Consider the following 57,671-nt stretch of genomic DNA (forward strand, 5'->3'; position numbering starts at 1 on the left):
TGGTGTCGAGCGTCTGTTGCTGGGTGTGGGTGACCAGCAGGTATTGCGACAGGTACAGGGTAAAGCGCCCGTGCACCAGCGTGCTGAGCAGGCAGCCGAGGGTGAACAGAATCATCGTGCGGTCGTTCTTGAGGATGATCAGGGTGTTGAGGAAACTCTGTGGTGGCGTGAGGGTTGCGGCCGGACTGGCTTCCCGGGCAGCGCCGAACAGAAGAAAAATACTGCCGATGGCGATCATGCCCGCAACGATGAAAGGCGCCGCCGGTTGCAGACCGGCGATGACCACACCGATCATCGGGCCGACGGCGTAGCCGATGTTGGTCAGCGTGTAATTGAGCGAGAACGCCTTGACCCGTTGGCCTACCGGCAAGTTTTCGCTGAGGATGGCTTTGGAGCCGATCAGGAACAGCGCCGAGGCGGTTTCGCTGATGATCAATACCAGCGTGACCAGGTAGAGGTTTTGCGCAAAGGTGAGCAGGATCAGGCCGATACCGCTGGAGAGCATGGTGAGGATCAGCAAGCGGCGTTTGTCGAGCCGGTCGATGATGTAGCCGCCGTACAAGGACAGCAGCGTGGCGCTGAATACGGCGATGCCCAGCAGCAGGCCGACGTCCTGGGGGTTGAGGCCGAGTTTGTTGCTCAGGAACAGGGTCAGCAGTGGGCTGATCAGGGCACGGCTGACGACGACGCTCAGGGAGCTGATCATCAATCGGCGAATGAGGGGCGAATAGGTGGCCACGAAGTTTGAATGTCCTTGTTTCAGAGGCTTGGCGGGCGAGGGTCATCCTCCCTGTGCGTCTGCTGGCGGTCAAGGGCCATACCGAAATCCCTTGTGGGAGCGAGCCTGCTCGCGAAGGCGGTTTGTCTGGCTATGGTTTTCTGGCTGATTGAGTACATATCCGTTGCTGCGGTAACGGCTACTTAAGGTTCCGCTCTTACAGCGGGTCACCTTTTTCAAACGCCAAAAAGGTAACCCAAAACGCTTGCTCCTACGTTCGGCCCTCGCAGGCTCGGGTTCCTTCGCTGCGGGATCGCTCCGGGCGCAGCGGCTACGGTTTGCTTCGCTGCACCTACTTCCGCTGTGTACGACTTCGTCGTACGGTCGCTGCGCTCCCACGCCCCGATCAATCCCTGCGCTCAGCCTTCCGATGTCGCCGGTGACGCAAGATCAAGAGCACGCGAGCTAACGCTCATTGTTGAGTGGTGAGAAGCGGCGCATGGCTTGGGATTTTCGGTGGATTCGCCCCTCACCCCAGCCCTCTCCCCCTGGAGAGGGAGCCGATCTATGGGCTGTTCAAATCCTGAGCTCGACTCGATATCGCATGTCGCCGTCTCTCTCACATCCACCACGGTCAGTTCCCTCTCCCTCCGGGAGAGGGCTAGGGTGAGGGACTTTTGATTTTTGAGAATCGCGTACGACTCGGTATTTCACGTCGGCGTACATCTCGCACCCACCCCGGTCAGTTCCCTCTCCCTCCGGGAGAGGGCTAGGGTGAGGGTTGGCTTTGTTTGTTTGAAACAAGCTCGAAAAGACTGCACACAAACAGGACGACTCAAGCCACATCCGACGCACGCGGCCATTGTTGCAGCGGGATCGGCAGTTGCTGCGATTCGCCGCGGCCCATCGCGAAGTAGTGGAAGCCGTTGCGGGCCAGGCGTTCGGGGTCGTAGAGGTTGCGGCCGTCGAAGATCACCGGGTTGTTGAGGCGTTGTTTGATCAGGTCGAAGTCCGGGGCTTTGAAGGGTTGCCACTCGGTGCAGATGATCAGGGCGTCGGCACCGGGCAGGACCGATTCGGGGGTGCCCATCAGTAGCAGTTTCGCTTCGTCGGGGTAGAGGTTCTGGGTTTGCTGCATGGCTTCGGGGTCGAAGGCGCGGACGCTGGCGCCGGCGGCCCACAATGCTTCGAGCAGGACCCGGCTCGGTGCTTCGCGCATGTCGTCGGTGTTGGGTTTGAACGCCAGGCCCCACAGGGCGAAGGTCTTGCCGCGCAGGTCGCCTTGGTAGAAGGCGTTGATGCGCTCGAACAGCTTGTGCTTCTGGCGCTGATTGATCGCTTCGACTGCTTGCAGCAAGTCGCTGGAGCAGTGCGCTTGTTCGGCGCTGTGGATCAGCGCGCGCATGTCCTTGGGAAAGCACGAACCGCCATAGCCGCAGCCCGGATAGATGAAGTGATAGCCGATGCGCGAGTCTGCACCGATGCCTTGGCGCACCGATTCGATGTCGGCGCCCAGGTGTTCGGCGAGTTCGGCAATCTGGTTGATGAAGCTGATCTTGGTCGCGAGCATGCAGTTGGCGGCGTATTTGGTCAGCTCGGCGCTGCGCAGGTCCATGAACAGGATGCGGTCATGGTTGCGGTTGAACGGCGCATACAGATCACGCATCACGTCGCGCACTTCATTGCCTTCGCAACCGATGATGATGCGGTCCGGGCGACGGCAATCGGCGACGGCCGAGCCTTCCTTGAGAAATTCCGGGTTGGAGACAATATCGAACTGCAGCAGCCGGCCGACCTTGATCAGGGCTTTCTCGATGTGCGTGCGCAAGGTGTCACCGGTGCCCACCGGCACCGTGGATTTCTCCACCACGATCAACGGTTGCTCGCGGTGCCGGGCAATCGCGTCACCCACTGAGAGCACGTAACGCAAATCCGCCGAACCATCCTCACGCGAAGGCGTGCCCACGGCAATAAACGCCACCCGACCGTGTTGTACGGCAAGTTTTTCATCACTGGTGAATTGCAGGCGTTTGGCGTCCAGGCCCTCGCGCACCAGGTTCGCCAGCCCCGGTTCGAAAATGCTGACGTGACCCTGGCGCAACTGATCGACCTTGTTCTGATCGACGTCCATGCACACGACCTCATGGCCCACCTCGGCCAATACCACCGCTTGCACCAGACCCACGTAACCGCTGCCAAAGACCGTGATTTTCATAGGACACTCCTGAGCCGGACGGGTGTTCATGACGTACGGTCAGGATAGGCAAGGGCATGTTTCAATTTGCCTACTGTTTTGCGCGGCGCCTCTTTCCGGCGTTGCGCATAGGCAGGTGACGCTGACGGCCGTTCACTCGGCGCAGGCTCAATGCCAGCACCCGATTGTCTGAAAAGCACTGAAATTCAAAGGGTTGGGCTACCGACCGGGGAATGCCTGATTGACTTTCACGCGGTCGGGCGGCAGGTTGTAGGCCTTTTTTTGGGGCAGCCCGGCGCTTGCCCGTTTTTGTCATCGTGTCGTTTTGTTGAATTGCATTTTTACCAAGGCCGTTTCGTTTGATTGACTTGTCGAGTACTGAATCCACCGCGTCCAGCACTAATCCATTGACGCTTTACCTGACGCGCCTGGCGCCCTCCAGCCAGCTGACCATGCGCTACGTCTTGCAGGACGCTGCCGATCGCCTCGGCTTCGAGGACGTCGACATCGAAGACATCCCCTGGCATGGCCTGCAACCGGAAGACGTCGTGGCGCTGGTCGCGGCGTTGCGCGAAGACGGCTACGCGCCGAACACCTCTTCGCTGTACGTGAACGCCGTGCGCGGGGTAATGAATGAAGCGTGGCGCATGAGCCTGATCAGTCAGGATCATCTGTTGAAGATGCGCTCGGTCAAAGCCATCGCCGGCACGCGCCTGTCTCAGGGTCGTAACCTCAAGCGCACGTTGATTCACGAGTTGATGGAAGTCTGCGCCGCCGATCCGCGTCCGCAAGGACTGCGCGACGCCGCGGTGATCGCGCTGCTTTACGGAACCGGCATGCGCAAATCGGAGTCGGTCGATCTGGATTTGAATCAGGTCGACTTCAGCGAGCGCAGCCTTACCGTCACCGGCAAGGGCAACAAACAATTGATCAAGTACGCGCCGACCTGGGCGTTCGCCAAACTCAATGCCTGGCTGGAACTGCGCCGTTCGCAACTCAAGGAAGGCGAGAGCGATGATGCGTTTCTGTTCAACCGCATTCGCCGGGGCAACCACATCACCCGAGAGCGCATCACCAAGCACGCGATCTACTACATCGCCCGTCAGCGTGGCACGCAGGTCGGGGTGAAGATCATGCCCCACGACTTCCGTCGGTCATTCATCACGCGGGTTATCGAAGAACACGACCTGTCGATCGCGCAGAAACTCGCGCATCACAGCAACATCCAGACCACCGCCAACTACGATGTGCGCGATGACAACGAGCGGCGGCGGGCGGTGGATCGTTTCGATCTGTGAGCTGAGTCAACCCGCGGCTGGGCAACCGCGCGAACTGCTGGCGGCCTGAGTGATCTGTGCGGCCAGACGTTTGACGTTGTTCTGCTGCGCCGTCACCAGTTCCTCGATGCTCGGCCCCGAGGGCGTTTGCAGGATCGAGCGACAGCTCAGCAATTCGGCATCCGGCGCGCCGAGCGCACGCAGGCGCCATTTCACGTCGATCAACGCGTATTGGCCGGGAATCGAATCGAAGCGCTGCACGTCGACGCGCACCGACGAGCGTTGCTGGCCCGCGCCATTGCTCAATTGATCGAGCAGGGCGCTGCGCAGTTCGTCGATCAGGCTGGCCCCCCACCAATCGGTTTCGAGAATCGCCAGGCCACTGTTGCCTTCACGGATGACGATTTGCGGCCGATCAACCTGCGGCGGCACGCTGATGCTCTCGATGGCAATGTCCGCACCGCTGCGCCCGGCGCCTTGATGCACCGGGGTCAGGGTGTGAAAGCTGATCGGGTCGCTGCGGCAGGCGCCGAGTAGCATGATCGCCGCGAGCACGCTGAGTTTCAGCGGTAATGCCATGGGTTTCGCTCCTGTGCTCAATTGCGTGGCGGTCCTTTGAGGTCCAGCGGCGCGGCGTTGTCGGGCCGTCCGCGAATCAGCGACTCCGGATGCCGGCCAAGGTAATCCGACAGTTCACGCAGGGAGCGCGACATGCGTCCGAGTTCGTCGAGGGTCTGCCCCAGTTGCTCGCGTTGCGGCGAATCTTCGGCAAGGGTCGAATTGGCCGACTGCAAGGTCTTGCTGACGTCGGCGAGGGTGCTTTGCACGCTCGGCAAGGTCTTGGCGTTGAACTGGCTCAGACCTTTGCGCAGCTCGACCAGATTGCTGTCGAGGTTGCTGGCGATGCGTTCCACCGGCAGTGCGTTGATCTTGTTGACCATCGCTTCGAGTTTTTCCTGCAACTGCTCGAGGCTGCCGGGGACAGTCGGGATGCTGATCGGCCGGGCTGTCGCATCGAACGCGACTTTCGGCGCTTTCGGATAGAAATCCAGCGAGATGTACAACTGCCCGGTGAGCAGGTTGCCGTTGCGTGCCTGCGCGCGCAGACCATTTTCAACGAATGTGGCGATCAGGCGCGCGCCGGTGGCTTCGTCGTTTTCGTCGCCCTTGTAGGTCTTGAGGATTTTCGCGTGAGCGCGGCCGAGGCGTTGCGGGTAGATGACGATGCCGACATTCACCGGGAACGTCCGTTTGACCTCGTCGAAATCAAGATTGACCGCGACTACACGACCGATCTCGACGCCGAGAAACTCCACCGGCGCATCGACCTTGAGCCCGCGCAGGGCCTGATCGAAACGCAGGGTCAGGTATTGCGCCTTGCCATTCGGTGGGGCGAGGGCAGTGGTCTGGTCGGCGAACAGCTCGAAATCCTTGTCCTCAGCGGCGGTGGTGTCATTGGGGCTGTAATCCGGCGCGCGAAAGGCGATGCCGCCGACCAACAGGGTCGACAGCGATTCGGTTTTCACCGCAAAGCCGTTGGCGCCGACATTCACGTCAATGCCGCTGGCGTTCCAGAACCGCGTGTTCTCGGTGACGTAGGCGTCGTTGGGTGAGTTGACGAATACTTCGATGTTGACGCCTTTGCCGTCGGCATCCAGTGAATACGACACTACCTGGCCGACGGGAATCTTGCGGTAGTAAACCGGCGAGCCGATGTCCAGCGAACCGAGGTCCGGCGCGTGCAGGGTAAAGCGTTTGCCCGGCTCGCCATAGGTGATCGGCGGCGGGTTCTCCAGACCGGTGAAGTGCTTGGCACGGTTGTTCGCCTGGCCAATGTCGGCGCCGATGTAGTCACCGGAGAGCAGGGTGTCGATGCCGGACACACCGCCCGCGCCGATACGTGGGCGCACTACCCAGAACTGCGAGTCTTCGCGGGTAAAGCTCTCGGCCTGTTTGGCGAGTTTGATCGTGGCGTTGACGTTTTTATGATCGTCGGCCAGTTCGACATCCGAGACATGGCCGATGACCACGTTGCGGTAGCGCACTTCGGTCTTGTTGGCGGTGAGGCCGTCACCGGTCTTGAAGGTGACGGTGATGGTCGGGCCTTCCTGGAGGATGTTGTGGACCACCAGCGAGATGCCCACGAGGACGGCCACGATGGGCACGATCCATACCAGTGAAACGCCGAAACGGCGGGTCTTGATCGGCGCCTGACCGGGTGCTCGCGGTTCGTCGCTGGCTGACGACTTCATCCATGTCCTCCTTAATTCATTGGGCACTGAGCGTCAGGAACGCAAAAGCACTTCATCAATATAGAAGTGCCTTGCGATAGAGCAAACCGAAATAGCCAATTCCCCCAACCCCTGTGATGAACACATAACCCTGGCAACCCCCATCCCCTGTAGGAGTGAGCCTGCTCGCGATAGCGATCTGTCAGTCACAGTTTCAACAGACCCACCACCATCGCCAGCAGGCTGGCTCCCCCAGGATTTCAGCCGAACAATTCGCGCAGCCGGTACCAGAACATGCCCAATGCCAGCAGCGGCGAGCGCAGTGCCGGGCCGCCGGGGAAGGTCATGTGCGGCACGCGGCTGAACACGTCGAGGCCTTGGCTGTGTCCGGCGTGGATCGCCTCGCCGAGCAATTTTGCGCACCAATGCGTAACGTTGAGCCCATGCCCGGAATAACCCTGCGCATAAAACACGTTCGGCTGTTGCTGGAGGCGGCCCACCTGCGGGAAGCGATTGGCGGTAATGCCGATTTTGCCGCCCCACTGATAATCGATGCGCACATCGGCCAGTTGCGGAAACACCTTGAGCAGTTTCGGCCGCATGTACGCGGCGGTGTCCGCCGGATCGCGCCCGGAATAGTGACAAGCACCGCCAAACAGCAAGCGCCGGTCGGCCGAGAGCCGGTAGTAATCGAGGCCGACTTTCTGGTCACACAGGGCCAGGTTCTGCGGAATCAACTGCGCGGCGCGTGCGGCGGACAACGGCTCGGTGGCGATGATGTAACTGCCCGCCGGCAGCACCTTGCCGCTGAGCTGCGGCTCCAGTTCATCGAGATGTGCATTGCAACCGAGCACCAGACTGCCGGCGCGCACCGTGCCGCCCGCGCAGCGCACCTGCACAGTCGGGCCATGGACGATCTCCAGCACCGGACTCTGCTCGAAAACCCGCACACCGAGGGCGGCCGCCAGACGCGCCTCGCCTTGCACCAGATCCAGCGGGTGCAAATGCCCGGAACCCATGTCGATCAAACCACCGGCATAACCCTCGGCGTTGACCACTTGCTGACGGATCTGCTCAGGGCCGACCAGACGGGTTTCATGGGCATAACCGAGCTTGCCGAGTTCAGCCTGTTCTGCAGAGAACGCAGCAAACTGTGCACGGGTATTGGCCAGCTCACAGAAGCCCCAACGCAAGTCGCAGTCGATCTGATGATCGCCAATACGCCGCCGCACCAGTTCCACCGAATCGATCCCGGCGCGCTGCAGATACGCCACGCCTTCCTCGCCGACGTACTTGGCGAACCCCGAAACGTCATGGCCAATACCACGAATCAACTGACCGCCATTGCGCCCGCTGGCGCCCCAGCCGATTCGCCGCGCCTCGAGCACGATCACCGACAGCCCGCGCTGCGCCAGTTCAATCGCGGTGTTGACCCCAGTGAAGCCGCCGCCGATCACGCAGACGTCAGCGCTCAGATCGCCATCGAGAACCGGGTAGGCGGTGCTCGCTCGCGCCGATGCGGCGTAATAGGAGCGAGCATGTTCCTGGCTGTACCGATTCATTTGTTCGACTTCACTTTGCTCCACGAACGGGTCATCAACCGCATGATCGCCTGCGGTGGCGTCGAGGAGATGTAGAGCTTGTCGAGTACCGCTTGCGGCGGATAAACCTCGGGGTTGTTGACCAGTTCCGGGTCCATGAACGGCTTGGCGGCCGGGTTCGGGTTGGCGTAACCGACTGCGGCGCTGACCTTGGCGATCACCTGCGGGTCGAGCAGGTAATTGATAAAGGCGTGGGCTTGCTTGGCATTGCTGGCGTCGGCCGGGATCGCGAGCAGGTCGAACCACAAGTTCGAGCCTTCCTTGGGAATGGCGTAAGCGATGTTCACGCCGTTCTTCGCTTCCTTGGCGCGGTTGGCGGCCTGGAACACGTCGCCGGAGTAACCGAACGCCACGCAGATATCACCGTTGGCCAGGTCGGAAACGTACTTCGAGGAATGGTAATAGGTGATGTACGGGCGGATGCTCAGCAGCTTGGCTTCGGCCTTTTTATAGTCTTCGGGGTTTTCGCTGCGTGGGTCCAGGCCCATGTAGTTGAGCACGGCGGGGAACACCTCGTCGGCGGAGTCCATCATCGACACACCGCAGGCGCTGAGTTTTTTCAGGTTTTCCGGCTCGAACAGCACGGCCCAGGAATCGATATGGTCGATGCCCAGCACTTGCTTGACCTTGTCGACGTTGTAGCCGATGCCGTTGGTGCCCCACAGGTAAGGCACTGAATGGGCGTTGCCCGGATCGTTCTTCTCCAGCAGTTCGAGCAGTTTCGGGTCGAGGTTTTTCCAGTTCGGCAGTTGTGAGCGATCCAGCTTCAGGAAAGCGCCGGCCTTCACCTGGCGTGCCAGGAAGTGGTTGGAAGGCACCACCACGTCATAGCCGGTGCGCCCGGCAAGCAGCTTGCCTTCGAGGGTTTCGTTGGAATCGAACACGTCGTAGATGACTTTGATCCCGGTTTTACTCTGGAAGTCGGTGAGGGTGGTTTCGCCGATGTAGTCGGTCCAGTTATAGACGCTGACCTGGGGTTGGGCATGCGCCACGGCGCTGAACGCAACGCTCAGCGCAACCGGGAGTACGGATTTCAACAAACGCATATCGACACCTCTTGTTGTAATGATCGTTTTCCCTGCGGGAGCCAGCCTGCTGGCGATAGCGGTGGTTCAGGCGACAGTGATGTTGACTGTGCTGGCGCCATCGCGAGCAGGCTCGCTCCCACAGGGTTTTGGGTTGTTAGCAGGTTTTTTGTGTACACCTCCTTTTCAGTGTGGGAGCCAGCCTGCTGGCGATAGCGGTGGTTCAGGCGACAGTGATGCTGGATGTGCTGACGCCATCGCGAGCAGGCTCGCTCCTACAAGGATTGTGCAGATTTGGGTTAGACGCTCAGTAGCAGGAATTCACGTTCCCACGAGCTGATCACGCGTTTGAAGTTTTCGTGTTCGGCGCGTTTTACCGCGACGTAGCCGCGTACGAACTTGGCGCCCAGGTATTCGGCCACGGTGGTGCATTCTTCCATCTGCGTCAGCGCTTCTTCGATGGTGATCGGCAGGCGCAGGTTGCGGCGCTCGTAAGCCCGGCCTTCGACGGCGGCGCTCGGTTCGACCTTCTCGACCATGCCCAGGTATCCGCAGAGCAGGCTCGCGGCAATCGCCAGATACGGGTTGGCATCGGCGCCGGGCAGGCGGTTTTCCACGCGCATCGATTCCGGTCCCGAGGTCGGTACGCGCAAGCCAACGGTGCGGTTCTCTTCACCCCATTCAACGTTGACCGGCGCCGAGGTGTCGGGCAGGAAGCGGCGGAACGAGTTCACGTTGGGCGCGAACATTGGCAGCACTTTCGGGATGTACTTCTGCAAACCACCGATGTGCTGGCGGAACAGCTCGCTCATGCTGCCGTCGGCATTGGCGAAAATCGGCTGACCGGTGGCGATGTCCACCACACTTTGATGCAAGTGCATGGCGCTGCCGGGCTCATCACCGATCGGCTTGGCCATGAACGTCGCGGTGACGTTGTGCTTGAGCGCCGCTTCGCGCAGGGTGCGTTTGAACACGGTGATCTGGTCGGCGAGGTCCAGCGCGTCGCCGTGGCGGAAGTTGATTTCCATCTGCGCCGGGCCGTCTTCGTGGATCAGCGTGTCAAGGTCCAGACCTTGCAGTTCACACCAGTCGTAGACGTCTTCGAACAGCGGATCGAATTCGTTGGCGGCATCAATGGAAAACGACTGCCGGCCACTTTCCGCACGTCCGGAGCGGCCCAGCGGTGCCTTGAGTGGCAGGTCCGGGTCTTCGCAGCGCTGGGTCAGGTAGAACTCCATTTCCGGCGCGACAATCGGCTTCCAGCCTTTGTCGGTGTACAGCTGCAGGACTTTCTTCAGCACGTTGCGCGGCGACAGCTCGATCGGGTTGCCGAACTTGTCGAAGGTGTCATGGATAACGATAGCCGTCGGCTCGATTGCCCACGGAATCACATACACCGCATCGGACACCGGCTTGCAGACCATGTCGATATCGGCCGGGTCGAGCAAGTCGTAATAGATATCGTCGTCGACAAAATCCCCGGTTACCGTTTGCAGCAGCACACTTTCCGGCAGGCGCATGCCGCGCTCATGCAGGAACTTGTTGGTCGGTGCGATCTTGCCGCGGGCGATGCCGGTCAGGTCGCTGACCACACATTCGACTTCGGTAATCTTGTGATCTTTCAGCCACGTGAACAGCTGATCGAAGGGGGCATTCATAAAGACCTCGTTATTGGTTTTGTAGACGCCGGGGAGGGCGGGTTTCATCTTCCGCCCCTTCCCCTGTGGCGCGTTGGCGTCTATCTTGGGCGCGGCTGGTGAATCCATCTATCCACTTTAAGCAGCACCCAAGCGCACCAAAAGAGTGCGCAAGGTCACCTCATGACAACGTGCAATCCGCTTCAGGTTCAAGCCTTCAACACCGCCGATGTGGCCGAGCAAGTGCGTGCCACACCGGGTTGGGTCCAGCATTACCAACAGATGTCGCCGGGGCATTTCGCCGGGCAGATCCGCTATCTCGATTTGCAGGGCGTCGAGGTCTACGAAGAGCAGATGAATACCCGGGTCGAGCAGAATTTCAGCGCGCCATCGGGTGCCCTGGCGTTTTGTTTCGACCGCAGTGACAACGCGCTCTACCTGCTCAACGAAGAGAGCCGCAACATCTGGATCACCCCGGAGAATTACCAGGAAATCGCCGTGGTGTTCGGCCCGGCATTCGTCCGTGAGCATGGGCTGGATGTAGCAAAACTCGATGGACTGTTCATGGCGCCGCTGACCTGCGGACAGAACGCCTTGTTCAGCCGCTGGTTAAGCTCGACGCTCACCAAGTTGTCGCAAGCCATTGATATCGAAAGCAAAGAGGCGCTGACTCAGCAGCTGTTGGAAGACTGTCTGTTCATCCTCGACAACGCGCAGGCGCGCCTCGATCGCAGCGGCCTGCAACGGCGCGGCGAAGAACGGCTGATCATGAAACGCGTGGGGGAGTGGGCGGCTGATTCGCCGGAAGATGCGCTCAATCTGCTCGAGCTGGCGCAGGTGGCGGGGGTATCGCTGCGGCAATTGCAACAGGCCTTCAAGGCCTACACGGGGATGACGCCAAGCCACTGGTTGCGCTTGCGTCGGTTGAACAGCGCGCACCGCGAACTGCGCAGGCGCCGGCCGACGGAGACCACCGTGGCCGAAGTGGCAATGCACTGGTCGTTCTGGCATCTGGGGCGGTTTTCCAGCAGCTATCGGGCGCTGTTCAAAGAGCTGCCGAGCGAGACGCTCAAGCGCGGCTGACGTGGGGGCGGCCTAGTCGGCCCTGACCAGTTTGAAGGAAATCGACAACGACTTTTTTATCGATTGCGCCATGGGTTTCTCGATCTGTTCGTGAATCAACCACGACACACCGATCATGAATGCCACCGTGCCCCAGAGCAGCAGGTGCGGATCAATCGCCGGGTAGGCGATGTTGAAGATCATGAAACCGATCATCTGATGCAGCAGGTACAGCGGGTAAGTCAGTACGCCCAGCGCTGTCCAGTTCCAGCGTTGCAGAACGGACATGCGATTGGTCGCGATCAACAGGAAAATCACGAAAAACAGCACCACCACCGCGCAGATGATCAGCGGGTCGTAGTCGGTGGCATATTTGCTCTCGATCGATGCGGCCCACACCACCGAAGTGAACAACGCCAGCGCCAGTGCCCCCGCCAGCAGCAGAATCCGCGTGGATGTAAAACCCTTGGCCCAGGCCAGGTAGAACGTCGCCCCGGCGATGAACCAGGCCGCGTAGTCGGTGATCAGCATCGAGCGCAGCTTTTCGAATTGCAGTACCTCGGCGACGGCGGAGATCAGCAGCCAGACGACCATGCACGGCTCGATCCGGTCGATTTTCTTCAAGGCCAGCAGTACGGAAATCATCAGGTAGAACTTGATCTCGACGAACAGCGACCAGTACACGCCGTCAATGGGCTCGACATTGAGCATCTCGCTGAGAAAGGCCATGTTGACCACGTATTGATAAAAATCAGCACTGAATCTTGGCTGGCCAACAGCGAGAGTGACCAGAAAGGTGATCGTGCAGCACACCCAGAAAGCCGGGCAGAGGCGCACCACACGGGAGATGAAAAACACTTTGAGGTTGTTGCTGGAGGCGGTCATCAGAATCACGAAGCCGCTGATCATGAAAAACAGCTCGACCCCCAGATAGCCGTACTTGGCCGGCTCAGCCAGCAGCGGGTAGGGCATCGCCGACATATCGCCCTTGGCATAGCCGCGAAACGCATAGTGAAAGAACACCACGGCCAGGGCCGCGAGAAAACGCAATAAATCCAGTTCCTTGAGCCGTCGATTGTTCATGTAGATGCGCTCCGGACTGATCAGCGCTGATCAAAAACTGACGACTCTGTCGAACAGGATTCGACCCAAGGCGCAAGCTGAAACAGCAGTGGCGGTTCATGGCGTGCTCCCGGCCTGGGACAGCGATGAACGGCGTTGCCACATCTTGATGTAGTCGACTTCGAACGTTGAGGGGAGGTCAGCATCGTCAACCACGCCGAACCATGACCACATGGCCTCGCTGTCGAAGACGATTTCCATCGGGAAGAAGAAGTGTTTGTTGCGCGATTCGCGCACCAGCACGCCATCGACATACCAGCGCAGCGTGTCGGGCTGCCAGTCGAAGCCGTAAACATGGAAGTCATCGGCCAGCCGCCAGGGGCTGACCCAGATGCTGCCATCGGCGATGTGCTCGGTGCTTTGCGGCGTGGCCCAGAGGTGGGCGTTCATGTGGTACGAACGGTCCAGCTTGCCGTCCTTGGTCTTGCCGGCGATTTCGAAAATGTCGATTTCGGTGGCATTGTCGGCCATCCCCGTCCACGCCAGCCAGAACGCGCTGGAACCGGCGGAATTCATCGGTTTCGCCCGCGTTTCGTAATAGCCGAACAAGCCTTTCTCGAGGGTGCGGACCATGGCGGAGGTGTAATCCTTAAAACCCAGTTTCACGTACTTTTCTGGCAAGGTTTCCTTGCGAAAGACGATGTTCAGGTTGCCATTGCTGACGCTGGCGTTTTTCTCGGTGTAGAGCGCCGGTTTGCGACCGAGCGATTCGTTACCGACGCCGTGATTGACGTGCCAGCGCGTGCGGTCGAGAGTGCTGCCGTTGAATTCGTCGGACAGTTTGTCGTTGAGCACCCACTGCCCGCTGTTGGCCTGATCGGACAGCGGCAGATTGTTGTTCGTCCGGTTCGGTACAGCGCCGAGCGGGCCGACCCGGGTCCAGGTATCAGCGATCGTCGGGACAGGCACGGTCCAGCGGTCTGCGAGGTACTGAAAGACTTGCTGGCGTTCGGCGAGCGAGGCAAACGCACGGTCATAGACCAGCACTTCGGCGATGTCGCCGCGAAAGTTGTCCGCTGTGCCTACGGCGTTACGGCCGATGCCATACGGGCCAATCGGCACATCGTAAAGCTCCAGCACCGAAACGTTGATCGCATACGCCGTGGCGTCGCGCAGGCTGATGGCGAAATTCGGCAACACGTTATCGTTGTTGGCGGTTTGTGGGCGTGAACTGAACAAGCGTTGCCAGGCATCCGCCCCGGCTTGTTCTGCCGTACGCCGGGACACGACCAGTACCGTCACCGGACCTTTGGCGCTGCGGATGGCTTTGCCGAGCAAACCCGTCACACCATTGAAGCGCACCACAGCACGACCATTCACCGCGTCCGGCAGCCACTGAGGCGCCGCGCTTGGATTGTCGGCGCTGGCATCATGGCCGCTGGCGGATTTGTCCTTCCAGCGCAGCACGCGGTTCTGCTCATCGAGCTGCACGCTTTGCGTATCAGCCGCGTCCAGCCACAGCACCAGTCCGGCGGCGGGAACACCGGGCGGCGCTGGCGCGGCGTTGCCGGCCAGGGCGAACCCCAGCAGCCAGAGAAAAAGCACGCCATGAAGCTTCATCGGGCCACACTCAATGCCGGGATCTTGAAGGAAGACTGATAGCCCTGCGGATTGCACGACTGCCAGCGCCAGGCATCGACGATCATCTGTTGCAGGTCGCGCTGCGCGGTCCAGCCCAGTTCCCGCCCGGCCTTGCCCGGGTCGGCAAACATTTTGGCAACGTCACCTGCACGGCGCGGGGCAAAGCGATAGGGGATGGCGATGCCGGTGATGTCTTCGAAACTGTGAATGATCTGCAACACGCTGTAACCCACGCCAGTGCCGAGGTTCCACACATCGATGCCGCTGGTTTGCTGCAACTTCAGCAGGGCCTTGAGGTGACCAATAGCAAGATCGACCACGTGGATGTAATCGCGCACGCACGTGCCGTCGACGGTCGGATAATCGCTGCCAAACACCGTCAGTTCGGGAATCCGGCCAATGGCGACCTGGGTCAGGCAGGGCAACAGGTTGTTCGGCCGGCCGCTGGGATCTTCGCCGATCATGCCGCTCTCGTGGGCACCGATCGGGTTGAAATAGCGCAACAGGGCGATGCTCCAGCGCGGATCGGAATGGCACAGATCGGTGAGCAATTGCTCGATCATCAGCTTGCTCCGGCCGTAGGGATTGACTGGTTTGCCGGTGCCGACGTCTTCTGAGATAGGCGTGCTCACCGGATCGCCGTACACCGTGGCCGAAGAGCTGAAGACCAGTTTGAATACCTCGTTGCGCGCCATCGCCCGGCACAGTTCCAACGTGCCGGCGACGTTGTTGGCGTAATAGTCCAACGGGTTGCTCACGCTTTCGGCCACGGATTTGAGGCTGGCGAAATGCACCACGGCGTCGATGTCGTAGCGGCCGAAGATATTGTCGAGCAAGTGCGCATCGCGAATATCGCCCCTGATGAAATCCACCCGGCTCAGGGTCAACTGCTCCAGGCGCTTGATGCACTCGCGACTGCTGTTACACAGGTTGTCGAGCACCAGCACGTGACGTCCGGCATTTATCAGGGCCAAAGCGGTATGCGAGCCGATGTAACCGGCGCCGCCAGTAATCAACGTAGTTTTACGCATGGAGGAACCTTCCTGTTTTTCGGGGACTGAATTCAGCGAGCGGTGAACACCGATTTGAATTCCTGCGGCCAGCGCGGGTGCAGGACGCTATACGCCACGGCATAGCTCAGCGCGCCAAGCGAGATGTCGCACAGCAGGTGCAGGTAGCCTTGAACGGCCAGCTGCGGCGACACCGACAACACGGTTGCGACCATCACCAGCGAGGCCAGCACGCTGCGGTAGTTGGAGTCGAAGAAGCGGCGCCAGTCGTAACCGACGGCGGCGTTGAGGCCGCGGATCTGTAGCGGCGTGATCAGCAGCATGCGCGCCAGAAGCGCCACCGCGGCGGCCATACCGCCATAGGCGCTGCCGAAGACATACACCAACAGCAGCGCCAGCATCGTGGTCAGCACCTCGGCCTTGATCGTCAAATGGCTGCGGTTGACCGCGACCAGCGCGGTGGTCGCGTACATCGCCATGTTGCCGATGGCAGCGGTGCACGCCAGCACTTGCAGCAGAGGAATCGCCTCGGCCCATTTGGCGCCGAAGATCAGCAGGATCAGATCGCTGGCCGTCAGGGCGATGCCGAGGAACAGCGGCGTCAACAGAAAGCTGCTGACCACGGTCGAGTCGCCGATGATCCCGAGCAGGCGCAGCGGCTCTGCGCTGCGCCGGGAAAACGCCGGCAGCGCATAGCTCAGCAGGCCGTTGTAGATCGCCGTGCGCGGCAGGTCGATGATGCGCATGGCCATGTTGAACATGCCGACCGCATTCGCCCCGGCCGTCATCCCCAGCACCACGTTGACGCCGCGTTGCAGGGTCTGAGAACTGAGTGCGTTGATCGCCACCGGTGTACCGGCCTTGATCAGTTCGCGCAGGAACGAACCGTCAATGTAAAAGGCGATGCGTCTCGGATCGCCGCGCATCAGCACGATGATCGATACGAATTCCATGATCAGTGCCTGAGCGATCACCGCCCAGGCGCCCAGTCCCCACAGCGCCACCGCAATACCGGCGAAACCGCCGACGATCTTGCCCAGCAAGGTGCGTGAGGCGAGCATCTTGAAGTTGCCGCTGCGGCGCATTTGCGCCACATAGACCCGCGCCATCATGGTGAACAGAATCTTCACCGAGGCCAGCGCAGTCATCCAGCGCAGCACCGGGTCGGTCGTATACAACAGCACCGCCAGCGAGATCAGCACAATCGATGCGAGGCTGACCAGCACCGCCGCCCAGAACGCCGTCGAGATGTGTTTGTCTTCCAGGCGTTCCAGGCGGACCAGCGGGTCTTCCAGCACCGAGGAGTAAATCAGCCCGACCAGCTCGACGATGGCGATGATGATCGTGCCCACACCCAGCTCGGCCGGCGACAGCAGCCGCGCATAGGCGAAGAAGGTGATCATCGACAGCAGGATCAGGCCGAATTTTTCGGTGAAGATCCAGCCGAGGGTGACGAGGCGGTGATTGGCCATGGCGGATACCGAGTCATTGAGCAGCGGTTGACGCCGGTGCCTTGAACCCGGTGCGGGCGAGGGCGTAGAGACAGCGCAAGGTCGGTTTGCCGTGATCGAAAATCAGCGTCTGCCAGGAGTATTCGAACATCCGCCGGTACACATCGAGCACCTCGGCATGATCGCCACGCCGGGAAAAGGTGTTGAGAAAATCGGTGTGATTGCCCAGCACGAAATCGATGTGTTGCTGTTTGCTCAACTGTGCGCCATAGCGCTCGAGGTACACGTCGATGAACTTCATCTTGTTCTGGTAGTGCTTTTTCGGTTGCGCGGTCATGTTGCCGTCGTTGACCGTGCGTTCGAGCAGCACCTGCGGCACCGTGTGGATTTCCCAGTGCTCGGCGATGCGCGTCCACATGAAGCGGTCTTCGCAATAACGCAGGCCGGCATCGAAGCCGCCGAGTTGCAACATCACGTCGCGTTTGACCAGCGCGGCCGACACGCCATTGAGCACGTTGGCGTGGACGAAGTCGTAGAAGTGCATGCCGCTCTTGCGCACGGCGTCCAGTTGGCGCTTGCCGTTGCTGTAATTGACCTGGGTGTAGCAATCGATCAGGCCGACCGGGCGGCCCTGCTGTTCAAGTTCGTCGTACAGCGCCAGTTGCAGCTCAAGTTTTTGCGGACGCCACTGGTCATCGGCATCGAGCATCGCCACGAAGGTTTCCTGACTGTGGTGCAAACCGGTATTGCGCGCACTGGCCTGGCCGGCGTTGGCCTGCTGCAACAGGGTCAGGCGAAACGGCGCGGCGAAGTCCCGGACCCGTTGCGGCCCGTCATCGGTGGAGCCATCGTCAATGACGATGACATGATCGGGCAGACGGGTCTGCTCGGCCAGCGAGGTCAGCGTCTGCTCGATGCTGTCGACGCCGTTGTACATCGGGATCAGAACGCAAACGGTAGGCGGGGCTTGGTTTGTCACGGCAGCTTCTCCTTGGGTTACGCCTTGGCGGAATCAGGCGCAAATGCCCGGTCAGCCTGACGCTGGCGCGGGTTCGCCGGTTTGAACGCGGGGAGCATCACCAGTTGATGCCGGAAGGACAGGGCGAGGGTGCAGAACACCAGGAATTCGGCGGAACGGTAGTTGGGAATCACGTACGCCACGTAGTTGGTCACGGCGAACAGGCCGATGATCACCAGCGCACTGGCGCGCAGCTGCGCCGTGTGGTTGGCCGTGACGGCGCGGTACTGTTTGAGCAGCGCTTCGCCGAACAGCAGAAGCAGTGCGCTCAACTGGATCACACCGCCGTTGAGCAGGGTTTCCATGTAGCCGCTGTGGGCGTTGCCGATGTAGCCCCAGCGGGTGATGAACGCATCGGCATCGGGGCTGGCCCAGAAGGCGCCAAAGCCATAACCCTTGAGCCATTGCTGTTCGACGAAGGGCGCAAGCAGTTCCCAGATCAGCGTGCGGTCGGTCAGCGACGGGTCGCGACCAGCAATTTCCAGCAGCCAGGCGACATGGTTGTAGAGCAACAGGCCCGCCAGCAGAAACAGCACCGTGCAGGCGAAAAACAGCCACTGCGAGCGGTGGATGCGCAGACGTATCAGCGTGAGGAAATACCCGTAGCTGACCGTGCCGAACACCACCAGGGCGACGCCGGTCGCCGATTGCGCGAGCAAAATCGCCACCAGCGAACACAACGCACAGAACAGCGCCCAGCGGTTGCGCTGACGGATCATCGGCAGCAACAACAGGATCGCCACGGCGTTAAGCCGCGCCCCGGCATTTTTTTCGGCAAAGATCCCCTTGAAAGCGCCGTCGCGGATGCCCCCGGAGAGGAACGCCACGTCAGGCATGACCACCGCAAGAATCAGCCCGATGAACGCCGCGGCGCCGATCGCACAACCGAGCATGAACACGATCTTTTCAAGCGGGTAGTTCCAGGCAATGAAACCAGCAAAGAACACCACGCCGAGCAGCGCGATCACCCGTTTCAGGCTGAGCATCGGGTCGTGGGACCAGCCGATCGAGGCGATCACACAGAGCAGGAACAGCAGCAGAAAGAAGTTGCTGCGGTAGAAGGTTTTGCTCAGGAACACCTTGTTGCGGATGAAGAAAAACAACGGCACCACCAGCGTCAGCAGTCCGCAGACCTGATTGGCGACGCTGCCTTCGAGGTCCTTGTCGACATCGCCGAAGCTGAACCCGCCGCCGAGACCGAGGATGAAGGTGATCACCTGGATGTAAAACAGCACGCCGAACAGGGCGAAGCCGTCACGCAAGGTCGAATATCGGATCGTCAGGGTGCTCATGATGCGGCGCTCCCGAGCATCGCTGTCAGGTAGGTCTGCAAGGCGCGGGTATTGGCGAACCGGGCCGCCGCCTCAAGCCGGGTATGCCGCTTGAAGTGGCGCGGTGTGTTGAGTTGCAGAACGATTGCCTGCGCCAGGGCGGGCGCGTCATCGACCTCGACCAGCGGCGCCACCAGACCATTGATAAGAATTTCTGCCGGGCCGTGGGGGCAGCGAGTCGCGACCACCGGCGTGCCCGTGGCCAAGGCCTCGACCAGCGCATTCGGGCTGCCTTCGAAGCGTGACGACAGGACAAAACAATCGGCGGCGGCCACTTCTGCCAGCGGATCGACGGTGTAACCCGGCAGATCGACACGCTCGGCAACGCCCAGATTGCGGGCCTGTTCAAGCAACTGCTCGCGCAGCGCACCCTCGCCAAAGATGATCAGACGCACGTTGGTATCGGGTAGCGCGGCCAACGCGCTGATCAACGTGTCGAAACCTTTTTGCCGGGCCAGACGGCCCACGGCAACGATTACCGCGCCGGACTTTTCCAGCAGCCAGCGATGGCTGGGCCGGCCTGGGCGCTTTTTGTAGAAGTCGTCGTCAAGCACCGGGTTGTCGGCAGTGGTCACGTCCTGGCGGCGGGCGATGGTGGTATCGACCAGATCTTGGGCGACGCCTTTCGACACGCAGATCACCGGATTGGGAATCAGCCGATACAGCAGCGGCGCCGCGCTGTAGGCCAGCCGCACCATGAAGGCAGGATTAACGTGTTTGTCGTGGGAAAACGCATTGCGTTCGCTGACGTGCAGACGGGACAGCGTGCCGGACAGCAGCGCGGCGGCGATGGCCACGACGTTGACGTGGGTCAGTGCCGCCAATTGCGCATCGAAGCGATTGGCGCGCAGGAACCGCGCCAGTGCCGGAATCGCGCGAACGCTGCGCGGGCTGTGCAACTCGACAGTCTTGACGCGTGGGTCGAGGTACTTCGCGTTGATGCCGCCCCCGGTGAGCAGGAGCAAGGTTACGTCGTTGCCCGCGTCGACCAGCGCACCGGCCAGGCGCGTCATCATTTTCTCGGCGCCGCCGGCGCTGAGGTCGTGGAGGATGATGAGGAATTTTTTCATTGATTCCATACCTGGTAATACGCCTGAGCCGCGTGCTGGCTGGTGTACGGGCGCAGGGCTTCGGTCAGGGTCTGTTCGTGGGGCATCGCGTCATCGCGGGAGGTCAAGCTCTGCAGCATTCCCTCAGCCAGTGCCGGCACGTCGTTGACCTTCACCAGCAGGCCGAGCTGGCCGTTGTCCAGCAGTTCTCTGGGCCCGGTTTCGCAGTCGCTGGCCAGCACCGGCGTGCCCAGTGCCAGCGCCTCGATCAGCACGGTCGGCATGCCTTCGTGGGTCGAGCTGAGAATGAACAGCCGCGCGTTTCTGAGCAACGGATAGGGGTTGCTCAGGTAGCCGGTGAAGTGCACCCGTCGCGCGATACCCAGGCGTTGCGCCTGCGCTTTGAGTGCATCGCGCATCGGCCCGTCGCCGGCAATGACCAGGTCCGGCAACGTGCGCTGTTGCAAGGCCAGGGCGTAGGCGTCGAGCAACAAATCAAAGCCTTTCTGCTGCGTCAGTCGTCCCAGGCCCAACCAGTAAGCTTCAGGCAGCCCGGCGAGCAATGGCGCCCGTGAGGCCAGGAACAGTTGTTCGGTGATCACCGCGTTCGGGCAAAAACTGATGCGCTTGCGGCCCCACGGCAACCCGCCGACCAGCGACTGGCGCAACGCCGTGGACACCGTGACCACTTTGCCGCTGCCGCACAGGTACAAGGCGTACAGCAGGCGCAGGCTCGAAGGATTGGTTTTCTGTTCTTTGCAATCGAGGGCAATGTGGCGGCTGTAGATGACTTTGCAGGCACTGCCCCGCGTGGCGAACCAGGTGCAGACGTTGGCCTGCTCCTTGGCGGAAATCAGGTGGGTCACCTGCTCGTCACGAATCAGCCGGCGCAACAGCACGATCGAGCGGAGCAGGCCGGCGATGCCGTTGCCGCCGCCGCTGTGGTGGCGTTGATTGCCTTCGGTGTCCGGGGTTTCGCCGTTCATGACGAAGAAACTCACGCGCCGGCCATCCTTGAGGAACTGCTCGGACAGGCGTTGCTGCACGCGTTCGACGCCGCCGCCAGATTTGAAATCCTTGAGAATGAACAGAATGTGCATGGTCACTCCCCGACACTGATGGCGACTTTGCGCCGTGCAAGCAGGGCCAGCAGGTGCAAAAAGTTGCTCGGGTAATCGATGAGGTAGCGTTTGATCGTGTGCGGCTCGCGGTACATGCGATAGAACGCGCGCAAGTGCAGGCGATTGATCAGCGCCGGGTAGTATTGCCGCGAGGCCAGCGCTTCCTGACGGATGAAACCGCCACAGGTGAACGCGACGCCCTGAAAACCTGCGCGCAGCACGTCCTGTTCAAACTGTTCCTGCAGGCCGGCGCCGAGGCCGACAATCAGAATGTTCGCTTCGCTGCGGCAGATGTCGGCGTGCAGCGCCTCGGCCTCGGCGGCGTTGAAATAGCCGTTGTGGTAACCGGCGATGCTCAGCCGCGGATAGAGGGTCTGGATCTTGCGCATGAACAGCTCAAGTTCGCCTTGCCGGGCGCCAACGAAGTAAACCCGCTTGCCCAACCGCTCGGCACCGCCCAGTACCTGGTCGGCGATCGAGGTGAAGTCGAAGCTGACCCGGCCAATGGTTCTGCCGGTCACTCGCGACATGAACGAAGACATCAGCATGCCGTCGCAAAAATACGTGATCGCGCCCGAGCGCTGCGCGAACACGCTGCTGATCGAAGCAAAGTTGATGAACGAATAGGCCTGATTGGCCTCGAGCAATTGTGGCGAGTAGTGCCCGACCAGTTCGAGTTTCAACATGGCGCGGCTCCCGTCAGTTCACGGCGGGGGTCTGGCGACCCACCGACACATAGGTGAAGCCGCGTTTGCTCAACCGCTGCGGATCGAACAGATTGCGCCCGTCGAAAATCAGCGGTTGCTTGAGCCGCGCGCTGAGCACGTCAAAGTCCGGCGCGCGAAACGCCTGCCACTCGGTGACGATGATCAGCGCGTCGGCATTTTTCAGTGCCGCTTCCTTGGTGCCGGTCAGGGTCAGGTCATCGCGCGAGCCATAAATGCGCTGCGCCTCTTCCATGGCTTTCGGATCGAAAGCTTGCACGTTGGCGCCGGCGCGCCACAGCGCTTCCATCAACACGCGGCTGGGTGCTTCGCGCATGTCGTCGGTGTTGGGCTTGAAGCTCAACCCCCAGAGGGCAAAGGTCTTGCCGCTCAGGTGGCCGTCGAAGTGATTGAAAATCTTGCTGTAAAGCGTGGTTTTCTGTTCCTGGTTGCGCGCCTCGACGGCTTTGAGCACGCGCGCATCGAAGTCAACGCTGGTGGCGGCGTGGATCAGCGCCTTCACATCTTTGGGGAAACATGAACCGCCGTACCCCGGGCCGGGGTAGATGAATTGATAGCCGATGCGCGGGTCCGAGCCGATGCCATGGCGGACCTTCTCGATGTCAGCGCCGAGGCTTTCGGCGAGGCAGGCCATTTCGTTCATGAAGCTGATCTTGGTCGCCAGCATGCAGTTGGCGGCGTACTTGGTCAGCTCGGCGCTGCGCACGTCCATGACGAGGATTTTTTCGCGGTTGCGATTGAACGGCTCATACAGTTCCCGCATGACTTCTTCGGCACGCGCACTGTCGGTGCCGATGATGATCCGGTCCGGACGCATGCAGTCTTCGACGGCACAGCCTTCCTTGAGAAATTCCGGGTTGGACACCACGTCGAAGGTCAGATCGCTGCGGTCGTGCTCGGCCAGCACCTGTTCGATGTGAGCGCGCACCCGGTCGCCGGTGCCGACCGGCACGGTGGATTTGTCGACGATGATCTGGTGCCGGTCCATGTTCAGCGCGATGGTGTGCGCCACGCTCAACACGTATTGCAGGTCCGCCGAACCGTCTTCGTCCGGCGGAGTGCCGACCGCGATCAGCAACACATCGCCATGGTGCACGGCGTCCGCCAGGTCGGTGCCGAAGCGCAGCCGACCGCTCTGGTAATTGTCACGCACCAGGCTCTTCAGGCCCGGTTCGTAGATCGGCAGAGTGCCTTCCTTCAAGGCCTCGACCCGGGCGACGTCGACATCGACGCAGAGCACACTGTGCCCGACCTCCGCGAGTGCGGCGCCTTGGACAAGGCCAACATAACCAATACCGAATACGCTCACATTCATGGTCAAACCTCAGGTCGTCATGACCGGTTATCAACGGGCGGGCAGGGGCAGGCAGCGGTGGGGCAGGGGTCAGTAGATGTTTTTCGAGAACAGCGTGAAGGGGGTCTTGAGGAGGATTTTCAGGTCGAGCCACAGCGACCATTGATTGATGTAATTGAGGTCCTGGGCGACGCGCAGCTGCATCTTTTCCAGCGTTTCGGTTTCGCCGCGATGGCCAGTGATTTGCGCCAGCCCGGTGATGCCCGGCTTGAGTCGATGGCGGGCCATGTAGGCGCGCACCTTGCCGGTGTAATAAATGTTGTGGGTGACCGCATGGGGGCGCGGACCGACCAGCGCCATCTGCCCAAACACGACATTGAACAGCTGCGGCAATTCGTCGATGGAACTGCGCCGCAGGAAGTGGCCGATCGGCGTGAGGCGGTTGTCGTTGCGGGTGGCCTGGCGCACCTCACGGTCGTCGTGAACGTGCATCGAACGAAACTTCCACACCTTGATCACTTCGCCGTTGCAGCCGTGACGGTTTTGCTTGAACAGCACCGGGCCGGCGGAGGTCAGCTTGATCGCGGTTGCCACCGCCAACAGCAACGGGCTGAGCAACACGATCGCCAGCGCGGCGAGGCTGCGCTCGAACAGGTCCTTGCACAACAGGCTGGCCGGATGCGAGCTGATCAGGCTTTCGTTGAGGTAGATGGCCGGCATCCGCTCGATTTCCGAGATCGAATGATTGAGCAGGACCATGCTGCCGAAATCCGGAATCCACACCACATCGACGTTGACGTCGAGCAGGTCGATGTACAGCGCTTCGATGGTGGCGGCATGGGCCATGTTCAGCACGATGTACACGCGGCGCACTTCAAGGCGCGCGATGATCTCGCGGATCGCGTCGACACGGCCGAGCAGCGGCAGAATGCTGGGCGCGGGGCCGCTGTCATCGGCAGCGGCAACGAAACCCAGCACCAGCGCGCGATTTGGCGTGGAGAGTTTTTTCGCCAGCTCATGCGCGGTAGGGCAGGTGCCGATGATCACCGAGCGGCGCTCGTTGCAGATCTTGCGCGAGTACAGCCGGGCCAGGTAATGCAGGGGCAGAAAACTCGCCGCCTGAACCACGAAACCCAACACCGCCCAGAGGATGATCACCTGGCGTGAATAGATCGCGCTGGTCTGCGTGACGAAGGCAATCGCCGCCAGCACCGCCAGCAGAATCAACCAGCCGGCCAGCAGTCTGCCGAGCCCGACCACCAGGCCATAGCGTTTGTGGTACACGCGCATCACGCTGTAGATCGGCACAGAGCCGAGCACGGCCAGAATGATCAGGATGCGATATTCGCTGGTCAGGTAGCCGACGCGCCAATACACCAGCAGCACCAGCAACGAGGTGGCCAACAGCATTGCGCACGACCACTGACCCCAGAAGGTCAGGCCGCGGCGTTGCGTCATATGAGCGGTATAGAGCGGAGTCATGGGCTTGACCTCAAGGCAGCAGTAATGCGTCAGCGCTGAGCGAGCAGACACGAGGTGTCTTCCCGCTGGCTTTTCCGTGGCTCGGCAGAGGTGAAGCGAGTTGTGTGTTGGCAGAAAGGGGTGCAGCGGCAGGCGCGGGCGCCCGGTGTTACCTGGGCGCGAAATCGTAGTTATAGAACGCCCGGGAGTGGTGATGGCCGTACTTGCGCGCCTTGCGCAAATCGACTTGGTTGAGCACGGTGCCGAATACCGGCACATGACTCTGTTGCAACATGGCGAGGCCGCGCTGGACCTGACTGATTGGGGTGCTGTCGGCCTTGACCACGTAAATCACCGCGTCCGAATGCTTGGCCAGCAACAGCGCGTCGCTGATCATTTCAGCAGGCGGCGAGTCGATGATGATGTGCCGGTAACGCGAGCGTAGTGCTTCGAGCATGCGCGCCATGCGTGGTGAGCTGAGCAGATCCTGCGGCGGTGGTTGCAGTGCGTTGGCCGGCTCGGCAGGCGAGGGCAGACGTGGCGCGGCGAGGGAATCGCGCGTCGACGGCATGACCTTGCCGGCCAGCAACATGTCCAGATTGCCCACCGAAACGATGCAGTCTTCGAGTCGGGCGGTGCCGGCAATCACGTTCGCCAGGCCAGGGCTGTCGGGCGGGAAGTCGAAATTCTGCGACAGCGTGGGCTGGCGCATGTCGGCATCGATCAGCAACACGCGCTCCAGCGGCGTCAGCGAGCTGGCGAGGTTGTTGGCAATGGTGCTTTTGCCTTCACCGGCCACCGTCGAGGTAATCAACACCACTTGCGAGGGCATTTCGTTGCTTTGCAGCATCAGCCAGGTGCGCAGGTTGCGGATCGTCTCGGAGAAGCGCGGGTTGTCGTTGTCTTCGAACAAACGCGCCAGTTGCCGGCGGTTTTTCTTCATGACCAATGGCACCACGCTGAGCAGCGGAATGTTCAGCGCGCTTTCGATCGACTCGTCGGTTTTAAAGGTGTTGCTCAGACTTTCGAACAGCAGTGCCAGCGCCACACCGATCACCGCCGCGATCAAAGAAACGATCGCCACGATCAAGGTTTTCCGCGGTTTGCTCGGATCGACCGGAACAATCGCCGGGTCGACGATGCGCACTTTGGTCGAATCCATGTCTGCCGTGGCGGTGGTTTCCTTCAAGCGGGTGACGAAGGTTTCGTAGAGCGCCCGCGAGCTGTCGACCTCACGCTGGAATTCACGCAACTGGAATTCCTTGCGGGCAATGTCCTGAATCTGCGCCTTGTTGCTGTTGAACGACTGGCGCAGCGAGGCCTCACTGGCGCTGGCGAGCTGGTATTGCCGCTCGATCCCGGCGACCACCTGTTGCACCTGCAATTGCAGGCTGGTGGTGGCGGTGCGCAACTCAGACTGCGCGGACAGCAGGCTCGGATGCTTCGGCCCATAGCGACCCGACAGTTCATCGACCTTGGCCTGGGCCAGGGCACGGTCGGCCTGGAATTTCTGCACCAATGGGTTACTCAGCACGGCGGGCACGCTGGAAAGTTTGCTCAGATCGCCGTTGCCCAAGGCCTTCGCCTGCCGGTACTCGCTTTCCGCTTCGGCGCGGTTGCGCCGGGCGTCGACCATGCGATTACCGGTCATTTCCAGTTCGTTGGCGCTGATCGTGGCGACACCGCCAACGTCCACCAGTCCTTGCTCTTCGCGGTAGCCCTGGAGCTTTTTCTCGGCGGCGCGCAAGTTGTCACGCAGCTTGACCAGCCGGGTGTTCATCCACGCCGTGGTGGTTTGCGTGGATTTTTCACTGGTGTCGAGCTGGCTGTCGGTGAAACCGCGGGCCAGCGCATTGGCCGCCGCGGCGGCGAGAACCGGGTCGGGCAGCTCGACCTCGATTTCCAGCAACTGGCTCTTGCCGACGAACTTGACGCTGGTGTGCAGCATCAGGTTTTGCGTGACCTGGTTGAACACCTCTTCTTCGGTGACCGCCGGTTTTTCCGGCAGCCAGCGCTCCAGACCCAGCCCCGGTAACCATTTGTCCAGATCAATAGCGGCCAGCCATTCGCGCGGTGCAAACCATGACTTTGGCTGCTGGCGCGGGTCTGTGACGGGGTGGGTGGTGAGGCCAAGCTTTTTCACCGCACGCTCGGCCAGATCCCGCGATTGCAGGAGTGCCTGTTGCGTCTGCAGGTAGTCCGTGGTGTTGCTGTTCGAGTCCTTGACCTGCTGAAAGGACATCAGCGGCGGGCTCTTGTCGTTGAACAGCAGGGTGGTGCTGCCGATGTATTGCGGCGTGATGTTCGAGACCACGATGGCCGCAAGCAGACCGCTCACCAGAATCAGCCAGCCGATGCTCCATTTCGCGCGCCAGATCACCCGCCAGAGTTTCAGCAGGTCCAGGGTGTCCTTGTCTTCGCTGTGCTGTTGATGCTGGTGCACATGCGCTTGCAAAGGACGTTCGACGTAAGTGCCAAGGCTGTTGTCCATGATCAGAAGAACCCTTGTGCAATGGAAATGGTGTCGCCGGGAGCAATCGTGGTGCTGCGCGTCACGTTATCGGTGTCGGTCGCGCCACTGTCGCCTCGCAAGATGGTGACGCGCTTGATCGAGGCCCGCTCGGTCAGGCCGCCGCCCAGGGCAATGGCTTTTTCCAGGGTCAGGCCGGGCACGAACGGATAGCTGCCGGGCTTTTTCACTTCGCCATTGATGTAAAACGAGCGGTATTCGATCTGGCTGAGACTGACTTTCGGGTCGACCAGGTAGCCTTGTTTGAGGCCATCGACAATGATCTTTTCGACTTGGCCGGGAGTCAGCCCCTTGGCGGAGATTTCGCCGAGAAAGGGGTAGGAAAACGTGCCGGCATCGCTGAGCCGGATCTTTTTCAGGCTCAACTCCGGCTCACCAAACACAATGATACGCAACACATCGCCAGCGGCCAGTTTGTATTGCGTGGCGGGATCTGCCGCGTAGACAGGCGCTGCCATCGCCAGCGTGAACGACAAGACAAGTGCGGATGTGTTCATGTCGAAACCCTCTCAAAGGCTGACGTTGAAACTGATCTGAAACACGTTGCGGGTGAAGCTTTCGTTGTCGGCATCGGAGTCGTTGTCGCGGAAGCGATAGCCGACTTCGATATCCAGCCAGCGGCGCATGGCATAGATCACCGCCAGGTTGTAATCCTGAAAGTCATCGGTGCGGCTTTGCCCTTCATAAACGTAACGACCCAGGCCGGCCTGGGCCACAGTGGTAATCCGCTCGGTCCAGCCGTGTCGCCAGCCGACCTGGGTGAAGGTCGATTTCACGGCCTCCGCGCCATCGTCACCCTCGGCAAGCGCCTGGCGCGCGACAAAGGTAAACGTCGAATACGTGCGCGGTTTCCATTGCAGATCGACTTGCCAGGTGGGGTTGTCGAGGTCATTGGATTCGTCGCTGTCGAAGTTCTTTTTTTCGTAACCGACGCGCACTTTGCCCGTCGTGCGTGCCGTGAAATCCCAGACGGCACCGGCGAGTACGGCGTCCGATACGCTGCTGCGCGGACTGTTCGCCTGCTTGTAGTCGAAGTCGGTGTGGTCATATTCGAGCAAACCTCGAGTGTTGCTGCCGATGCGGTGGTACCAGGTGCTGGTCAAGGCCGTGGTGTCGCGTTCCTTGTCGGCATTGATGCCGTCGCCATTGTCGTAGCGCAGTTGCGCGTAATTGACCCCGAGGTCGATCTGGTTGTCCGCGCTTTTGGCGCCAAAGGTATAAAGCCCGCCGACCCGTTTGTTGTTGAGCTTGTCATTCACACCCTCGACCGCCGTCGATTCGGTGCGCTCCCATTTGCGATATTCGGCGTCCAGCTTCAAACGATGGCGATCGGTGAACTCCATCACGCTCTCGGCACGCACACGTTGCGCTGTGTTCGAGGCATCGGAATCGTCGTGATAGATGTAGCGCGTCGGTTGCCAGATCACTCGCGTGGCGCTGTTGCGATCTTCGGCCTTGAGCTCGAAGGAGGGCGCCAGTTTGGTGATCATCGAGGACTGCTTGTTGTCTTCCACTTCGCGGAAGTTGTCGTCGTAACTTTCCGAAAAGATGAACGTCGGCGTGAAGTCGAATCCATAAACGTTTATCGCTTGTGGGTCGGTGCTCCAGGCCATTCCCGGGTAGAAAGAGGCCATGATCAGTGCAACAGGGCAGCGTGATTTCCAGGCCATGTCATGGCTCCTGAGAAAAGGCACGGGGGACGAGCAGTTATTTGTACGATTGAAAGCTGTGTTTTTGTCGTTGAATAACGCTAAGCGGCAGACAGACCGGCTGTTCGCGGTTGAGAAACTGCAGCAGCAGCATCACTCGATCGTTGCCGTGCAAGGCCTGGAATACACCCTCAAGTGGAGAGAGCGGGCCGCTGATGATGCGCAACTGCTCACCGGGTTCAAGGCGGCCTTGCACATCCGAATCCGATCCCAGGCAGCGCTCGCGCAGATGTTCGATGACATGCTCTGCCACGGCGACGGGACCATGATTGAATTCGACAATCCGGCTGACGCCACGGGTCGAGCGCAACGGTGCCCAGTTGTCTGTGCGGCTGAGCTGGATAAACAGATAACCGGGGAATAGCGATTCCATCACGCGCTGTCGTTTCCCGCGAATGACGCGCTCAGTGAACAGTTGAGGGTGAAAGACCACGAAGTGTTGCTGGAGCAGGTTGAGGTGTGCGCGCTCATCCTGGCGTGGTTTGCATTGCAACAGATACCAATTGGGTTGATCCGAGCTGATTGCTGGCATGCGAGTAAACTCTTTGATGTTCGAGAAGTTTAGGGCAGGCAGAAGCTCTATTCAGGGCTGTGTGGAGACAATTGGCAGGGTGTGTTCTTATTATGATGTAACGTTGCTGTGTTTCAATAATGAATCACTTGTCCGGCTCGATGTTGGCTGAACTTTTTCAAAGACAAAGCTACCGCACAGTCTGCATGTTCGCAGTGTTTACGTTAGGTTGCTAAGGGGTTAGCTGTGGAACTATCTGGAGCGAATGAGAAGGCACTCGCGCCACGTTCAGCTAGACGTTGGTAGTTATCGGCCAGTCTTCGCAGTCTGTCAAACGATCCGAGTCAAAAAACACGCCATTTGTCGACTAGCGGTATCTCCTGCGCCTATCTCCTTGTTTTCAGTCCATTTTTATTTTGACGTTAAAGCGTGTCCGGTTTTTTTACATTGACCGGCAGCGTCAGATCGTTGAGATCCTCCACCACTGAGCGGCTACCAAATGCTTATAAGCTATGGACGGCTTCTGGCGGACGGCGTTATAACTCATCGCCTATTCGATTGAGGGGAGCAGGGACTATGACCGTTCTTGTGACTGGCGCGGCAGGCTTTATCGGGTATCACACGGCGAAACGATTAGTTCAACAAGGCCAGCAAGTAATCGGTATCGACAATCTCAACGATTATTACAGCGCTGAACTAAAGCGGGCGCGACTAAAGCAACTAAGCGAACTGCCAGGTTTCGAGTTTCAACTGATGGACATAGTCGATAAGCCGGCATTGATGGCGCTGTTCAAAGAGCATCGTTTTACCGAAGTCATCCATCTGGCCGCTCAGGCCGGTGTGCGTTACTCACTGGACAACCCTGACGCCTATGCGCAGTCGAATCTGCTGGGCTTTTTGAACGTGCTGGAAGCCTGTCGATTTTACCCGCCGACGCATCTGATCTATGCATCAAGCAGTTCGGTGTACGGGGCTAACAGCGAGCTGCCTTACAGCATTGATAATCCGGTCGAACGCCCGGTTTCGCTGTACGCGGCCACCAAACGCGCCAACGAATTGTTAGCCAGCAGCTATTGCCATCTCTACGGATTGAAAGCCAGTGGGCTGCGCTTTTTTACTGTTTATGGGCCCTGGGGCCGACCGGACATGGCGCTGTTCAAGTTCACTCAAGCGATCCTGCAGGGCGAGCCGATCGATATTTATAACAACGGCCAGATGGCGCGGGATTTCACTTATATAGATGACATTGTCGAAGGTATCGCATTGTTGCGTTGCAATCCGCCGGCAGCGGCGAAGGAGGGCGAGGGCGTTAACAAACTGTTCAACATAGGGCGTGGCAAGCCTATAAAGTTGCTGGATTTTGTCGACTGCCTGGAGAAAGCGCTGGGTATTAAAGCTCAATACAATTTTCTGCCGTTGCAAGCGGGCGATGTCGTCAGTACATGGGCCGATGTATCGGCACTTGCACAGTGGACAGGGTTTTCTCCGCAGGTGGATATTGCAGATGGCGTGTCCCGATTTGTTGCGTGGTATCGCGACTATTATCAAATCCAGTCGTGACGATTAGTGAGATGAAAGGCTGATACAGGGCCGCTAACCGCAGCTTGATTGATAGCTACACTAAATGACGGTTTAGTTGAGTTATTCCCATAGGTTATTTGCAGAGGAGGGGATCTGTTTCAGGAGTATAGGGGATATCCACCCAGAAACGATCATCCTCCATGGGTTCTATCAACAAACCGGCTCTTTCAGCCAAGTCATCGATGATGTCTGCAATTAGAGTAAAGCTGGCTTTATTTTTCCACTCACCATAGTCTTTAGCGATTTCGAGACAGGCAGCTTGTAAGCGCTCAAAATATGGCAAAAACCAATGATCTTTGAGAGTTGAGGCCGTTTTTTCAGAGTCCTGCCAACGAACTCCCAAACCTTCGAGGTTACCCAAGTGGTAGGCAGCGAACTTTAGAACGTCGCCGTAGCACCCGTATATCTCACCTAGAATCTGATCAACTGAACCATGCTCTCTGTAGTTCAAAATCAGTCTATTGGAGCGTTTGTCAGCTTGAGCTAAGTCGTTGATAAACGTGTTTTCATAGGCTTCAGTCTGGCTCTCTCCAAAACCAGCAGAAATGGACGTGACCGCAAATTCGTCCCACACGGCAAGAATTACTTGCCACTGCATTTGTTCCAGAATCGACCCATTTTTCTGACGCAGTAGCACGTTAGGGAAGCAGCGGTCGAACGCATTAGTCACTTCAACATGCCCGCACTCATGGGCCAAAATATGGATTGCATGATCTCGACCTTGGGCATCTTCCAGGTCAATAAGAGGCGAAATATGGTGTGCATTTAGGACAATGTGCGACTTCAAAGCACCGTTACGCAAAACGCCAGGCGTCATGGCAACTCCTACAACGTGCGAGTTAGTAGCGGTCAGCTTGTAGTTCGTTTCGTACCCGCGATCCAGATCGAGCAAAGCTTGGTTGTAGTCGACGGCAAGCGTTACGCCGTCGAGGCCGCTCAAATCGAATTTCCCACCCAGTGCACGCACAGCTTCGCCAACGATTGTGGCAAGGCGTGTTGCCGTGTCGGCATCAGTAAAGCCTCTTGCTTGGATACCAAACTGTTCAGGCATCTTGGAGGTAAACTTCTTGGCGGGTTCAGCGGAAGTACTCTGCGAGTCGTCCATGATGATTATTCTCTGGGAATGGGATGAGCGATGGTCGGCAAACCCATTATCGTCAAGGCGCGTGCGTGGTGTCGAGTTACCACGGATGGCAGCAGTTGAAATCTTTGCACCAACTCCACGCTGAACGCGGCAAATTTCAGACAGCGTCGTGGCTGGCGACATTCCTGGAAGCGCTGTTCATACAGGTCGATTAGGTACGACGGATACGGCAAGATCAACGCTAGACCTTTGAGAGATCAAACGATTGCCTGACCTGTGATCTGCAAACAGATCCCGCGACGAAGGACGCCGGACTCGATTCTCACGCTAGCGTTTAAGGATTTCCGATCCCGGCATGAAGCCGATGCGCATATTTAAATAATATTTTTCTGGATGCAGTGAGCGGAGGTCACTAAGGGGCTGATTTTGCGGCCGTTTCATATTTAGCTGTTTATTCGCATATTTAAAAAATCTCGACATACATCGAGGCTAATCCTGTAATACCTTGTTACGTGTAATGTATATTATGTTAAATCATGGACGGGAGTAGCCTCAGGTTCCATGTCAGCGTTTCCTAAATATTGGACGGAAATTTTCTGAATCCGGACGCTCGAGCCTCGGTAATTTCAAAGGCTTGTGCCTGCCTGATCGACTCCGTGTCCCTTAGATATTTTTTGATAACGGACGCTGTTTGCTCGGAAGCTTCTAGCCTGAGAACCTCCAATGAATCGTACTCCTTCTCTTGGCCTGCCACACATCCTCCCATCGACAGATGGTAAGCAGATCACAACCGCCTTTATGGGTTAGGTGAATACCTACAAGCCGCTCCGCAACAATCACAGCGCAACCTATGTGCCAGACACATTAGCTTTTCGGACTACACTCATCCTGAGCTAATAAACGTGCCATTCCCATGAACTGTATGTCAAACCCATTCCCAATTTTCCCGAAGATGTCGGCGTTCGTCCGCTGCTTAAACGAAGGCGTGGACTTTCCGGCAAACGTCCATGTCCTTCGACGGCTATCCGATGTCGACCCTTCATGCCTCCCATTCGAAATGTGCCGCCATGCCGCGGATTTTATCCTTGAATCAATGCAGACAAAGCAAACACCTTGGGCTAGCCGTTACTTGGACTACACGTCTGTGTTGCAGATGGCGCTGAACTGGAGTTTTCTTGTTGACCGGCAACCCATAACGGAATGGGATTGTGAGAGCTTTACTCGATTTTTGCACTTCATTAACCAGCCTGACGAGAATTGGGTATCTCAGCGTACCGCTGGATATCGCTTCCTGTTCCGTGGCCATCCTGTTCTCACAAAACAGCCAATTAATCCGGCTTGGCGCCCTTGCTATCGACCGGCCCCCGATAATCCGATCGTCAGCACAGTCATGCGCAAAGTGCACGGTATTACTTTTCATTTCCTCAATTATTTGTGGCGCGCAGGGGTTCGGGGGCAGCCGGCGCCGGTCATGGCTAAGCCTCCGGAAACCCCACCAAATAAGGGGCTGGACACTGCAAATCTTTCGCCCATCGAACTACATTGGCTATTCGCACATCTTGAGAACAGGCGCTTTAGCAACCCCGAATACGAGCTTTGTCGATTCATGTTAGGTGTTGCGAGATTCACGACTATTCCGCTGGCTGGCTTATGTCGGGACGGCGCGCACGCGGGGTTGCTAAGCCAGTTTTTGATTTATCCGCGCCCGCCCAAGCAAAGTGATGCGTCTCGCAGCAGCCACGGCGTATTCATTGATAACCCAGGGGCACCTGTCGAAACTCAGCGTCCGCTATGCAATGAATTCATTCTGATTTTGAAGGACTACGTTGAATCTCGAGGGCTGCCGATCACATATGCGCTTCCTGATATCTGTACATTGACCGATAGTCGGAGGTTGAAAGGCATGGCTATCTGCAGTGTTCAGGACGTAATCCGACGGAATCGGGTCGCTATTGCCGATGCAGCAAGGAATGATGAGACGCTACTCGGTGCAACAGAAACTGCGGCAAAACTCTTCCAGTTGACGTTCAGCCAGGTACGGCGTTCGGCGCGCGCAAACCGGCAAGTGGTGTGTAATAAAAACCAAAATTCCTAGATGATCTAAAAAGTTGCTTGTCGCTTCATATGACTTGCTCAGGCTGCCTACTAGCACTGCTAGGTAGCTGCCTACAATTACGGTTGCCCCTCGAGAGCGCCCCGCTCCTCTCAACTTCAGCATCCGCACTGGCAGTTTGGAGCTACCAGGTTTGTCGATGTCGTGGTCGCATAGTCAATGCTCTGTAGCCCTTCCTTTTTCCATGCAAGAACCCACTCAAGCTCAGTTGGTCGATAGCACCGCTGGCGCACGCCACCAGCCATACGGATGTCAATCCTCGACTCAAGTAATTCATGGACGATTCGCCAGTTGTAACCACTGAGATCTTGCACCTCGTCGATCTGAATTTTGTCTCGAATAGACTTAACTCTTCGTTACAACACCTGTGTGTCGGCCATCAGTTCCAGCGGAAGGCGGCCAATGCGTAGATCTGGTCGCTACCATCCATAAATCTCTGCTTCCCGTTCGTTTAAGCAACTTAATAATGGCGATTGTCCTCTGGGGTTCGCTCCACTGGAGGCTCAGCCATTACTCCTGGGAATGCTGAGCACATGAGCATTTTCAATAGAATCAATACTATTTCTGCGGGAAACGGTGGCCGCGCCGACGCCACAGTTCACCAAACGGAGGATTTATAGGCGATGGTCGGGGTTTACCGCGGAGGCGCAGTGATGGGGTCACAAATACGTCTGCCAGAAACTGATCGATTTCGATCCTTCTAACTATTCTTTTATTACTGGCGAGTTTTAGTTGCAAAGCAAACTTTTCCAATGCTTTGGCAAAGATGGCATTACAGAACTCGGTCTTACCATCATCAATGACGTAGCCTAGGGCCTCAGAAAAGTGGTGTGCGATAGGATTCCGAGCATAGTTGATAGGCGTGGCTAACAGTTGACGAATGTGAGTCTGAACGTTTTTCGCGACATGTGCTTCTTGAATTGAGAATCCGATAATACTTTGAGTTAATTTATCGACCGCGAGGGTGATAATTGGTTTGTACGGGAGCTGATTTAGCTTATGCGGTATATTATGCAGATGTATGCCACCATTTAGTGAGGGGACTTCATTCCTCTTATTCATTTTTTAATTTCCTCTAGCGGGCGAATTGAAATCTTTATTTCAGATGACAGCCTAGGATTTTCTCCTTAAGAGTCAAGATGCAGATCTTAAATTTATGAGCTTGGTAGAAGTGCTAAAAAGTCAAATTACGTTTCCAGTGCGCAATAGGATCGACTTTGCTCATTCCCGTTTTTTTTCAATTGACGCCCAGTCAATTTGTGTTAATTGCTTTGGTGGATATATTGATAATGATAACAAAATCAAGAGGTTTGAACTGTAGACTAGCGGCCTGTTCGTGCTATTTATTTCAATAAATTGCCAATTTGGCAATATTTGTAATTAAGATTTCTCTTTGAGGCATTAAACAAAACAGATGCATTGTCAAAATTTTTCGATTGTTTTTTTGCATTTTTGTTATTTCAGGAGTTTTTTATATGATATTTTAATATGTGTGATTCGTCGATTATGGTTTTTGAAAAAAGCAGTCAGTAGTAGCGTCGCTCCACCTATTGTTGTAGATGTCCAGCAATCGCATGCTCCGTTAAATTTTGAAGCGCGCTCCGGATTCTGGATGTGTGTGGTTCATCTCGATGCATATCACTCTTGGTGTTGATCATTTGCTCGTCCACTCGGGTGATGGTTTCATTTCATTTCGACGATGTCGGCGCTCGATACGCCCCCTGCCCCAAGCGTCACGCTCTGTAATTTCTTGCGAATTCAACGCTACGCATGGCGCTGAATGATCGATAAGATAGGGCCCTCTATCAGTTGTGCGAGCCAGGTATGGCAAGGGCCCCAAAGCCAAAGGGACAGAAAGCTCCCACCCCTAAACCGAAACCCCAGCAGAAGAAGGTCGCAAGTCCTATTTCCACGGGCGGGCGCGGTGGTGCATTCGAGCAACGCGTGCAAGCGGTGCGGCTGCTCGCTATGTGCCTGGGCATCCCGTGTGCGGGGTTGCGCGAAGGATTTGTCATCGTAGGGTTGCTGTTCCAAGGTCGAGGATTTGACCACAATACTGACGACCTGGTTGTCTATGCTGCGTCGGGGAGTACCGGACAGAAAGCAACCATCAGGATGCAGATGAAGCGGTCACTCAAGGCGACTGCCAACGAAATTTTTACCGAGGCCGTAGGGCTTGCGTGGCTCGACTTCATCAAGCCAACTTTCCAGCGCGGACTGGACGACAATCTTATTGTGTACCACGTGTCCAGCTCGTCTTCCATGGAGGGCGCCGTGGAGGTGGTCAAGCTGGCCTTAGCGTCGATTTCGCATGAATCTTGGCACGTCCGTGTGCAGTCAGAGGGGCTGAGTAACGCTCGAAACCGAACTGCTTACGCCGCCATTAAGGCTGCAGCTGAACAATATAATGAGGCGGCGGTTAGCGACGAAGACCTGCGCCAGTTCGCGTTACACCTGAAATTCTTGCCCCATGACCTGGACTCGGATCGCACTCAGGAAGCCGGATACCAAAAGCAGTTCATCGCCCAGGCATTGCCAAGCCAGGACAGCGGCGCGGTGTGGTCGCAGTTGTTGGCTGTGTGTGCTGAGCTCAATGGCACGGCCGGAGAAATCGATCTCTCTTCCGCTTCAGCCCATCTGGGTGAGCTTGCCAAGGAATTTCATACGGCCAAGCTGATACGCGAGAGTGTGCAGGCCTACCAAATGGGTACGATGCCTATCAGCCATGAGCGCGCGTCAGAGCTTACCCCGCTGGCGGAATATCTCGCTCCCCTCCTCTCCGTTGGCCGCGCTGCCGGTAGCACACTGCTGACTGATGACCTCCCCATCGCAATCCAGGGGTCGGAAACTACATTTGCTACGCGCCAGCTCGACCGCATCAGCACGCTGCACAACGATCGCCGATACAAGGATGCCTTGACTCAGCTGGAACTCCTCGAGGACGAGCTGGACACGTTTGATATTCACCAGAAGGCCCGTTGGTATTTCCTTCGTGGGATGTGCTTCTGGCATCTTGGGAACGATGAGATCGCCTCGACAGATCTTGAGGCAGCCGCAAACCTCTATATCGACGATGATCGTTTCGCTGCGGGTCATGTCCGGGCTCACATGCTCAAAAATGATATTCAGGCTGCTCTCCAGGTTGGCCAGGCGGCACAGGCTCGCTTTCCGGAGTCGTATTCGGTATGGATCGCTTACACCAACGCAAGAGTCCTCAATAGAGAAGAGCTAACTGAAGACGAGATCCCCGAAGCCTTTCGCGATAAATCCGGGGCCTGGCAGATGGTGGCCAGTTCCAGGGCTGGCGCCGGGGACGATCTTGGTGCCGTCAACGCTATCAAGAAAGCGTTGGAGCAGCCTGACAGCTCTATTTTCATCGTTGAAAACTATCTGCGCTTTGCCCTGCGACTCGCCACAGATAACCCGTTCCACGTGAATACGCGATCCCAGCCTCAGGATCGACGCGAGCTCATAATGGACGCCATGTCCAAGTTTGAGGATCGTGAGGCTGTGCTATGGGCCGAGCAAAGTCCTAGGACAACGACTGACGTCGTGTTCCACCTCGCCTATGCGTATCTGCTATTGGGGCAGCCGGCTCAGGCGTTGGACATGATCGACCAGGGAAGACAGCGTAGCCTCCCAGAACATGAGACATCGGCCCGAGTGGAGCTTGAGGCCCTATGCGATTTGAATCGTGAAGGTGAAGCGGTTGATCGCTTCTGCGATCGCCTTGAGCAGCTTCCCGATGACGCACTGGTGGTCTTCGGCCAAGCATGCTTGGTTGCGGGTCGGGAGCCAATGCTCGAGTCTGCCTATGGTGTACAGGTGCAGCGGCCTGTCACGGATGAGTCGGCGAAAGTGCTGCGGATACTCCGCCACATGCACTGGGAATTGTTGCTGCGTCAGCAACGCAATAATGCAGTTCAGAAAGAGCTTTCGCTGCTAGGTGTCACTCCCCAGAACAGCAATATCACCGATGGGGTTTTCGCTGCTCGGGCCTTCATCGATAACGAAGCAGTGCGCCAGGCATTCGAGAATCGTGTGGCTGAACTCGCACCGCAAAGCAGCGATTTGCTGGAGCTGTCCATGGCATCGCAATGGATGCTCCATGCACGGCGTCACGATGACGCTATCGCAATGCTCGAACGCGTGCTTCCCCGCGACTCGTTTACTCCACTGCACGTGGATCTTCTTCACGCCTACGTCCTAACTGATCAGCGTGCGAAGGTTCGAGATTTGCTGGAGTCGCTTCCTGGTGAATGGCGCCAGTCCGCAGATGTCCGAAACGTGGCTTTGAACGTTTACGGTAATGCCGGTGATTGGCCCAAAATGCGTGAAATCGCAGAGATGATCGCTTCTGAGAGCCCCCTTGATGCTAGTGCATGGTTGTTGCTGATCCAGATTCTAGCCAACATAAACCCTGAGCAGATGGACGCGTGCATAGCCGCGCTTCCTGTCTTTCTGGAAGGCTCCGCTCAGGATCAATTGAAACTTGCTAACGCAGAGATCAGTCGGGGGATGCATGATCAAGGTATCGCCCGCATTTACCGCACCATGCGAGTTAGCTCGGGAAATCTTGAGGCTGCTGCCGGTCACATCTCACTCATGGTCATGGCATCCGGCACGGTGGACGCTTTCCTCACCAACCCAGTCGAGGTCGCTTGTGGTACGTCAGTCGAACTCGAAGATAGCAACGGCGGCAGCGGTTACGTTTCAATAGATTTTGACTTTGCCCCCCCTCTCTCACCTACCGCCGAGTTCATCGCTGCGAACTCCGCGCAGGCTGTCGCGCTAATGGGTCTCAAAGTTGGCGAAACCACAACTATCCGTAGCTTGATAGGAGAGCAGACGCTCAAGGTTAAGCGGATTGTGACCATTCACCGACGTCTGCTCGATCTATCATATGGGCAGGTCTCAAGCGCGGTCGTTCCGAGCAAAAATTTAGTCGCCATGACCATCCCCACGCGTGAGGATGGTGAGCTGGATATCTCCTTCTTCATCGAGCAAATCGAACGAAAAAAAACCCAGGGCCTTAAAACAATTGGGCTCTACAGCCAGCACATGGCCACGCTCGGGCTGATCGCACAGATGCTCGGTGTGGATGTGATCGATCTCGTCAGAGGCTGGCCCGATGAGGGGCCATTGCTGGAGGTCTCGATGGGTGTGGGCCAGACCCATGATGAGTTCCCGGTTATCGCTGCCTCCGATCACTCTTGGGTGGTAGATTTTCCCATGCTGGTAGAGCTTGCGACGCTTGGAATGCTCGATGTACTTGAGCACATCCCCAGCCTGTATGTAGCCGCGGCCACCAAGCAGGCAATCGAAACGAAGATAGAGTCGTCTTCGCGATTTCACAAAGGAGGGATGCTATTCTCACGCGATGGGCAACTCGGCATGCAGCAGCAGACAGAGGAAAATTGGCATCGGGAGCGTGCCTTTTTCGACTCAATCCGTGCCGCTATTGATGAGTATTGTGACGTGGTACCGGCATATGGCCCACCCACACTGCCGGCACAGATGCATACGCTCAAAGACATTCTGGGTGAAGGCGAGTATGCAACCCTGCTTGTTTGCCTGGAATACGGCGGTGGGCTGCTGTCGTTAGACGCCCGCCTCCGAGCTATAGCAGGACTCCTGGAGATCAAAGGAGCATCTCCTAAACTGCTACTGACGAATGAGCTGTTTTCCGGGCGCTTGGTGCGTGCCGAGTACTCCCGGGCGGTTATTCAAATGGTGATGACCAGGCGCAGCTTCATCTCGATCCAAGCTGCCGACCTTGTCACCATGATGGATCAGGGTGAAACGTTTGCAAACATAGGTATCAACCGATTGCGGAGTTACTTGGCCGAGCCGAACCTAACATTTGATACTGCTGTGCCCGTTATAGTCGACTTTGTCTGTCTGATGTTTCTGCAGGTGCGCTGTAACCTAGGTGTGATGCTGCAGCTTATTGAGTACTGTTTTGAACCGATGTTCCGCCACCCGAGCTGCCCTGACGATTTCCATAGGTTGGCGCACACACGGATCCTGCTCACGTTAGCCGGTGTAGAAATCAATTCCGTGGCCCGCAAAGCCATAGGGCACAGACTACATGTTGCGATGCAGCGCGCAGAGCGACCTAGCAGGCCGGTGACACTGGAAGCGAAGGTTTCCTTCGCTTATGCAGTCCCTTTCTGGGCGGTCGTGGTGCCCTCGCCGCTAGCTTCTATTCAGCTAAAAGCCCAAAATCCTGCACCGGCATCGGCTCAGAGCGGTCATACAGAGGAAAGCAGGAAAGCGGATTAGCATTCATCATGCTGCAACCTGACAGGCAGCATGTTCCGCAGGAAATCACCTTCTCGGAGCAACAACTATTCACGTACAACTGACTTTCTGATCCGTTAACCGGAGCCTGCTCTGCATATGAAAATTGAAGCGCTCAGCACCTATGCCAAGGGTGACCGATTCGAGGAGCAAGTCTTTGAGTTCCTGTCTCGTGAGATCAATGAAGGTCGCTTTTATGTCTTCCGACCTGAGTGCTGCAAAATTTTCAGGAAGAAGGGCTACTACTCCCGCGACCGAGAAGACTTCATCATTTTTGATATTTCGGTCGAAGTGTTCCTGCCTGGCTTCGAGACCCCATCGTTGCTTGTGCTCATCGAATGCAAGAACTACAGCGGCAAAGTGCCTGTGGGGGACATCGAAGAATTTGGATCAAAGATCAGTCAAGTGGCCGGCTTCAATGCTAAGGGTATTTTTGCCTCCGCCAGCGCGTTTCAGTCCGGCACGTTCAACATTGCGCGGAATCGAGGCTTCGGTGTCTTGCGTTACTTCGATCAATCTGAGTTCAGATGGGAGCTTCCTCGCGCCCTGTTAACCGGGGCGCTTAGCGCTAGAGCTCGTAAGCGCGCAGAGATCGAATTCGCCTTAACCCAAACGGATTTTCGGCCTACCGTTTATAGCGCCTATGCCGTAACTCCTGCCGGTTTTACGGATGGCTGGGAAGGCATCTGGAAAGGCCTCGACCTTGTGAGTGCTTTTAAAGAGAACGATATAAGTCTGATTCGTCAGCCCACGCTTATCGAAACACCCAGGGTTGCGTTCATTTCGCGGGACAAAATAGATCGCTTGGCGCAGCAGGCTTTGAAATCCATTTCATACATCCGGGGAGAGGTTGATCTTACTAAGCTAGTGTCCAGGGAAGCTGATGTCAGTGGACTGTCCGTGAGCTTCATTGAGGACTCGGGCTCAGCCCTCGGCAGTATCACGTTCAACCCGCTTGAGATCAAAATCTTCGGGGCAGATAGCCAATCCCACTTGGCCCGATTCACACTCGCCCATGAGTTGGGGCATCACTTTTTAGGTCATAAACGTTACATGACACGAGAAGCCATCCGAGCGCAGGACATTGACCAGAGCCAGCTCATCACCATCCCTAAAGGGGAAGTTGAGCGGCTGGAGTGGCAAGCAAATACGTTTGCTTCATGCCTCTTGATGCCTAAAGAGGACTTTCAGGCTGCGTTTGGGTTGTTACTACAGCATCTTGGCATCCGAGATCGCGGTCACGGGCATCTGTACTTAGACAGTCAGAGGGACAACGTCATCCAGTTTCATGCTGTGTGCAATTCTCTGAGCGGATATTTTAACGTTTCGAAGACAGCGATCCGATTGCGCATGAGGGCGTTGGAACTGCTGGTCGAGGTTGGTCGGCAAGATTGATCTGCATCTAACGGGGAGTTTATGACGCATGGTCGGGTGGTTCCTGAGCGTACAGTTCTTTATCGCCCCGCCACTCTTTTGCACTCCGATCGATACCTAGCGCCTACTTCATGCCCCCAAGCTACGGCCAGCGTACTAAACCAAGCTCCTTGAGTCGTAACGCCATTGCCGAATCGGATACTCCAAACTGCGTAGCAAGCGATACGACGTTGAGGTTATTGAAGCGTTGGCACCGCGCCAGTGCCAGCTCTCTTTCCAAGGAGTCTGACGAGGCATACAACAAACCCTCGATGTTATGCGCATCGAGGTGATATGCGACCGTATCGTTAAAGTGAAGCTGGTCTCCACATAGGAATAGACGCCTGAAACGGTCAGCGACCAGCTTCGCAGGCATCAAAAAACAAGCCGCAAAGAAATCAGCCTCCCTTTCTTCAGGGTTTCGAGGCCCGCCGACTGGACGGCCATCTAACGCCCGATCCCTATGCATAACCTCACCTTTATGTAGGGCGAGGTGGCCGATTTCATGAGCACCCGTGAACAGTTTTACCGTGGAAGAGAATTCTTGGGAGATTGCAATGCGGTTCGCTTGGCGATCAATCAGACCTGCAATCTTAGGGCCGGAGCCGCCTTGGATGAATTTGGGGTCACCGAGATTCGGAAGCTCCCGATATTCAAAGCCGTACGCTAACGCCGCCTTTCTCGGATCACGCGCCTGAAGCGGGGTGATATCTTGATCGCCCCACAGGTGATATCGGTCGCGCCAGAGCATGCGCAGCAGCTCGGATGCTTCTTGTTCGATATTTGGCATGTCCATGCAAATCACCGCATGTAGTGTTCTTGGCTTTATAATAACCCAATATGTAGGCTTTTCAAGCCCGTCGAACATGCGTTGGTTGTGCTCGGCACACTGCTGCTAGTTTGCTTTACTCGAGTGAGCCGCTTCGATACTTGACTGAGCTCGGGTTTCCAATCGAGGGCGGGTGTCGAGCTGTATGAAAGCTGGCGGTAATATGCTGTTCGCCAGCATCAAAGTGAGTCGCTGATGAGCCCACTGAAGCCCGGAGCATTCTTCATTAGGGCCTATAGGTTTGAGCGTGGCTTTGTTCATGGTCACTTCCTCGACGGTTTTGTGGGTGCTGTCTTTAGCTTCTCGGATGCAGGCGCAAATGTGGTGTTCGAATCGCTTCCATCTGTCTCAGCTTGTGTAGCCTGCACTCGCCGGAGTTGCTCATTCTCCGATTGGGCAGCGGCAAGCAGCAGTCTTGCCTCTAGCTCGCGCTCGCCGCTCTTGGCTGCTGCTTCATTCAGTGCCGTGGCGTCTTGTCGAAGCGTGGCGATCTGTTCCTGGAGCTGCTCAGCAACGCCGGCGGATTTCGCCGCTGCGAGTTTCAGTCCTTGGATCTCGCCAGTCAGTGTCTGTATGTGCGCCTCATGGCCGTGTAGCATTTTCACCTGCTGCCTGGACTCTCCAAGCAACCGCTCGTTGTCACGATTTAAACGAGTTAGGTCATCCTGTTTCAGCACCAAGGTTTCCTGCAGCTTGCGCTTCTCCACTTGAGCCTCGTGGAGTTGGGATTCATGTCGTCGTTGATCTTGATCACGCTGCTCTTTGACAGACTGCCGGTAGTGCTCCAATGCCCCGCGCGCATGGACATGCTTTTCCTCTAGGGAGTGGATCTGTTTATCCCGGTCACTGACCAAGGCTTCTAGGTCAGTACAGCGTTGATTAATTCCGGCATTGCGTGTCAGCTCTGCCTGGAGCGAGGACTGCGTTGTTTTTAGGTCAGCAGTTTGAGCCTCAATGGCTGCTTGCTGAGTGTCCAGCTGCCTACGCGCTGCGATCAGTTCAGTTTGCAGGCTGGCGATCTGCGCCTGGAGCTCTAAACGCTCCAAATCAAAGGCTGATCGGGACTGTTCAATCGACTCGTTGCCCTCCTCCATGAGTCGATCCAGAAGGCTTTCAACCATTGCCGAAAGTTCTTCACCCATGCGTTCGCGGGACGATATTGGGCGTGGATCGTAGGATTCGATCTCTTTCAGGTACCGGGCAATGGTTGTCTTCGACCCGGTATTTCCCAGCTCCACACGCACGGCATCGATGCTTGGGTATGTGCCCCTAGCGAGCAGAGACTGCCTTGCTTTTTGCACCACCGCCTTGTTAATGCCGCCACGAGCCACGTGAACTCCTACGATTTCGTGCTGTGTTACGTGTCATGTAATTACGTGATACACTACCACCTATTTTTTGGACGTAAAGTCCAATAATTAAAAAGCTATAATAGTGCTTTATGGCTTCTTGACTCTCTATGGCGCCCAGACAACCTCCATGTAGCGCAGGAAGACAAAAATGCTCCGATTTTAAAGGCAAAGTACGATGGAAAAGGCAGATCGGTACCTAAGCGCTGGCACTCGGGAGAACACGCGAAAAAGCTACCGGGCGGCGATCGAACACTTCGAAGTGACTTGGGGCGGATACCTGCCCACAACCGACGTGGGTGTCGTGCGCTATCTGGCGGAATACGCCGACAAGCTTTCCATCAACACACTGAGGCAGCGCCTAGCAGCCCTTGCGCAATGGCACATCACTCAGGGCTTCCCTGATCCGACCAAGACGCCTGGCGTTCGCCAGATGATCAAGGGCATCAAGGTCGTGCACCCTGCAAAGGTGAAGCAGGCCGCCCCGCTGCTGCTTAAGCACCTAAAGCAGGCCGTCACATGGTTTGAAGGGGAAGCTGCAGCTGCGATTGAACGGGGAGATCCCAAATCGCTGGTGCGTCATCGTCGCTCGGTGGCGATTATCTTGATTGGGTTCTGGCGTGGCTTTCGGGGCGATGAGCTGGCCAGGCTAACGGTGGAGGACACCCAAGCCATAAGCGGTGAAGGCATTACCTTTTTTCTGCCCTACACCAAGGGTGACCGGCAGCATGAAGGAACTACGTTCCAGACTCCGGCGCTAACGATGCTCTGCCCCGTGGAGGCCTACGTCAACTGGATAACAGTTGCCGGGATTGCGAAAGGCCCAGTGTTCCAGCGGATTGATCGCTGGGGCAATCTGTCAGGCAAAGCCATGCAGCCACATAGCCTAATCCCTGTGCTGCGCCGCATCTTCAAGGAGGCTGGACTTCCTGAGGAGCTGTACAGCACCCACTCGATGCGCCGAGGTTTCGCGACCTGGGCGTCGGCCAACGGGTGGGACATCAAAGGGCTGATGAGCTATGTAGGCTGGAAGGACATGAAGTCGGCGTTGCGCTATGTCGATGCAGGCATCTCCTTTGGTGGCTTGGCTTCACGGGTAGCCACCGCCATTGAGTAAAAAACCGGGTTGCCCAACTGATCGCATTAAGGGGACGGAGGGCGTACAGAAGAATACATGGGGCCGGCATGTTCCAGAGGTGCGCCATTAAGTAACTCTGCCATTTGGTTTTTGGTCGCCATCCAGTCATCGAAATCTTTAAGGCGATGGTTGAGCAGCGGATGGCCAGGGATGGAAGCCGCAATCAAAAACGCAATAGCCTGCCCCGTCTCCACGCAAACTAAAAGCTCACGGTTGACGTGCCAGCTGTTGTGACCTTGCACGCCCGTAAGTGAGAAACCGAATTCATCCTCGCCTTGCGGCCCATTCGACTCGAAGTGGCTCATTATCGACAATGGGTTCGGATGGGCCCCGTAATCAATTGAGGCGTCATACATACCCCGGACATACTCAGCCATCTCAGGCTGAACGGGTTTTAAAATCTTAATTGTGTTTTCAACAGTGAAGAGTTTTCTGCAAGCCTTGAGGTCAGCGGTGCTGCGATTACGATTGAGCCATATATCCGCGTTTACCTCCTCCTGGCTCACCAATAATGCGTAGCAAGCGGACTCAAGCGCTGCGCGAGCAACCGGAAAGACCAACACCACGTGACCTGATAGGGCCTCGCGTACGGCACCAAGCAGAGCGGTATATGCATTCATCACCAGCACTGCTGCGATGGGAGTCATTTCCAAAGGCTGGGCGAAGAATTCGCGATGGAAGAAAGCGTCCATTTCATCGACCATGTACTTTAGTTGAGGCGGTGAAGCGGCATGACTTCGAGCAACCTCGTCCGTCGCTGCCAGGTATTCAGCCAGTGTTCCTGCAGACATTTGCATCAGACCCTCCCGAGCGACAACGCATACCAACTATGCACGAGGCAACTTCTCGAAACGCGCTTTAAGCTTGGTCAGTTCGCGCCCCTTCCCAAAAACATCTCCGATGATCTGCAAGTCATCCTCGCTAAGCGTTGACTCATCAACTCCCGACAATGCGGCTTGTGTGCCGAGGGAAAATGCAAGCCGAGCGAGATTGGTTTTGATCGTGATTGATGAACAGCCAGAGATCGTCGCCAACAGAAGCTTCGAAGTCGCCAGTCGGCTCTCCTGGTCACTTAGGCGGTTACAGATGGATTCCAAGTCATTGTTAATAGCTGCTGCGGTCTCGGGTGCCGTAGCCAACGGCAATATTCGGATGCTTAGGTTGATCAATTCATCAGGCGCTGGCGCTGGCTTCAGCGATGCGACCTGACGCCACAGACGACGTCTGCCGTCATCGGTGGCGTCGCTAGACAGCAAGGCTTGCACCAGCACTTGATAACCGCCTACACCGAGGCTGCTGATCCATAGGGATAGTGCTTGGTCTGGCAATTTAGCGCTACCGACTGCCCCCAACGCGAGCAGCAGCAAAGTCGTCGTAGTTCGTTCAGACGTGTCGAGAGCAGGTACAGCTTTTTCCCAAGCACCTTTAAGCCAACCTTCTTCCTCAGTCGACTCCCAGCTTATGGCGCTTGGTAGTTGGGCGATTTGGCTGGGAGTTAGTTTTCTGGGTTTGCTCATGAGGAATTGCTGAGCTTCAATCGGGTGGGTCTGCCAGATCAGGCAGGCCAACTCCATCAGCTCAACTTCACGCTCATACCCAACATTTCCGGACTCGAGCATGGAGTCCAGAGAGCTGAGCAGTCCGCGCCCAGCCTCATTCGGCCTCCGCCGGCCCACGTTAATCGCCTCGGCGAATATCGTATCTGGCACATAACCCGGCTGCACCACATCTGTAGAGGGCCAAGTGCCGGCGAGTGACAGATGCAACTGGTTATGTTGAGCTGGATAACTGGCCGCAGTGGAGAACGTATCTCGCAAGCAAGTTGCGATAGTGGCTGGCGAACCATGAAGATAGATTTTCGAAAGCCCGCGCATCAGAGCCTCTAGGTCTTCTACCGACCTAGAAACCCTCGAGGGAAGCCGGCTCAACGAGCGATCTAGGTGATCATGCAGTTGCCCGGAATCCCATGACTTGCGCGGGATGTTCGATGCGGCGCAGGCATAAAGCTCGCCGAAGCGATCAGGCAGGGTTGAGGCAGTAAATCCTGTATCGAAATACGCGATGACCTTTGCCTGCACCTCTTCCGGAACTCCCTCATAAGCTCTTAGGAGCGACGCACAGCAATCAAGCGGCAAGTGTTCTGCAAAATCCTCGACCCAATTAGTACTTACCTGCGCCAACAAACTAGACTCGCGCTGAATGATCTGCTCGAAAAGCGCAACTGCATCCGCTTGGTAGGCCTCCCCTCCCGATAAGTTGTCACAAAGGTCGGCAAGGCTGGATTTTGCATCCTTTGTAAGATCTGTAAATCGCGCCGATGCGGTTGCTAGCACCCAGCGGAACCCCCGCTCAAAATCCACCACCGGCTCTGGGTGAGCGATAAGGTTTCGAACAATTGAGGTCAAGCAAGTCGACAGTGGCTGAGCGCTAGCCAATTGATGCGAATGCTCCAATGTCGTAAGGGCGCAGGCCTGCAATTCGGGCGGTGACAGTTTGAGATAGCGCTGAACAAGCTTCCAGAGCTCCTCGCGACTTTCTTCCCCTTTCGATGCAAGGTTTGCAAACAGTTGATCCACTCGGTCTGAAACGATCGGTAGCGCCATTGCCTGCGATCTACCGGCTTCTGCCTCATCGGCTACAAGCGAGGCGTAGTCAGCACCTAGCATCACTAGCAGCATTTTCTCGTGACTGCCAATCCACTGCTCAAGGGCGTTGAATTCGAAATGGTATGAGCCTTTGCCTAAGGTCACGTCTCTGACCTTCAGCCATTCAACGAGTTTGCGTTCTTGCGGCGCAGGTAGCCCATGGAGCTCTCGAACGTTGAGTGCAATTTCACAAGCTTTGCGCACCATTGTCTTCGCTTCATCTAGGCTCGGGGTCTGCATGGTTTCCAATCTAAATTCAATTTGATGCTGCGTCGTCAGCAAGTCATCAACGAGCTCAGCCGCGATCTGCCTCTGTTCCTGAGAATTGGCGAGCGGCACTAGGGATCCGATTTTATCCAAGCCGACCATCGCTCTGAGATCCAAGGATGCGGTCAGCTCATTGCACAGCTTGCCAAGCATCAACCGCACCGTTCGCGGCGGTAGATGGTCAAGCAAATTCGCTATCACACGCATGGCGTTGTGTCGTCGTGACACCGTCTCCAAATGTATGTCGCTGATCAGTTCATGTAGCAGCTGAGCCTGGTCTTCGTTGAGCACAATTTGATCTGTACGAGTGGACAGTTGCTCGATCAGGCCACGGGTATCACCAGACACCAGCATGTTGTATAGCGTGCTTGTACCAGCGCCGAACTTGCGAGTGATTGGATCCTCGGACAACAGAAGCAGGCTCTGCAGTGAATCTGGCCAGCGCAGCCCTACGAGGCTCGAAAGGAATTGGCGCAGGTCTCTGCACCCTTCTCGTATGGTCGTCTTGCCGTCCTTATCCTCTATGACGTAACGCTTAACCAGGAGAGCTCGCGCCTCAACAGCCTGGTTTGAGAGCTCCCCCTCATGCACCAAAAGCTCTGTCAGGCGGCCGAGCAGTTGCGGGTCATCCTGCAGATCGCGGTAGAAATCTGGGAAGCTCACCCGGGCAGCACTGAGCGCGCCGAGTGATATGGGATGATTGGTTACTGCGCCTTGGTGAAGTCCACCAGGTCGCTCGCCTGCGCTGCCCTCGTACTCGCGTCGTTTTGCCAGCCACCATGACTGGGCAAATGCATTGACAATCTGCAATGCATTACGCGGATCCACCACATTCACATGAATCATGCGGTCGATGACTTGCTCTGGATTTGCGCCCAGGTCATTCAAATCATTCACAATGTCAGCGAACGATGATAGATGCTTCAGAGCGAACTGCCTCATATCCCCCCTCGGCGCAGGGGGAATTTCCAACCGGAACTGGAAGATTCGGTCGAGATACCTACGGGCATCCATGTGGGTGAATACGGTACCAGGCTGCTCAGGATTTCCGCGACCACGAGCTAATGCATCAGCGACCTTAGCCTCGTCGCAGGAAATAACAAAAACTAGCCCCAGGCCGCATGGCAGCTTTTCTGGAGGAATTTCCATAAACGCCCGAACAGCATCAAGGCCGAGTACCATTTCCTCAGCTGAGAGCCGATCAAGGTCATCTACAAAAATCACCAGGCGCTCACAAGGATCTGACTTGGTAAAGATACTCGGCGCAGGGCCCTTAAACACCTTGAGCTGTTCAAGAAGCATCTCTTCATACTGCTCAGCGCTAGCGCTCGGCAGGGAAACTTTGGTGATAGACCGATAGCTATCCACCTTCGAGGGCTTCAAATTCTTGAGCAGATAGCTGTAAGCACCGCTAATCGCCAAAATGAATGTCGATTGAACAATGGGATTGCTCCATGGAAGTATGGCTAGGCCGCCCCATACCAAGCCAAAGAGCAGCACCATTGCCCCAACGAACGCCGGCAATGGAAGCGACCAAGCGCGCCAAAGCTGCACTGCATACTCTCTCCACCCTTTCCACTGGGTTTCGACCTGCGTGACACTTCGAAAAAGCTTGTCGTGAAGAGCTTGCTCGTCGCCGCCCAACTCCATGAACACGTGGCGTAGTAGCGCTCGCTTGATGTCCTGATCCTTCCCGCCGAATCGCCAAGCGTTGAAGGTAATGCTTTTGATGCGATCTCGACGCGATGGCATCCCCGTGCCGTCAGATGCAACATCAGCAAGTCCTCGGGTATAAAGCTCTTTGATTGAGCTTTTACCTGTACCCCAGCCACCAAGCAAACCAATGCTAAAAGGTGGCTTATGGTGTTCAGCCTCAACCAGACTTTGCAGAGCCTGAGCAAAGTGCCTATGCCCAAACGCATCCTGAGCTTCGTTTTCAATTTGGCGATCAAGCACTGCCGGCATCGGCTGATAGGGTTCAGGCATGCGTTGCGTTCCTTCATCAACGTATTACTGGCGGACTGCCATTGTTAAGCAAGCGTAATGGAAGGTTGCTGGATTACACAACTCTGCTCGCGGTCGTACCTGATAAGGTGGAAACGATTGAAGTTGGCTTTGTGATTGATCCGGAAAAAAGCTTGAGATCGTCGATGAGTTCCAGCGTTTCATTCGACCGCGGAATAACAGCTACGAGATATACTCGCGCCGAGCGAAAGCAAGTCGAGAGTGGTCGTCTTAGACGACCATCATCTCACCTCATTAGCGCGAATGTTTATGCCCTTTCAAGCCTCATGGAGTGCTTTAAAAACGGGTAAGTGATCAAAAGAAACAGCATCATTCCGCAAACATCAGCGATGAAATTTCCGTAGGCAGCGGTGAAAGGAATACCGTTTGTAGCCGGATCGACAATCACCTCATTGCCAAGGGAGAAGAATAGCGTAAAAGCAACACCCATCAATGGGCTCCACGGTAGGCCCCCCTTGAAGTCACGGACGATGGAACGCCACATGGTACGGACTCCGGCCAAAGGCCAAGCGTGTGCCGGAACGCTCATGATCCGATTGAAGACTTCACGCAGGCGGATCTGCTCTACCTTACCAGGGGGAATAGCCAAATAACTGAGGAATAAAGGAAAGGTGAATCCAAAAAGCATATGGCAAGCGTTATAGTTCCATACAACAACGTCGAACAAATTTAACTGAACATACAGAAACGTCAAGGAAACGGTGAGACCGATGAGCGCTGGAATCAGAATTTTGGCTTTTTTCAACTGCATAGAGACTCCAAGGTAGCTGGGAGGGGATTTCCCGATTTCAAAGATATATACCTACCAATACGATGTAACTCAAACGGCTGAAAAAACATACTCGCGAAGTAGGTGCGAAGTGCTCATGATGTCGTCTCATGACGTTCTTTTCCCTCCAATCGGAAACATTCGATGCATGCCGCTTACACTTCGGTATTTTCCACGCAGAATAGGAGCACGACAATGTCGAAAATTCCCGCTGTAGATGCCAGTGATGATGAGTGGTTTGAGTTCTCCGAAGCACGGTCTGAGGAAATGATACCTCACCTGAGGGATTTCATCCTCGAGCGGTTTACCTACAAGCCTAGGTTTGTCCAGCAGCGAGTCTGGAGATCATTTGCAACAGTCTCGGCGCTTAGCAAGCAGTTCGATCTCTATTTCCGTTTATTCGGAAGGCCCGACGCTAACTGTCCACGGGATACATTGGTGATCGCTCGAATCGGATTCAAGCAGCAGCGCGTTGGACATGGACGAGCCTTAATTGAGCGCCTAGTAGAGCTGGCGCCGACGTTTGGCTACCGACATTTGCTCATTGAGAGTGCCAACGCTAAAGCATCTGCTTTCGCTGAGCGGCTGGGCTTTACGCACTACAATAACCGCCGACATTGGGTCGGATCAGTAGATGCTATACGGGAAGCACTTGTACAGCACACAGCCTGATCTAGGAATGACTAGCTTCCCAGAAAATGAACAACTTATGGCTGCACCTATTTTCGGTGAAAACCAAGGTTTCCCGCTACGGTCGGTAGCAATGGTTACCGGTAAGAGATGAACTCTCGGGCTTTTTTACACTTGGGTACCACTGCCCTAATCCGCAGCGTTAACCCCAGTTGTAATGCAAATCGCATCTCGAAGCTCACTCTGGCTGTCAGTTCCAGCCATTGGTATTACCAGCAGCCTTTCGATAAGTGTTGACGCCCCGTTAGGAACGCCTATGTAACAACGACCTTGCTGCGCCTGACTAGCTTCAGCGCTCCGGCCCGAGCCCGAGCCCGAGCCCGAGCCCGAGTTCGGCTAGGTAACCGTGTTGGCAGCGCCTCAGATACCGTTGCCTTCAGTGGCGAAGGTACGGAATCCATCGAAGAGCTCTCCACCTGACCTCATGGCAGACCTGTCGCGACACAATGCTCATAGTGAAAAAAGCCCGGCACTCTGCTCATAATTTTTCTCCATCTCGGATTTGGTTAGTCTTCAGACACCAACGAATTTGGAGGACGATCATGGACAACCAACTACGAAAGCATGCGAAAGAACTCCGCGAGGCTGCCGACGTCAGCGTCAACCTCGCCGCGATGTGGGCCAACGTTGCCGAGAGAACCTGGAGATCCTGGGAAACCGATAGCGGCAACGTAACCTCACGCTTACCCTCCCCCGCTGCGCTGTGGAGCTTCCTAGCTCGCTCAGGGATCAACCTACGAAAATTGGGTCTTGATATTGATATAAAACCACGTGGGCTCGCGTTGGCTATCTCCTGCTACAAAGGAGGTGTTGGAAAAACATCCATCACTGTGAACCTCGCAGTCGCACTCGCTGAGCTGGGCTTTCGGGTAGCAGTCGTGACCAACGACTATAACTACCGTTATGCCTGCGGAGACGGCGAACAACCATCCCCAGACAGTTGGGCAAGTCGAGTCGGGTTCTTCGATGAGCGCGACCTCATCACATTCCCATCGGCGGTGAAGCAGCGTCGCAAGCGGATTCGCGATCAACTGGCGGCTTTGCCCCCAAACGAACGAGCGAAATATCAATTTATTTATGCCGATGAATTAGAAGTACTGGAACGAAAACAGCGAGCTACAGAAAAGCTCAGCGAACTGATCGCGCGGCATGATTACGTGTTGCTTGATGTGAACGCTGAGCTCGAACTAATACGGCGCTTTGCAAATCTGGTTGCCGCGGTCGTGGACACCAACTGCTCGATGGCTGTGCGCAGCGCTGGGAGATTCGTCTCGGCGCTGCAGGACATCAAATGCCGCGAGACAACACCGAGCTACTTCGGCTTGCTGACAAACTGTGATGTCGGAGGCGTCAGCACTGAGCTCGAAGAATTTGTAGGCGATTTTGTGAAGCTGAGTGATGAGCAGTATCAGGACATCATCGACTCGAAATACTCGACCTGCCGGCGCCGCGAGCGAGTGCTTGAGCTGGTCGACTCACTGAAGTTTCCTCCTCTGCATACAGAGCTGACCGGCGCTTACCGGATCGCCATCGAGATGCTGGAGGACGCCCCTACTCCGGGACAGGAGTACGGGTATTTCAGCGCATTCGTAGATTTCGCGCCGCGCTCTCATGCCGCTCGGGAGATGCGTCGCCTGGCAGATGAGCTTATCCATTGGCGACTTCGCAACAACTGGAAGTGATATAGACTCGGTTTGCAGGGCATCCCGCTCAACTCTGCTCCGCCAAGGGAAGCGCGGCGACCGGGCAGTTGAATAGCGCTTGGATTGTTCAGCTTGATACTCAGACAAGGTTGGCCTGGCGAGCGGACGATCCGACACTCCAGGGGCGTACCAGATCCGCAGATATATCCGCATATTTAGAGTCTGTATCGGGCTGAAACCTTTGCACAACAGGGGCTCCATGGTTACGGAAAATCCGCGATCCGATGCTGGCTTTTCCTACCGTGGCTACAAGTAAAATACTGCCTTGAAGCCCTCCTGCAAGATATGCTTGACCCTCAAACTAGTCAAAATGCCAACCGTGCTTCGCCTCAGCACAAAGCCAATCAACGCCAAGGAGTGCGCCATGCCGGCCGGTTACCCACCAGAGTGGTTCCAAATGGCGGACGTCCGGCGGCGTCGATTATCGGCAGCTATCTGGATTCCCCTGCGTCAATCCGAAGTGATTCACAAAGGCGGTGCAGATAGGGAGCTCGGCGCATTCGAAGAATTGCTTTGCGTCGGCTCGCTGGCGGTATACGCAGATCAGCGTGAGATAGGCGAAACACTAGGTTGGAGCTCCATTGGGTTGATGCATACCCCAGGGCCTTACGTCTTTGACGACGGCCGCTACAAGCCAGCAGATCAGTATCTCCATGAGGATGAAGAGCCGCCGGTGGGAGTGGAGCTGGTTCTCCTAAACCATTTCAACATTGATCACGATACGGAATGGCTGTTAAATCAGGATCTGCTCCTTGCACTGCGATTGATGCAGGCAGGTGATTCATGGGTAAGCCCCAACGAAGGTTACATGGAGGTTATCCGGCAGCGCAGGAATGAAGATGGTCGAGTGATTGCCATCGAAATTCGTGCTGAACATTTGCGAGATTATTTATGTGCACGCGGTCTGGCCCTCAGGCTGGCGCAATACCGAGAGCGTAAGCAATACCTCGCAGATGCTTCTCACATCCCATGGCATGGTGCACCTGTCGAAGAAAAGAAGGCCAACGAGCTCTTCAAGTTGCATACCTTTAGCATCAGGGCCGATGGAGGCTTGCTGGGCCGAATGTCGATCACGAGGGTCTGGCGCACAGATGTTGACCCTGAAGAAGACGTCCCGACATTTTCGGCAGAAAACAACAGCAACACGGACTATGAGCACTACGAAGTTGAACACTCCGGGCTCACCTATGAGCAAGTAGACGGTCGGCTCTGGCGTGAAGAGTGGGTAGAGCCCGCATCGAAAAGCGAACGAGTCAGGGGAGACCGGCCTGAGGAACAGCTGTATTACACGACAGGAGCCGCTGGCGAAAAGCTGCCGGCCAGCGAGCTCAACGATGAGGATACCGGGCTGTACCTATGGTTCAAGGCAGAGGTAATTCCAGCCCTGTTGGCGTTTAAGGGGGCGGCGTTGGAGTGGTACACATCAGACACCGGTTCGATCAAATGCTCGCCAGACTACGAGGTTCATTTTGGGGTCAACGAGCAAAGCCACATCAACGCGTACGCCTACGACATCGCCAAGCTACCTCTTTGGCAACAAAAGATATGGCATGGGTTTAACATCTCGCCAGACGGCCGCCCCTCGCGCGAGCTCCTTGGTTCCCAATTCGAAAGCAATCCCGCGAACACCATGGCGCCGGAAGAGTTGTTCGAAATGGTGATTGCCAAGCTCAACTCGTTTTTCACTGAGAACTTCGAGGCTCCTCTATTCAAACCCCATGACAATTCAGCTGACATCCTGCGAAATTGTCACCGCTTCCGAGCTCTCAGCAAAAACGGATTGCTGGCCTTGGCCAAGGACATTGCCAGACTGACTGTGGACTCCATCGACATAGGTCTTTTGAAGCAGAATCTGGTGGTTGACCCTAAGGAAAAACTGGGAAGCCTTAAACTGCTTGAGCGTCTACTGTTGAAATACTGCGAGAAGGATGCTGCTCGCAAGCTGATGATGCCGCCTCATATCGCTTATGGCCTACGCTTGGGGATGCTCATCTACCCTCGACGACCGATCTGGAGGAAGCACTGCGTGATCTAAATGCACCCGATGGCGCTCATCCCGTCACAATCGGAGCGGTGCTCTTAAGCCGGGTCGGCATCAGCCTCTATGAGATAGGGGATACCATTCATGCTGGGCTGAAAGCCACGAAATCCCAGTCCTAGCCCGCTGCGATTTTATGGGTCGTGGGGCTCGGGAGGCAGGCTTTCTATGGGCAATTACGAGAGCCGGCTTGGGGCATCTACTTACCATCTGCTGCGCCTGTATCTCGCCAGGGCGCGAACGCTATTAAGGACGATAGAATGACCTTTATCTCTGGTGATCCGACGACTCAGCTGGCCTTCTCGATGTTCGAGAATAAGGGGGTATATGCCGTTCTGGTCGGCTCCGGCGTTTCCCGGGCTGCAGGTATTCCTACGGGATGGGAGATCACGAAAGAGCTGGTGGAGCGCGCAGGTGTTGCAGCGGGCGCGGCCCCTCAAGATGACTGGGTTCAATGGTATGTCAATACGACGGGCCAACAGCCCAACTACTCTGTCCTGCTGGAAGAGCTCGCCAGCACGCAGACGGAACGTCGAGCCATCATTCAGGGTTTTCTTGAGCCCAGTGCCCAGGAGCTTGAGGACGGACTCAAGACCCCCACTCTGGCTCACCGCGCGATCGCCTCAATGGTCAAGTCGGGCCACATTCGCGTTATCGTCACCACGAACTTCGATCGGCTCATGGAGAACGCACTGCGCGAGCTAGGCATCGAGCCCACTGTCGTAAGCTCCGAGGATACCCTTTCTGGCGCAGAGCCTCTGACTCATTCGCAGTGCTACGTTTTTAAGATCCATGGTGATTACAAAGACGCCAGGATTCTGAACACTGACGCAGAACTGGGTGTATATCCAATACCTTTTAACGCGTTGCTAGACCGAATCATCGATGAGTTCGGTCTGATCGTCGCGGGGTGGTCGGGTGAATGGGATCACGCATTGCGGGCAGCATTTCTGCGCGCACCTAGTCGGCGGTACCCCACGTTCTGGCTCTCTCGCGGCCGGTTGTCCGACCGTGGTCAGGAATTGATTGATCAGCGTAAAGCCGTGGTCATCACCTCAGGGGATGCCAACACCTTTTTTACCGGGCTGAACGTCAAGCTGGAGACCATTCAGCAGTCAAGGCAACTGAATCCGGTAGGGGCGGATATGAGCGTGGCAATGGCCAAACGATTCCTCGCGCGGCCGGAGCAACGTATCCAGCTGCACGATCTGTTTTGCAATGAGACGCGCAAGGTGATCGGACACTTCGCGTCCGTGTTTGCAGGCGGTCAAACGCGGCACCAGCATCAGCTCGTTGATTGGGTTCTTGACTATGAATCGGTAACAGAACCCTTGGTACGGCTAGCTGCCGTCATCGGGCGTTGGGGAACTGACAACGAACATAAGCTGGTATTAGACGCGATCGGTGGCCTGTACGCTGAGGCTCAGAAAGCCCAAGAAGGTTTCAAGAGCTGGCTGGATCAAAAGCACTACCCCGCTGCCCTGGTGTTTTATGGGTATGGGTTAGGTTTGACGAAAGCGGGCCGGCTGGGCGAGTTGTTTAAACTTTTCGATGCCCCGCTGCAGAACCAGCGACGTAGCCGGATCCTATCGATAAATGCGGAGCTTTCGCCGTTCCTTATCGAGAGCAACAGCCGCCAGGTTTGGAATACCTTTGAAGGTCAGGAGCGCGCTAAGGCCCCCTTAAGTAACAGGCTTGCCGGTGTGCTCGCCCCACGATGGGCGCCTGACTTTGCAGGACTTGGATTACCAGAGCTGCTCTACGAGCGTTTCGAGTTCCTATGCCTGCTTCATTTCTTGAAATTGCGAGACGTGAACCAGCAGTCGCTGAATAGCATGATTGAGCGAAACCAAACTAGCCAGATCAGCCTTGGCCGGATCTCTTTAGTTGAGGACAGGATCGTCCGATTGGCGCAGGAATACTCAACGGACGAACATCGAGTGCCATTGCTCGAAGCAGGCTTCGCTTTTGGCAGTGAAAAGTATCTGCAGGACGTGTTGGATGCCCTGCAATCAGCTGCGGGCTGGTAGCCGTCGGAACGCCTACCAAGCCGTTGCCTGTCTGGT

The 57,671-nt window shown here is 56.9% G+C and carries 40 protein-coding genes (1 of these 40 cut by a window edge); 11 read left to right on the top strand and 29 right to left on the bottom strand.

All coding sequences use genetic code 11. The features are described from left to right. On the bottom strand, positions 1-739 hold the 5' portion of the coding sequence (locus tag J3P93_RS13680) for an MFS transporter (protein ID WP_434598223.1). It extends 428 nt beyond the left edge of the window; only the first 739 of its 1,167 coding nucleotides appear in the window; the start codon lies at positions 737-739; the stop codon falls past the left edge of the window. Between the two features lie 814 nt (positions 740-1,553). Continuing rightward, positions 1,554-2,933, bottom strand: a complete 1,380-nt coding sequence (locus J3P93_RS13685; RefSeq protein WP_434598225.1) for a UDP-glucose dehydrogenase family protein — start codon at positions 2,931-2,933, stop codon at positions 1,554-1,556. A 431-nt stretch (positions 2,934-3,364) separates the two neighbouring features. Here J3P93_RS13685 and J3P93_RS13690 point away from each other — a divergent pair, with 431 nt between their 5' ends. Then, positions 3,365-4,210, top strand: coding sequence for a site-specific integrase (locus J3P93_RS13690; protein WP_231990226.1), 846 nt, complete (start codon positions 3,365-3,367; stop codon positions 4,208-4,210). Positions 4,211-4,216: 6 nt separating this feature from the next. Here J3P93_RS13690 and J3P93_RS13695 read toward each other — a convergent pair whose 3' ends face one another. From J3P93_RS13695 to J3P93_RS13715, 5 genes are all read right to left on the bottom strand, one after another. Next, positions 4,217-4,768: a PqiC family protein gene (locus tag J3P93_RS13695; RefSeq protein ID WP_434598228.1), complete on the bottom strand. Its 552-nt coding sequence runs from the start codon at positions 4,766-4,768 to the stop codon at positions 4,217-4,219. A 17-nt stretch (positions 4,769-4,785) separates the two neighbouring features. Then, entirely contained in the window at positions 4,786-6,441 is a 1,656-nt protein-coding gene (locus tag J3P93_RS13700; protein WP_434598230.1) for an intermembrane transport protein PqiB, read from the bottom strand. Positions 6,442-6,680: 239 nt separating this feature from the next. Next, positions 6,681-7,982, bottom strand: a complete 1,302-nt coding sequence (locus tag J3P93_RS13705; protein ID WP_434598232.1) for an NAD(P)/FAD-dependent oxidoreductase — start codon at positions 7,980-7,982, stop codon at positions 6,681-6,683. Further along, positions 7,979-9,067, bottom strand: coding sequence for a polyamine ABC transporter substrate-binding protein (locus tag J3P93_RS13710; protein WP_434598234.1), 1,089 nt, complete (start codon positions 9,065-9,067; stop codon positions 7,979-7,981). The genes J3P93_RS13705 and J3P93_RS13710 overlap by 4 nt, the downstream gene beginning before the upstream one ends. A gap of 278 nt (positions 9,068-9,345) precedes the next feature. Beyond that, on the bottom strand, positions 9,346-10,704 hold the full coding sequence (locus J3P93_RS13715; RefSeq protein ID WP_090283406.1) for a glutamine synthetase family protein: 1,359 nt from the start codon (positions 10,702-10,704) through the stop codon (positions 9,346-9,348). A gap of 162 nt (positions 10,705-10,866) precedes the next feature. Between J3P93_RS13715 and J3P93_RS13720 the strand changes: the two genes are divergently transcribed. Then, the gene (locus J3P93_RS13720; RefSeq protein ID WP_434598237.1) at positions 10,867-11,766 is read left to right on the top strand and encodes a helix-turn-helix domain-containing protein; all 900 of its coding nucleotides are present in this window, start codon (positions 10,867-10,869) and stop codon (positions 11,764-11,766) included. A 12-nt stretch (positions 11,767-11,778) separates the two neighbouring features. Here J3P93_RS13720 and J3P93_RS13725 read toward each other — a convergent pair whose 3' ends face one another. The 15 genes from J3P93_RS13725 to rfaH form a co-directional block, all read right to left on the bottom strand. Beyond that, complete coding sequence (locus J3P93_RS13725; RefSeq protein WP_434598239.1) at positions 11,779-12,828, bottom strand: acyltransferase family protein; 1,050 nt, start codon at positions 12,826-12,828, stop codon at positions 11,779-11,781. A gap of 96 nt (positions 12,829-12,924) precedes the next feature. Beyond that, entirely contained in the window at positions 12,925-14,427 is a 1,503-nt protein-coding gene (locus J3P93_RS13730; protein ID WP_434598241.1) for a family 16 glycosylhydrolase, read from the bottom strand. Continuing rightward, a complete protein-coding gene (gene galE, locus J3P93_RS13735; RefSeq protein ID WP_434598243.1) occupies positions 14,424-15,479 on the bottom strand; it encodes a UDP-glucose 4-epimerase GalE in 1,056 nt (351 codons plus the stop codon). The genes J3P93_RS13730 and galE overlap by 4 nt, the downstream gene beginning before the upstream one ends. Positions 15,480-15,511: 32 nt before the next feature. After that, positions 15,512-16,930, bottom strand: a complete 1,419-nt coding sequence (locus tag J3P93_RS13740) for an oligosaccharide flippase family protein (RefSeq protein ID WP_434598245.1) — start codon at positions 16,928-16,930, stop codon at positions 15,512-15,514. A 13-nt stretch (positions 16,931-16,943) separates the two neighbouring features. Further along, positions 16,944-17,888, bottom strand: a complete 945-nt coding sequence (locus J3P93_RS13745; protein WP_203418063.1) for a glycosyltransferase family 2 protein — start codon at positions 17,886-17,888, stop codon at positions 16,944-16,946. Positions 17,889-17,905: 17 nt separating this feature from the next. Further along, positions 17,906-19,219, bottom strand: coding sequence for an O-antigen ligase family protein (locus J3P93_RS13750; protein ID WP_434598247.1), 1,314 nt, complete (start codon positions 19,217-19,219; stop codon positions 17,906-17,908). Continuing rightward, positions 19,216-20,328: a glycosyltransferase gene (locus J3P93_RS13755; protein WP_434598249.1), complete on the bottom strand. Its 1,113-nt coding sequence runs from the start codon at positions 20,326-20,328 to the stop codon at positions 19,216-19,218. Before J3P93_RS13755 ends, J3P93_RS13750 begins: the two co-directional genes overlap by 4 nt. Beyond that, entirely contained in the window at positions 20,325-21,407 is a 1,083-nt protein-coding gene (locus tag J3P93_RS13760; protein ID WP_434598251.1) for a glycosyltransferase, read from the bottom strand. Before J3P93_RS13760 ends, J3P93_RS13755 begins: the two co-directional genes overlap by 4 nt. 2 nt (positions 21,408-21,409) lie before the next feature. Next, positions 21,410-22,114, bottom strand: a complete 705-nt coding sequence (locus tag J3P93_RS13765; RefSeq protein WP_434598254.1) for a WecB/TagA/CpsF family glycosyltransferase — start codon at positions 22,112-22,114, stop codon at positions 21,410-21,412. 13 nt (positions 22,115-22,127) lie between these two features. Next, entirely contained in the window at positions 22,128-23,468 is a 1,341-nt protein-coding gene (locus J3P93_RS13770; protein ID WP_434598256.1) for a UDP-glucose dehydrogenase family protein, read from the bottom strand. Between the two features lie 69 nt (positions 23,469-23,537). Continuing rightward, positions 23,538-24,929, bottom strand: coding sequence for an undecaprenyl-phosphate glucose phosphotransferase (locus J3P93_RS13775; protein WP_434598259.1), 1,392 nt, complete (start codon positions 24,927-24,929; stop codon positions 23,538-23,540). A gap of 148 nt (positions 24,930-25,077) precedes the next feature. Next, entirely contained in the window at positions 25,078-27,399 is a 2,322-nt protein-coding gene (locus J3P93_RS13780) for a GumC family protein (protein WP_434598261.1), read from the bottom strand. Between the two features lie 2 nt (positions 27,400-27,401). Beyond that, on the bottom strand, positions 27,402-27,935 hold the full coding sequence (locus J3P93_RS13785; protein WP_434598263.1) for a polysaccharide biosynthesis/export family protein: 534 nt from the start codon (positions 27,933-27,935) through the stop codon (positions 27,402-27,404). Positions 27,936-27,947: 12 nt separating this feature from the next. Beyond that, positions 27,948-29,108, bottom strand: a complete 1,161-nt coding sequence (locus J3P93_RS13790) for an outer membrane beta-barrel protein (protein WP_434598265.1) — start codon at positions 29,106-29,108, stop codon at positions 27,948-27,950. A 37-nt stretch (positions 29,109-29,145) separates the two neighbouring features. Then, positions 29,146-29,679, bottom strand: a complete 534-nt coding sequence (gene rfaH / locus J3P93_RS13795; RefSeq protein ID WP_434588738.1) for a transcription/translation regulatory transformer protein RfaH — start codon at positions 29,677-29,679, stop codon at positions 29,146-29,148. Between the two features lie 555 nt (positions 29,680-30,234). Here rfaH and J3P93_RS13800 point away from each other — a divergent pair. After that, on the top strand, positions 30,235-31,218 hold the full coding sequence (locus tag J3P93_RS13800; protein ID WP_434588740.1) for an SDR family NAD(P)-dependent oxidoreductase: 984 nt from the start codon (positions 30,235-30,237) through the stop codon (positions 31,216-31,218). Between the two features lie 94 nt (positions 31,219-31,312). Here J3P93_RS13800 and J3P93_RS13805 read toward each other — a convergent pair whose 3' ends face one another. Beyond that, complete coding sequence (locus J3P93_RS13805) at positions 31,313-32,344, bottom strand: hypothetical protein (protein WP_257118136.1); 1,032 nt, start codon at positions 32,342-32,344, stop codon at positions 31,313-31,315. Positions 32,345-33,245: 901 nt separating this feature from the next. Between J3P93_RS13805 and J3P93_RS13810 the strand changes: the two genes are divergently transcribed. After that, on the top strand, positions 33,246-34,418 hold the full coding sequence (locus tag J3P93_RS13810; protein WP_434588742.1) for a hypothetical protein: 1,173 nt from the start codon (positions 33,246-33,248) through the stop codon (positions 34,416-34,418). 576 nt (positions 34,419-34,994) lie between these two features. Here the strand turns inward: J3P93_RS13810 and J3P93_RS13815 are convergent. Continuing rightward, positions 34,995-35,498, bottom strand: a complete 504-nt coding sequence (locus J3P93_RS13815) for a hypothetical protein (protein WP_434588744.1) — start codon at positions 35,496-35,498, stop codon at positions 34,995-34,997. Positions 35,499-36,557: 1,059 nt separating this feature from the next. Between J3P93_RS13815 and J3P93_RS13820 the strand changes: the two genes are divergently transcribed. Together J3P93_RS13820 and J3P93_RS13825 are read left to right on the top strand one after the other, a co-directional pair. Next, positions 36,558-40,721, top strand: a complete 4,164-nt coding sequence (locus J3P93_RS13820; RefSeq protein WP_434588746.1) for a tetratricopeptide repeat protein — start codon at positions 36,558-36,560, stop codon at positions 40,719-40,721. Positions 40,722-40,838: 117 nt separating this feature from the next. Continuing rightward, a complete protein-coding gene (locus J3P93_RS13825) occupies positions 40,839-42,134 on the top strand; it encodes an ImmA/IrrE family metallo-endopeptidase (protein ID WP_434588748.1) in 1,296 nt (431 codons plus the stop codon). A 121-nt stretch (positions 42,135-42,255) separates the two neighbouring features. Here the strand turns inward: J3P93_RS13825 and J3P93_RS13830 are convergent, their stop codons facing one another. Together J3P93_RS13830 and J3P93_RS13835 are read right to left on the bottom strand one after the other, a co-directional pair. Continuing rightward, complete coding sequence (locus tag J3P93_RS13830) at positions 42,256-42,948, bottom strand: ImmA/IrrE family metallo-endopeptidase (protein WP_434588750.1); 693 nt, start codon at positions 42,946-42,948, stop codon at positions 42,256-42,258. Positions 42,949-43,244: 296 nt separating this feature from the next. Next, positions 43,245-44,312: a DNA-binding protein gene (locus J3P93_RS13835; RefSeq protein WP_434588752.1), complete on the bottom strand. Its 1,068-nt coding sequence runs from the start codon at positions 44,310-44,312 to the stop codon at positions 43,245-43,247. 196 nt (positions 44,313-44,508) lie between these two features. Between J3P93_RS13835 and J3P93_RS13840 the strand changes: the two genes are divergently transcribed. Beyond that, positions 44,509-45,447, top strand: coding sequence for a tyrosine-type recombinase/integrase (locus J3P93_RS13840; RefSeq protein WP_434588754.1), 939 nt, complete (start codon positions 44,509-44,511; stop codon positions 45,445-45,447). A gap of 26 nt (positions 45,448-45,473) precedes the next feature. Here J3P93_RS13840 and J3P93_RS13845 read toward each other — a convergent pair whose 3' ends face one another. The 3 genes from J3P93_RS13845 to J3P93_RS13855 form a co-directional block, all read right to left on the bottom strand. After that, positions 45,474-46,265, bottom strand: a complete 792-nt coding sequence (locus J3P93_RS13845; RefSeq protein WP_434588756.1) for a hypothetical protein — start codon at positions 46,263-46,265, stop codon at positions 45,474-45,476. 30 nt (positions 46,266-46,295) lie between these two features. Then, the gene (locus J3P93_RS13850; RefSeq protein WP_434588758.1) at positions 46,296-50,366 is read right to left on the bottom strand and encodes a KAP family P-loop NTPase fold protein; all 4,071 of its coding nucleotides are present in this window, start codon (positions 50,364-50,366) and stop codon (positions 46,296-46,298) included. A 286-nt stretch (positions 50,367-50,652) separates the two neighbouring features. After that, positions 50,653-51,156: a hypothetical protein gene (locus tag J3P93_RS13855; RefSeq protein ID WP_434588760.1), complete on the bottom strand. Its 504-nt coding sequence runs from the start codon at positions 51,154-51,156 to the stop codon at positions 50,653-50,655. Between the two features lie 213 nt (positions 51,157-51,369). On the opposite strand from J3P93_RS13855, the gene J3P93_RS13860 reads away from it, so the two are divergent. The 4 genes from J3P93_RS13860 to J3P93_RS13875 all read left to right on the top strand — a co-directional run bounded on the left by J3P93_RS13860 (position 51,370) and on the right by J3P93_RS13875 (position 57,635). After that, a complete protein-coding gene (locus tag J3P93_RS13860) occupies positions 51,370-51,846 on the top strand; it encodes a GNAT family N-acetyltransferase (protein ID WP_434588761.1) in 477 nt (158 codons plus the stop codon). Between the two features lie 560 nt (positions 51,847-52,406). Then, on the top strand, positions 52,407-53,546 hold the full coding sequence (locus tag J3P93_RS13865; RefSeq protein WP_434588763.1) for an AAA family ATPase: 1,140 nt from the start codon (positions 52,407-52,409) through the stop codon (positions 53,544-53,546). Between the two features lie 385 nt (positions 53,547-53,931). Then, positions 53,932-55,602, top strand: a complete 1,671-nt coding sequence (locus J3P93_RS13870) for a hypothetical protein (RefSeq protein ID WP_434588765.1) — start codon at positions 53,932-53,934, stop codon at positions 55,600-55,602. Positions 55,603-55,865: 263 nt separating this feature from the next. After that, a complete protein-coding gene (locus tag J3P93_RS13875) occupies positions 55,866-57,635 on the top strand; it encodes an SIR2 family protein (RefSeq protein ID WP_434588767.1) in 1,770 nt (589 codons plus the stop codon). Positions 57,636-57,671 lie beyond the last annotated feature (36 nt).

This window comes from Pseudomonas sp. R3-57 (assembly GCF_051132065.1).
Classification (GTDB): domain Bacteria; phylum Pseudomonadota; class Gammaproteobacteria; order Pseudomonadales; family Pseudomonadaceae; genus Aquipseudomonas.

Coding starts and splice junctions, on each gene's coding strand:
- J3P93_RS13685 (WP_434598225.1), bottom strand. CDS start 2,933: ATGAAAATCACGGTCTTTGGCAGCGGTTACGTGGGTCTGGTGCAAGCG.
- J3P93_RS13690 (WP_231990226.1), top strand. CDS start 3,365: ATGCGCTACGTCTTGCAGGACGCTGCCGATCGCCTCGGCTTCGAGGAC.
- J3P93_RS13695 (WP_434598228.1), bottom strand. CDS start 4,768: ATGGCATTACCGCTGAAACTCAGCGTGCTCGCGGCGATCATGCTACTC.
- J3P93_RS13700 (WP_434598230.1), bottom strand. CDS start 6,441: ATGAAGTCGTCAGCCAGCGACGAACCGCGAGCACCCGGTCAGGCGCCG.
- J3P93_RS13705 (WP_434598232.1), bottom strand. CDS start 7,982: ATGAATCGGTACAGCCAGGAACATGCTCGCTCCTATTACGCCGCATCG.
- J3P93_RS13710 (WP_434598234.1), bottom strand. CDS start 9,067: ATGCGTTTGTTGAAATCCGTACTCCCGGTTGCGCTGAGCGTTGCGTTC.
- J3P93_RS13715 (WP_090283406.1), bottom strand. CDS start 10,704: ATGAATGCCCCCTTCGATCAGCTGTTCACGTGGCTGAAAGATCACAAG.
- J3P93_RS13720 (WP_434598237.1), top strand. CDS start 10,867: ATGACAACGTGCAATCCGCTTCAGGTTCAAGCCTTCAACACCGCCGAT.
- J3P93_RS13725 (WP_434598239.1), bottom strand. CDS start 12,828: ATGAACAATCGACGGCTCAAGGAACTGGATTTATTGCGTTTTCTCGCG.
- J3P93_RS13730 (WP_434598241.1), bottom strand. CDS start 14,427: ATGAAGCTTCATGGCGTGCTTTTTCTCTGGCTGCTGGGGTTCGCCCTG.
- galE (WP_434598243.1), bottom strand. CDS start 15,479: ATGCGTAAAACTACGTTGATTACTGGCGGCGCCGGTTACATCGGCTCG.
- J3P93_RS13740 (WP_434598245.1), bottom strand. CDS start 16,930: ATGGCCAATCACCGCCTCGTCACCCTCGGCTGGATCTTCACCGAAAAA.
- J3P93_RS13750 (WP_434598247.1), bottom strand. CDS start 19,219: ATGAGCACCCTGACGATCCGATATTCGACCTTGCGTGACGGCTTCGCC.
- J3P93_RS13755 (WP_434598249.1), bottom strand. CDS start 20,328: ATGAAAAAATTCCTCATCATCCTCCACGACCTCAGCGCCGGCGGCGCC.
- J3P93_RS13760 (WP_434598251.1), bottom strand. CDS start 21,407: ATGCACATTCTGTTCATTCTCAAGGATTTCAAATCTGGCGGCGGCGTC.
- J3P93_RS13765 (WP_434598254.1), bottom strand. CDS start 22,114: ATGTTGAAACTCGAACTGGTCGGGCACTACTCGCCACAATTGCTCGAG.
- J3P93_RS13770 (WP_434598256.1), bottom strand. CDS start 23,468: ATGAATGTGAGCGTATTCGGTATTGGTTATGTTGGCCTTGTCCAAGGC.
- J3P93_RS13775 (WP_434598259.1), bottom strand. CDS start 24,929: ATGACTCCGCTCTATACCGCTCATATGACGCAACGCCGCGGCCTGACC.
- J3P93_RS13780 (WP_434598261.1), bottom strand. CDS start 27,399: ATGGACAACAGCCTTGGCACTTACGTCGAACGTCCTTTGCAAGCGCAT.
- J3P93_RS13785 (WP_434598263.1), bottom strand. CDS start 27,935: ATGAACACATCCGCACTTGTCTTGTCGTTCACGCTGGCGATGGCAGCG.
- J3P93_RS13790 (WP_434598265.1), bottom strand. CDS start 29,108: ATGGCCTGGAAATCACGCTGCCCTGTTGCACTGATCATGGCCTCTTTC.
- rfaH (WP_434588738.1), bottom strand. CDS start 29,679: ATGCCAGCAATCAGCTCGGATCAACCCAATTGGTATCTGTTGCAATGC.
- J3P93_RS13800 (WP_434588740.1), top strand. CDS start 30,235: ATGACCGTTCTTGTGACTGGCGCGGCAGGCTTTATCGGGTATCACACG.
- J3P93_RS13805 (WP_257118136.1), bottom strand. CDS start 32,344: ATGGACGACTCGCAGAGTACTTCCGCTGAACCCGCCAAGAAGTTTACC.
- J3P93_RS13810 (WP_434588742.1), top strand. CDS start 33,246: ATGTCAAACCCATTCCCAATTTTCCCGAAGATGTCGGCGTTCGTCCGC.
- J3P93_RS13815 (WP_434588744.1), bottom strand. CDS start 35,498: ATGAATAAGAGGAATGAAGTCCCCTCACTAAATGGTGGCATACATCTG.
- J3P93_RS13820 (WP_434588746.1), top strand. CDS start 36,558: ATGAAGCGGTCACTCAAGGCGACTGCCAACGAAATTTTTACCGAGGCC.
- J3P93_RS13825 (WP_434588748.1), top strand. CDS start 40,839: ATGAAAATTGAAGCGCTCAGCACCTATGCCAAGGGTGACCGATTCGAG.
- J3P93_RS13830 (WP_434588750.1), bottom strand. CDS start 42,948: ATGGACATGCCAAATATCGAACAAGAAGCATCCGAGCTGCTGCGCATG.
- J3P93_RS13840 (WP_434588754.1), top strand. CDS start 44,509: ATGGAAAAGGCAGATCGGTACCTAAGCGCTGGCACTCGGGAGAACACG.
- J3P93_RS13845 (WP_434588756.1), bottom strand. CDS start 46,265: ATGCAAATGTCTGCAGGAACACTGGCTGAATACCTGGCAGCGACGGAC.
- J3P93_RS13850 (WP_434588758.1), bottom strand. CDS start 50,366: ATGCCTGAACCCTATCAGCCGATGCCGGCAGTGCTTGATCGCCAAATT.
- J3P93_RS13855 (WP_434588760.1), bottom strand. CDS start 51,156: ATGCAGTTGAAAAAAGCCAAAATTCTGATTCCAGCGCTCATCGGTCTC.
- J3P93_RS13860 (WP_434588761.1), top strand. CDS start 51,370: ATGTCGAAAATTCCCGCTGTAGATGCCAGTGATGATGAGTGGTTTGAG.
- J3P93_RS13865 (WP_434588763.1), top strand. CDS start 52,407: ATGGACAACCAACTACGAAAGCATGCGAAAGAACTCCGCGAGGCTGCC.
- J3P93_RS13870 (WP_434588765.1), top strand. CDS start 53,932: ATGCCGGCCGGTTACCCACCAGAGTGGTTCCAAATGGCGGACGTCCGG.
- J3P93_RS13875 (WP_434588767.1), top strand. CDS start 55,866: ATGACCTTTATCTCTGGTGATCCGACGACTCAGCTGGCCTTCTCGATG.